General features: G+C 30.7%; 51 protein-coding genes (1 of these 51 running past the window's edge). 41 read left to right on the top strand and 10 right to left on the bottom strand.

The annotated features are described in order from the left end of the window. Positions 1–1,794 carry the 3' portion of a xanthine dehydrogenase family protein molybdopterin-binding subunit gene (locus JMO20_RS12500; protein WP_279380125.1) on the top strand. The gene continues 510 nt to the left of window position 1, outside the view, so the window shows 1,794 of its 2,304 coding nt (coding positions 511–2,304); the start codon falls outside the window, past its left edge; the stop codon is at positions 1,792–1,794. 189 nt (positions 1,795–1,983) lie between these two features. Here JMO20_RS12500 and JMO20_RS12495 read toward each other — a convergent pair whose 3' ends face one another. From JMO20_RS12495 to JMO20_RS12485, 3 genes are read right to left on the bottom strand one after another with little or no spacing between them, the layout of a single operon-like run. Continuing rightward, a complete protein-coding gene (locus JMO20_RS12495; RefSeq protein ID WP_202710015.1) occupies positions 1,984–2,556 on the bottom strand; it encodes a manganese catalase family protein in 573 nt (190 codons plus the stop codon). 13 nt (positions 2,557–2,569) lie between these two features. Then, positions 2,570–2,836 (bottom strand): spore coat protein CotJB, encoded by a 267-nt coding sequence (locus JMO20_RS12490; protein WP_202710014.1) that lies wholly within the window; start codon positions 2,834–2,836, stop codon positions 2,570–2,572. A gap of 26 nt (positions 2,837–2,862) precedes the next feature. Next, the gene (locus tag JMO20_RS12485) at positions 2,863–3,042 is read right to left on the bottom strand and encodes a spore coat associated protein CotJA (protein ID WP_202710013.1); all 180 of its coding nucleotides are present in this window, start codon (positions 3,040–3,042) and stop codon (positions 2,863–2,865) included. A gap of 347 nt (positions 3,043–3,389) precedes the next feature. Here JMO20_RS12485 and JMO20_RS12480 point away from each other — a divergent pair, with 347 nt between their 5' ends. From JMO20_RS12480 to JMO20_RS12460, 5 genes are all read left to right on the top strand, one after another. Continuing rightward, positions 3,390–4,544 (top strand): hypothetical protein, encoded by a 1,155-nt coding sequence (locus tag JMO20_RS12480; RefSeq protein ID WP_202710012.1) that lies wholly within the window; start codon positions 3,390–3,392, stop codon positions 4,542–4,544. Between the two features lie 523 nt (positions 4,545–5,067). Then, complete coding sequence (locus tag JMO20_RS12475) at positions 5,068–6,846, top strand: methyl-accepting chemotaxis protein (RefSeq protein ID WP_202710011.1); 1,779 nt, start codon at positions 5,068–5,070, stop codon at positions 6,844–6,846. A gap of 460 nt (positions 6,847–7,306) precedes the next feature. Then, positions 7,307–7,642 carry a hypothetical protein gene (locus JMO20_RS12470; RefSeq protein ID WP_202710010.1) on the top strand — a complete coding sequence of 112 codons (336 nt, stop codon included), beginning with the start codon at positions 7,307–7,309 and terminating at the stop codon, positions 7,640–7,642. An 82-nt stretch (positions 7,643–7,724) separates the two neighbouring features. Further along, positions 7,725–8,300, top strand: coding sequence for a hypothetical protein (locus tag JMO20_RS12465; protein WP_202710009.1), 576 nt, complete (start codon positions 7,725–7,727; stop codon positions 8,298–8,300). Positions 8,301–8,376: 76 nt separating this feature from the next. Beyond that, positions 8,377–8,919: a hypothetical protein gene (locus tag JMO20_RS12460; protein ID WP_202710008.1), complete on the top strand. Its 543-nt coding sequence runs from the start codon at positions 8,377–8,379 to the stop codon at positions 8,917–8,919. A gap of 103 nt (positions 8,920–9,022) precedes the next feature. Here JMO20_RS12460 and JMO20_RS12455 read toward each other — a convergent pair whose 3' ends face one another. Together JMO20_RS12455 and JMO20_RS12450 are read right to left on the bottom strand one after the other, a co-directional pair. Next, positions 9,023–9,364, bottom strand: coding sequence for a hypothetical protein (locus JMO20_RS12455; RefSeq protein ID WP_202710007.1), 342 nt, complete (start codon positions 9,362–9,364; stop codon positions 9,023–9,025). Beyond that, positions 9,365–10,606, bottom strand: coding sequence for a DUF1576 domain-containing protein (locus JMO20_RS12450; RefSeq protein WP_202710006.1), 1,242 nt, complete (start codon positions 10,604–10,606; stop codon positions 9,365–9,367). A 168-nt stretch (positions 10,607–10,774) separates the two neighbouring features. Here JMO20_RS12450 and JMO20_RS12445 point away from each other — a divergent pair, with 168 nt between their 5' ends. The 25 genes from JMO20_RS12445 to JMO20_RS12325 all read left to right on the top strand — a co-directional run bounded on the left by JMO20_RS12445 (position 10,775) and on the right by JMO20_RS12325 (position 38,960). Beyond that, a complete protein-coding gene (locus JMO20_RS12445) occupies positions 10,775–11,050 on the top strand; it encodes an ArsR/SmtB family transcription factor (RefSeq protein WP_202710005.1) in 276 nt (91 codons plus the stop codon). A 101-nt stretch (positions 11,051–11,151) separates the two neighbouring features. Then, complete coding sequence (locus JMO20_RS12440) at positions 11,152–13,677, top strand: DsrE/DsrF/DrsH-like family protein (RefSeq protein ID WP_202710004.1); 2,526 nt, start codon at positions 11,152–11,154, stop codon at positions 13,675–13,677. A gap of 346 nt (positions 13,678–14,023) precedes the next feature. Continuing rightward, positions 14,024–14,572, top strand: coding sequence for a rubrerythrin family protein (locus JMO20_RS12435; RefSeq protein ID WP_202710003.1), 549 nt, complete (start codon positions 14,024–14,026; stop codon positions 14,570–14,572). 430 nt (positions 14,573–15,002) lie between these two features. Then, positions 15,003–17,063, top strand: a complete 2,061-nt coding sequence (abc-f, locus tag JMO20_RS12430) for a ribosomal protection-like ABC-F family protein (protein ID WP_279380124.1) — start codon at positions 15,003–15,005, stop codon at positions 17,061–17,063. 331 nt (positions 17,064–17,394) lie between these two features. Beyond that, a complete protein-coding gene (locus JMO20_RS12425) occupies positions 17,395–18,024 on the top strand; it encodes a hypothetical protein (RefSeq protein ID WP_202710002.1) in 630 nt (209 codons plus the stop codon). 246 nt (positions 18,025–18,270) lie between these two features. Next, the gene (locus tag JMO20_RS12420; RefSeq protein WP_202710001.1) at positions 18,271–19,578 is read left to right on the top strand and encodes an HD-GYP domain-containing protein; all 1,308 of its coding nucleotides are present in this window, start codon (positions 18,271–18,273) and stop codon (positions 19,576–19,578) included. Continuing rightward, positions 19,568–20,134 carry a DUF5317 domain-containing protein gene (locus tag JMO20_RS12415; RefSeq protein WP_202710000.1) on the top strand — a complete coding sequence of 189 codons (567 nt, stop codon included), beginning with the start codon at positions 19,568–19,570 and terminating at the stop codon, positions 20,132–20,134. Before JMO20_RS12420 ends, JMO20_RS12415 begins: the two co-directional genes overlap by 11 nt. An 80-nt stretch (positions 20,135–20,214) precedes the next feature. Further along, positions 20,215–20,454, top strand: coding sequence for a hypothetical protein (locus tag JMO20_RS12410; protein WP_202709999.1), 240 nt, complete (start codon positions 20,215–20,217; stop codon positions 20,452–20,454). Positions 20,455–20,540: 86 nt separating this feature from the next. Then, complete coding sequence (locus JMO20_RS12405) at positions 20,541–22,250, top strand: MASE3 domain-containing protein (RefSeq protein ID WP_202709998.1); 1,710 nt, start codon at positions 20,541–20,543, stop codon at positions 22,248–22,250. 131 nt (positions 22,251–22,381) lie between these two features. After that, positions 22,382–23,098: a PrsW family intramembrane metalloprotease gene (locus JMO20_RS12400; protein ID WP_279380123.1), complete on the top strand. Its 717-nt coding sequence runs from the start codon at positions 22,382–22,384 to the stop codon at positions 23,096–23,098. Between the two features lie 153 nt (positions 23,099–23,251). Then, positions 23,252–24,517 carry a CapA family protein gene (locus JMO20_RS12395; RefSeq protein WP_202709996.1) on the top strand — a complete coding sequence of 422 codons (1,266 nt, stop codon included), beginning with the start codon at positions 23,252–23,254 and terminating at the stop codon, positions 24,515–24,517. A 139-nt stretch (positions 24,518–24,656) separates the two neighbouring features. Further along, entirely contained in the window at positions 24,657–25,484 is an 828-nt protein-coding gene (gene cdaA, locus JMO20_RS12390; protein ID WP_202709995.1) for a diadenylate cyclase CdaA, read from the top strand. Beyond that, complete coding sequence (locus JMO20_RS12385; RefSeq protein WP_202709994.1) at positions 25,471–26,775, top strand: CdaR family protein; 1,305 nt, start codon at positions 25,471–25,473, stop codon at positions 26,773–26,775. The genes cdaA and JMO20_RS12385 overlap by 14 nt, the downstream gene beginning before the upstream one ends. A 48-nt stretch (positions 26,776–26,823) precedes the next feature. Then, positions 26,824–28,542 (top strand): sigma-54 interaction domain-containing protein, encoded by a 1,719-nt coding sequence (locus tag JMO20_RS12380; protein ID WP_279380122.1) that lies wholly within the window; start codon positions 26,824–26,826, stop codon positions 28,540–28,542. Positions 28,543–28,836: 294 nt separating this feature from the next. Further along, complete coding sequence (buk, locus tag JMO20_RS12375; protein WP_202709992.1) at positions 28,837–29,928, top strand: butyrate kinase; 1,092 nt, start codon at positions 28,837–28,839, stop codon at positions 29,926–29,928. Continuing rightward, positions 29,921–30,826: a phosphate butyryltransferase gene (ptb, locus tag JMO20_RS12370; protein ID WP_202709991.1), complete on the top strand. Its 906-nt coding sequence runs from the start codon at positions 29,921–29,923 to the stop codon at positions 30,824–30,826. The genes buk (JMO20_RS12375) and ptb overlap by 8 nt, the downstream gene beginning before the upstream one ends. A gap of 37 nt (positions 30,827–30,863) precedes the next feature. Further along, positions 30,864–31,940: a butyrate kinase gene (gene buk, locus JMO20_RS12365; protein ID WP_202709990.1), complete on the top strand. Its 1,077-nt coding sequence runs from the start codon at positions 30,864–30,866 to the stop codon at positions 31,938–31,940. Positions 31,941–31,993: 53 nt separating this feature from the next. Next, positions 31,994–32,668: a nucleotide-binding protein gene (locus JMO20_RS12360; RefSeq protein ID WP_202709989.1), complete on the top strand. Its 675-nt coding sequence runs from the start codon at positions 31,994–31,996 to the stop codon at positions 32,666–32,668. Between the two features lie 163 nt (positions 32,669–32,831). After that, entirely contained in the window at positions 32,832–33,062 is a 231-nt protein-coding gene (locus JMO20_RS12355) for a 4Fe-4S dicluster domain-containing protein (RefSeq protein WP_202709988.1), read from the top strand. A gap of 23 nt (positions 33,063–33,085) precedes the next feature. Then, positions 33,086–34,150 carry a 3-methyl-2-oxobutanoate dehydrogenase subunit VorB gene (locus JMO20_RS12350; RefSeq protein WP_202709987.1) on the top strand — a complete coding sequence of 355 codons (1,065 nt, stop codon included), beginning with the start codon at positions 33,086–33,088 and terminating at the stop codon, positions 34,148–34,150. Next, positions 34,150–34,896 (top strand): thiamine pyrophosphate-dependent enzyme, encoded by a 747-nt coding sequence (locus JMO20_RS12345; RefSeq protein ID WP_202709986.1) that lies wholly within the window; start codon positions 34,150–34,152, stop codon positions 34,894–34,896. Before JMO20_RS12350 ends, JMO20_RS12345 begins: the two co-directional genes overlap by 1 nt. 1 nt (position 34,897) lies before the next feature. Then, the gene (locus tag JMO20_RS12340; protein WP_202709985.1) at positions 34,898–35,434 is read left to right on the top strand and encodes a 2-oxoacid:acceptor oxidoreductase family protein; all 537 of its coding nucleotides are present in this window, start codon (positions 34,898–34,900) and stop codon (positions 35,432–35,434) included. A 146-nt stretch (positions 35,435–35,580) separates the two neighbouring features. Beyond that, positions 35,581–36,105, top strand: coding sequence for a sigma-70 family RNA polymerase sigma factor (locus JMO20_RS12335; protein ID WP_202709984.1), 525 nt, complete (start codon positions 35,581–35,583; stop codon positions 36,103–36,105). Beyond that, the gene (locus JMO20_RS12330) at positions 36,095–37,582 is read left to right on the top strand and encodes a DUF4179 domain-containing protein (protein ID WP_202709983.1); all 1,488 of its coding nucleotides are present in this window, start codon (positions 36,095–36,097) and stop codon (positions 37,580–37,582) included. Before JMO20_RS12335 ends, JMO20_RS12330 begins: the two co-directional genes overlap by 11 nt. Positions 37,583–38,063: 481 nt before the next feature. Then, a complete protein-coding gene (locus JMO20_RS12325; RefSeq protein ID WP_202709982.1) occupies positions 38,064–38,960 on the top strand; it encodes a YitT family protein in 897 nt (298 codons plus the stop codon). 291 nt (positions 38,961–39,251) lie between these two features. Here JMO20_RS12325 and JMO20_RS12320 read toward each other — a convergent pair whose 3' ends face one another. The 5 genes from JMO20_RS12320 to JMO20_RS12300 form a co-directional block, all read right to left on the bottom strand. After that, a complete protein-coding gene (locus JMO20_RS12320; RefSeq protein WP_202709981.1) occupies positions 39,252–39,413 on the bottom strand; it encodes a class IIb bacteriocin, lactobin A/cerein 7B family in 162 nt (53 codons plus the stop codon). A 43-nt stretch (positions 39,414–39,456) separates the two neighbouring features. Further along, positions 39,457–39,624 (bottom strand): class IIb bacteriocin, lactobin A/cerein 7B family, encoded by a 168-nt coding sequence (locus tag JMO20_RS12315; protein WP_202709980.1) that lies wholly within the window; start codon positions 39,622–39,624, stop codon positions 39,457–39,459. A gap of 54 nt (positions 39,625–39,678) precedes the next feature. Then, positions 39,679–40,401, bottom strand: coding sequence for a flavodoxin family protein (locus JMO20_RS12310; protein ID WP_202709979.1), 723 nt, complete (start codon positions 40,399–40,401; stop codon positions 39,679–39,681). A gap of 78 nt (positions 40,402–40,479) precedes the next feature. Next, entirely contained in the window at positions 40,480–43,407 is a 2,928-nt protein-coding gene (lanM, locus tag JMO20_RS12305; RefSeq protein WP_202709978.1) for a type 2 lanthipeptide synthetase LanM, read from the bottom strand. 49 nt (positions 43,408–43,456) lie between these two features. Next, positions 43,457–43,924: a hypothetical protein gene (locus JMO20_RS12300; protein ID WP_202709977.1), complete on the bottom strand. Its 468-nt coding sequence runs from the start codon at positions 43,922–43,924 to the stop codon at positions 43,457–43,459. A gap of 572 nt (positions 43,925–44,496) precedes the next feature. Here JMO20_RS12300 and JMO20_RS12295 point away from each other — a divergent pair. From JMO20_RS12295 to JMO20_RS12250, 10 genes are all read left to right on the top strand, one after another. Further along, positions 44,497–46,746 carry a peptidase domain-containing ABC transporter gene (locus JMO20_RS12295; RefSeq protein WP_202709976.1) on the top strand — a complete coding sequence of 750 codons (2,250 nt, stop codon included), beginning with the start codon at positions 44,497–44,499 and terminating at the stop codon, positions 46,744–46,746. Beyond that, entirely contained in the window at positions 46,721–49,174 is a 2,454-nt protein-coding gene (locus JMO20_RS12290) for a beta-barrel domain-containing protein (RefSeq protein WP_202709975.1), read from the top strand. The genes JMO20_RS12295 and JMO20_RS12290 overlap by 26 nt, the downstream gene beginning before the upstream one ends. A gap of 27 nt (positions 49,175–49,201) precedes the next feature. After that, the gene (locus JMO20_RS12285; RefSeq protein WP_202709974.1) at positions 49,202–50,188 is read left to right on the top strand and encodes a site-2 protease family protein; all 987 of its coding nucleotides are present in this window, start codon (positions 49,202–49,204) and stop codon (positions 50,186–50,188) included. Between the two features lie 195 nt (positions 50,189–50,383). Then, entirely contained in the window at positions 50,384–51,064 is a 681-nt protein-coding gene (locus tag JMO20_RS12280; protein WP_202709973.1) for a P-loop NTPase fold protein, read from the top strand. 101 nt (positions 51,065–51,165) lie between these two features. Continuing rightward, positions 51,166–52,512, top strand: coding sequence for a phosphoglucosamine mutase (gene glmM / locus JMO20_RS12275; RefSeq protein ID WP_202709972.1), 1,347 nt, complete (start codon positions 51,166–51,168; stop codon positions 52,510–52,512). Between the two features lie 605 nt (positions 52,513–53,117). Beyond that, positions 53,118–54,944: a glutamine--fructose-6-phosphate transaminase (isomerizing) gene (gene glmS, locus JMO20_RS12270; RefSeq protein WP_202709971.1), complete on the top strand. Its 1,827-nt coding sequence runs from the start codon at positions 53,118–53,120 to the stop codon at positions 54,942–54,944. Between the two features lie 803 nt (positions 54,945–55,747). After that, entirely contained in the window at positions 55,748–55,969 is a 222-nt protein-coding gene (locus JMO20_RS12265) for a hypothetical protein (RefSeq protein ID WP_202709970.1), read from the top strand. Between the two features lie 123 nt (positions 55,970–56,092). Beyond that, positions 56,093–56,320, top strand: a complete 228-nt coding sequence (locus tag JMO20_RS12260; RefSeq protein WP_202709969.1) for a hypothetical protein — start codon at positions 56,093–56,095, stop codon at positions 56,318–56,320. Positions 56,321–56,563: 243 nt separating this feature from the next. Next, a complete protein-coding gene (locus tag JMO20_RS12255; protein ID WP_202709968.1) occupies positions 56,564–56,911 on the top strand; it encodes a hypothetical protein in 348 nt (115 codons plus the stop codon). A 298-nt stretch (positions 56,912–57,209) separates the two neighbouring features. Next, positions 57,210–57,671, top strand: a 462-nt coding sequence (locus JMO20_RS12250) for a PTS transporter subunit EIIC (RefSeq protein WP_279380121.1), incomplete at its 3' end; no start/stop codon positions are given.

Below are 57,671 nucleotides of genomic sequence, written 5' to 3'. Positions count from 1 at the left end.
AACCTTCGACTTGGTGATGTAGAGAAAGTTATCAGTGAAAGTGAAGTGGTTATAAAAAAGACATATGAAAACCAAGCACAGGCTCAAGCAATGGCAGAAACCCAAAGAAGTTATTCATATTTGGATATGCAAGGTAGATTAGTTGTGGTTTCTTCAACTCAGATTCCCTTCCATACAAGAAGAATATTGGCCAATGTATTTGATTTACCTGAAAGTAAGATAAGGGTTATAAAACCTAGAATTGGTGGAGGCTTTGGTTCTAAACAAACAGCTCATTCAGAGTTCTATCCAGCTCTAGTAACATTAAAAACTGGTAAGTCTGCTAAAATAGTATATACAAGAAGAGAGGTGTTTAGAGGAACAACATCTAGACATGCAATGAGGTTTGATGTAACTATTGGAGCAAATAAAGAAGGAAAAATAAGGGCTATAGATATGAAGGGAATATCTGATACTGGGGCATATGGAGAACATGCTCAAACAACTATAGGAGCAGCAGGAAAGAAAGTATTACCACTTTATAATAAAGTTGAAGCTTGTAGGTTTAATGGAAAAGCTTTATATACTAATAATGTTCCAGGCGGAGCACTTAGAGGATTTGGAGTAACTCAAGGCACATTTGCTTTAGAATCAGCTGTGAACGAGCTTGCAAAAGAGCTAAAAATAGACCCTGTAAAGATTAGAGAGCTTAATATGATAAAAAAGGGAGAAACCACAAAGCTTCTAAATATGACAACTAAAGGTTGGGGAGATGAACCGATGCATATGGATAGTTGTCAGTTGGAGTACTGCGTGAAAAAAGGTAAAGCACTAATAAGCTGGGAAAAAAAATATCCTAAAATGCAAGTAAATAAAAATAAAGTAAGAGGAGTAGGTATGGCTATAGCTCAACAAGGGTCAGGATTACCCAAGATAGATATGGCTTCAGCTATATTAAAGTTAAATCCTGATGGGTTCTTTAACCTATTAATTGGCGCCACGGATTTAGGTACAGGGAGTGATACTATTCTAGCTCAAATAGCTGCAGAGACAATGGGAATTGACGTGAATAATATCATCGTTTATTCTTCAGATACAGATTTAACTCCCTATGACAGTGGAGCATATGCTTCAAGCACCACATATACAACAGGTAATGCCGTCAAGATTGCTGCCGAAAATATGAAGGATTTAATTATTAGATATGGTGCTCAATATTTTGAAACTGATGAAGGAAATATCGAATTTAATGGAAAAGAAATCATTAGAATAGATAATGAAGAGAGAATTACTTTTGAAGAATTCTCGAAGAAAATAACCTATAATATACTCCATACTCAGCTAGTAGCAAGTGGTTCATTTGTACCAAAGAAGACTGCACCACCATATATGGCAGGATTTGCAGAAGTCGAAGTAGACTTAGATACTGGTAAGGCAGATGTAATAGAATTTGTTGGGGTTGTAGATTGTGGTACTCCAATTAACCCTAAGCTTGCAACTATTCAGGTAGAAGGTGGTATTGTTCAAGGAATTGGATTAGCCCTATATGAAGAAGTAAAATATAATGATAGGGGTAGATTAATGACAGATACCTTTATGGAGTATAAGATACCGACGAGGGTAGACTTGGGAAAGATTACAGTTAAATTAGCAGATGGTCATGACGATACAGGACCATATGGAGCGAAATCTATAGGTGAAGTTGTTATAAATACAGTGGCACCAGCTATTACTGATGCAATATATAATGCTTGTGGAGTAAGGGTAAGGGAATTACCAGCTACTCCAGAAAAAATATTGTTAAGTAAAGCATAACTAAAAAGATATTATATTAAGAATTTAATTAAGATTAAATATATTATTGAAGTTATATTAAATAAGTTATCTCCACCTCTTTTAAGGCTAAGAAGTTCTAAAATCATGGATTTCTTAGCTTTATTATTGAAAAAATCAACTTGTATGTACGCTAAAAACTACTTGGTAGTTTTTAGCCTTCTCTATATTTTAATAATGCTTTTTTCTGTTTTGATAATCCTTAATGATTTCTAAAGTCTCACCAAATCTTTGGAAGTGAACTACTTCTCTTTCTCTAAGGAATCTTAAAGCTTCATTAACGCCAGGATCATCACTTAGTTTAATAAGATTTTCATAGGTAGCTCTTGCTTTTTGTTCTGCAGCCATATCTTCATATAAATTAGCAATTGGATCTTCTTTAGATTGTATAAATGTAGCAGTCCAAGGAACTCCTGCAGCATTTTGTGGGAACAATGCTTTACCTCTATTTGCATAGTTTGCTTCAAATGGAGTACCCTTTATTTTATTTATAGGAGCATCTTTTACAAGCTTATATACAATTGTACCAATAATTTCCCAGTGAGCTAGCTCTTCTGTTCCGATATCAGTCAAGATGCCTTTAGCTTGCCCAGTAGGCATAGTCCATCTTTGAGTTAAATATCTTATACCCGCTGATAATTCCCCATCAGCACCTCCGAATTGTTCTAAAATCATTGCTGCTAATGTGGGATTACATGTATCTACCCTTACAGGGTATTCTAATTTTTTCTCATAAATCCACATAAACTAACCTCCTTTAGTAGTTACAACCACAATATTCTATATCCCATGGCCAAGGTTCTTCAATGTATCTCCAAGGAAACTGACTCATACTAGTAGCCTTTAAAGGTCCATAAAGATCTGTATACATCATTTCTAACTCTTGATACTGTGCCGAAAGTGTATTATGAAGTCTCAATGCTCTTTCATCTGTTGGGTGAGTATCCAAATAAAGATTTGTTTCAACTAAAGAAAATCCGATTTCCATAAGCTCATTAAGAAGCTTAAGTTGTTTCTTATCCATTATTACACCTCCAAAAATATGAATATCTATTTACCTACTTTATATGGTTTGTATAGCTCAGGGAACAACGTACCTTTACATAATGCTTCCTTTGGCTTGAAAACCTTACCCATAACCTGAAATGGGAAATAACCTTCTGCTAATTCAACACCAGGCTTACTATAAGGGCTTAAAGGCATATTACCATTATGCATATTATTATCCATGATATTACCTCCTTGAATTAATCTTCTTGCACTATTATAGTACGCTTGAACAAGTACAAATGTGAAAGAAGTATATAACATAATGTATAAAAAAGTATGTATGAGAGTATATAGTAAAAGTGGTTTTCTCAATTAATATAAATATGCTCTTTGACAAATAAACGGAGTAAAAGATATGATAGTAAAAAGGTATAAAATGTAAAAAAATAACTAAATAGGAGATAGGACACTTAAAATTTGTTGCTATTTTGTAATTCAATGAAGAAAACGAATTAACATGAGAAAGTATTCGTAAAGAAATTCTGTATTTTATTTTGCTATTGTGTATATTGTAAGGGGTGAATATAGTGAAAAAAGCTTTTTGTATTTTGATATGTTTATCTGTAATCCTTCTATTTATATCGGGATGTCAAAATTCAATAAAAAAAGCAACTAAAAGTTCAGCTGAAAGCAACATTGAAAAATTATTGGGTGAAAAGATTGAAAATTTAAGAAAGGTACAGATAAAATATGGACTAAATAATAATACTGCTTTAATACTAGAGGATAGAGAAATAAAGATAATAGAAGATTTACTCAATAATGCAGAGTTCTATGAATCTGATAAAGGTATATCTGGTCCATTACTATACATAGATTTTTATGGAGAAAAAGATAAGAAGCACATTTCCATAGGAGATAATAATGTTATTTCATCGGAAAATATTAAAATATTTCAATCGAAGGACATGATTTTTGAACAGTTACTTTCTATACTTAGAGAGAAAGTTGAAGGGACAGGAGAAGAAAAGATTGAAAAATTAATAGGTGAAAAGATGAAAAATTCCTTAAGAATAACAATTGAAAGCGATAACGATGGTAAGACTGCCCATATAAAAGATAAAAATAAAATTGAAGAACTAGGAGATTTATTTAATACAACGAAATTTTCAAAATCTATTAGTAACATAGAATCTCCGCAATTATGCATAAGTTTTTATACAAAGGAAGATGTAACGAGATTTTATGTTGGTAAAAATGATATTATTAGATTAATGGATTATAGGAATATAGAATCTAAGGAAATAAATTATGAAAAGATACTCTCTATATATAATGAGAACATTTCTAATGCAGAAGATGGAAAAAGTGAAAATTCATCAGAGGTAAAAATAGAAGATTTATTAGGACATAAAATTAAAGTCACTTTAGATTCAAAAATTGAAAATACAACAAAGTTAGAAATGATTTATGATGCACATAGTAACTTTCTAAAATTATTTACTGAAGATGAGATAAAAGAACTAGAAGATTTATTTAATAATGCAGAATTTTATAAAACCTATAAACCTAGATACAATATAGGGATTCGTATAATTTTTTATGGAGAGAATGGTACTAATAATTTTTATATTGACGAAGATGATTATATTAAGTTATCAAATGATAGATATGTAAAATCTGATCAAATAAGTTTTCAAAAGTTATTCTCTATATATCAAGAGGTTTTATTGAGAAAATAATAAGGTTAAAATGGACTGTGTTATCAACTAAAGGGTGATGCTACAGTCCTTTTAATTTTAAATCAAATCATAGAAATAGAGTATTTGTGATACTAGGCTTTCTTCAACTTAATATATGAACATTATTAAAGAATCAAACTATGAATTTCCTAGTGAGTAGATTCTTTTGCTCTCATATCAGTCAAGATACCCTTAGCTTGACCAGTAGGCATAGTCCATAACAGATAATGTAGGGTTAGATTTATCTATCTATAAATTATTTCGAAAAAATTTTCGTAGATTACATGTCTTATTATACATATCAGATTTAAAAAAATTATCATATTAAATAAAAATGTTTAATTATACAATTTGTTCATATATTTCAGTGTTAGAATTTAACAAGAGCTAAAAAAAGGAATAATGAGAAATTTGTTGAAATTATAATTAATGTGATGTCTTGTTTATTTTATTTAATATTTATATGCACTAATTAATAAAAAATGAGTTGATTTAATAATTAAACAATCAAGGGGGAAGTAATATGAAGAAAAATAAAGGGTTAATCAAATCATCCTACAAAAGGAAGCTAGTTATACTTACAACATTGTTGCTGATAGTTCCAATGCTTACTGTAGGGATAATTAGCTACAATGTATCAAAGTCTCAGCTAAATGAACAAGGAAGACAGATTTTAAAAAATAGTGTTAAAATGACGTTGCAGTTAATTGATGCTAAGCAACAAGAAGTTGAAAAAGGTAATCTTACACTGGAAGAAGCTCAAGAACAGGTAAGAGAATACATATTAGGAGAAAAAGGGGAAGATGGTACAAGACCAATCAATAAGGAAATAGATCTTGGCGAAGATGGCTATATAGGAGCTTATACTATAGATGGTTATGAAGCTATGCATCCTAGTTTAGAAGGAGAAAATGTATGGGAAGCTAAGGATAAAAGTGGAAATGATTTTCTACTTGTTCAAGACCAGATAAGTAAGGCTAAATCTGGCGGAGGATACACCTATTATTCATGGGATTTACCAAACTCAGAAAGGATAGGAGAAAAAATATCATACTCTGAGCTAGATCCAAACTGGAATTGGGTTGTTTTCTCAGGGGCATATATGCAGGACTTTAATAAAGGGGCTAATGCAATATTAAAGATATTAATAATTTGCTTAAGTGCATTTTTAGTAATAGGATTAATAATTATTATATTATATGCAAATAGTGTATCTAATCCAATAAAGAAATTAACCTATGCAATTAAAGAGGTGTCAGAAGGTAATTTAGATATTTCTAAGTCTAAGATAAATGAGATTAAAAATAAGGATGAAATAGGTATACTTAGTGAGTCTGTTACTACTATGGTAAATAGTATGAAAGGCTTAATTACGACTGTTAAGGTATCATCGGAAAAGGTTAAAGAATCTTCAACAGTTTTATCAGAAATCACAGATCAAACATCTGTTGCTACAAATGAAGTCGCCCTAACCATAGAAGAAATCGCTAAAAGCTCTACAGAGCAGGCTAAGGATGTTAATCTTGGAGTACAGAATATTAATGACTTAGCAAAAGGAATTGATGATGTAACTACGGCTAGTGAAAAGATGAATGAAATATCACTAAACACTGAAAAATTAGGAAACGATGGTATTAGTAAAATAAAAATATTGATAGATAAATCAAATGAAAATACTCAAGCTATGAAAGATATCAATGGCATTATCCTTGATGTTGATAAAAGCTCTGAAGAAATTGGCTCTATTACTGAAACCATAGGACAGATAGCAGAACAAACTAATTTATTGGCATTAAATGCTGCCATAGAGGCTGCAAGAGCAGGGGAACATGGAAAAGGCTTTGCTGTGGTTGCAGATGAGGTAAGGGGACTTGCTGAACAAGTTACAAATGCAGTTAGTCAAGTTAGTCAATTGGTTATGGGAATACAAGATAAATCTAAAAAAGCCGTTAATGCAATGTATAATACAGAAAAAATTGTTCAAGAGAGTAATGTAGCAGTAACTGACACACAAGAGGTATTTGACAAAATTTCCTCATCACTACAAGACTTGATTGCACAAGTTACAAAGGTTAAAGATTATAATATAGATATGGAGAATAAAAAGGATGAGATTGTGGGAGTAATTAATGGACTAGCATCTGTCGCAGAAGAAAACTCTGCTGCAACTCAACAGGTTTCAGCATCTACTGAAGAGCAATTAGCTTCCATTGAAGAAATTAGCTCTCATTCTAAACAATTAAAGGAACTAGCAGATGATTTGAATGAGATAATAGGAATGTTTAAATTAGAAGATAAATAAAAGGCATAGAGATAAAAAAATAATTTTTAAAAATTAATAAAACTTATTAGACACCACATAAATAGTATAGTTTAAGTACTAGTTATGGGGTGTTTTTAATGAGGAAAATTATATTGCTAGAGTTATAATTTTCTAATAGCTTTTGTACTTTAGAATTGCTAATCTATTGTGTTGGAGTAGTATTATAGAATAAAATATTTTCAATAAATTGACTTATAGACAAAAAAATGGATAAATGTTATTGTTGTAAATAACATTACAGCATAAAAAATTCTTAAAAGAATATATAATTAAAATCCAAGATTTAAGATTATATGGAAAATAAAAAATATATAATATTATTTTACTTTACTTTATTAACAGCAAAAATTTAGGGTCAGATAGTATTTTTCTATAAAAATTATATATTAGAATTAAGAAGTTACAAGTATATTCTTCTATTATTGAAAGGGGTATAAGTATGATAAGTAAAGAAACGAAATTCTTAGTTGCCTTTTTTGTTATATCACTTATTATTTTTATATGCATTAGCTACTTTATATCGAATGAGACCATAGGAAATTCTATTATCTGGAGTCTTATAACTGCAGTAACCTTTACTTTAGGACTTGTATTCATTGATGGAGAAAAGGTCTATTCGAAAGCTGTTGGATATACCTTTTTAATATTTGCATTAATTTATGGTGGCATTAAAATTATGAAAATCACTGACGTTAAACAAATGCTTCTTGTCTATTTGTTAATTAATTTTAAACATATAAAAGGAATGTTCAGTAATAAAAAATCTGAAATTTGAATTGTTTGGAAATGAATTTTGATAAGAAATAATTTTATTAATATTTATATGACCTGAACTTGAATCAGAAAGAAGGTTTTCTATGAATAGAAGATTGCTTGCGTTTTTCATATTATATTTTGTAGTAAGTAGTATTGTCATACTTAGTCAATATAATAGAAACAATTTGTATGAGAATATAATAAATGCTGAGGTTAGTAATAATTTAAATAGTATGATAAAGAATTTTCAAAGGGCCGAAAAGCAGATCGAAGCAACTCTGCAATCAAAGAAAATGAATATGAGGACTGTACAAGTATTTAGAGACTTGTCTGCTGAAATGAATAAAGTAGAATACTACATGTTAAAATTAGAAAATAAACCAATTGAAAACAAGACAGCAGAAGTATTATTTAATATTCGAAAGGATTTAGAATATATACAAGGAGATAAAGAGGTCCTAATACTGAAAGAAGAGGAAATAGTTAAAATAGAAAAAATATATGGATTAATCCAAATATTAAATAGCACAATTGAAGAGTACAGAGATGAAATTGACTACCAAATAAATGAATTAGAGATTATAAATAATGATACTTGGATAAACTCAATTCAGTCTTTAAATGACAGCATTGAAGAAAATGATAATTATCTCTATTTTCTTAATATTGATGATTAGCTGATGGTTTTGAGAGATTGTTAATAAAAATAAGAAAGAAAAGATTTGTATTAATATAATTAGGAGATTTATATTTATGAAGAAGATAATTATAACAATTATAATATTATCATCTGTTATTTTTACAAGTATACTATTATACAACAATACTAAGTATGTAGAATTTAATAATATTGAAGAACATATTGAATCTGAAGTAGGCTATGATGTTAGTATAAAGAAACATTTGAGTAAAGACTGTGAGTATTTTATGTATACATTTGAGTATACATTTGAGGATAAGAGTAGAGAAAAGCATATAGGGATGTCATATTATGAAAAAAAGTTTGGTGGACAATATAAAAGGATTGGTGGCAGTTCAACGAATCAAGGGTTTGGGACTTATAACCTTGGATACCACGGTGAAGTTTTCTATAGACTATACGCTGTTTTCGGAGAGAATAAAGGGCATCAGATAGATAATATAAAATTAGATTTTCAAGAAGTAGTTTATAATGAGAATATTGCTAATGAAGATTATTATTTAATAGTGTATAAGTTTACTGAAAAAGACTATGGAAGTGCTGTACTTACTTTTTATGATGATAAAGGTAATGAGATTAGAATGAGTGATTTTTAAAGCGACCGAACCTACTAGAGATTTTTTATTAGCTATTTTAGTAGCTAGTACTATAATAAAAAAACACCTTTTCAAGGTGTTTTTTCAAGCAATAATCGTATTCTTATTTATATCTATACAAAGTTATAGACAGATCTTTCTCGTCATAATTTACTTCAGCTTTATCTATCATGGCTCCAACTAGACATAGCTCAGTATCACGATCATTTTCACCGGCTAACTCCCAATAATATTCTTCAATTTCTGTTTGTCTTGGACCTGAAAGCAGCTGCTTTAGCTTTTTCACTCTTTTATCTTTACAATCTATACTATCACCACTTATGGAAATCTTAAAATATTCCTCGCTATTTTCAACTGAAATATTCATTGAATTGGTGCCATGCAATAGACAGAATGTAACCAGTTCATCTATTATTTTAGATATTTTTTTCACTTCATGCTTCATTTATTTATCCTCCTTCTTAAATGCGTCAATTATTGGTACTAGGAAAGAAGCAACTAATCCCCCTGAGAAACCGTTATTATATAGGTTTATTCCTCCATGTATAACACCTATATTCATCACAACTGACAAGTGTAGGAATCCAGCGAGAATTCCTCTTAACCAGCCATACTCTCCAGCAATAGGCGCTAAAGTAGTACCAAACAATCCAGCTATTATAACAACAGTAGATTGACCATCCCAAATATTAACTAAGCTTCCTAAAAAAACACCTATTAAAATAGGAATACAGTTCTTAGGATGCTTACCAAAAGATGCAAATCCAACAATAGTAAGCAATGCTCCTACAATAGGACCATCTACTACTCCTCTAGATATTATTACATAAATCATCCCTATTAAACCCATGATCCCCATATTTATTAAGGCAATGCCGAAGTTAGTTAATTGAGTAAAGTCTGTTATAAGTCTACCACTATATTCAAAGATATCAGAATAGTTTTTAAAGCTCTTTTCATTGAAGATAAACCCTATAATAATAAGTAATATGAAAAAACTCGTTAGATATATCTTCATTAGTAAATCATATTCATTAGAAAGTATAAGTGTGCTTTCTATAGTTAAACCAAAGCTTCTTAGTAGTGAGGCTATAACTGTGCCTAAAAATCCAGCAGTAAATCCAATATTGTAAAGACTGTAACCAGCATGAGCCCTTAATAAATGAGCTGATAAAGGTGGAAGAACAAAACCTGCAAGTACCCCAACTAAAATTCCAGCCAAAATATTAATAGGATAAGGTAAATTAAGGCCATAGCTTATTTCATTGACTAAAGGTGAAATAGCTGTACCAAACATAGTGATTAAGGCAACGCTTTTAAAAGAACTTTTTTGGTATCTAGAATATAGATATCCTCCTAGATAAATCGGCCAAACATTATAAATATTCTTTCCTAAAAAAGCAAAACCAGTAATTATGAATATAGCTGCTATAGAAATACCATTAACTTTAATATCCAGCTTTTTTATTAAGTATATATTTAGCAGGGATAATATAGCTGAGTTTATAAAGGTTGCTCCTAAACCACCTACTTTTAAGTAATCTGTTAAAAGTATATCTGGGTTTATAATAATTCTATAGAGTCCGTTAACAATATTACTAGTATCATCGAAAATAAAAGCTAAAATAATTAGCGATATTGGAAAAATCAATAATACGGATATTTTCTTATTTTCAGTTATCGGCATATCATTCCTCCTTCTTTGTGATTTAAGACTATTAATATCAATATACTATAGAATGACAATATAATAAAGGATTTTATGAAAAGGCTTGTATAATAATTGACAATTAACATAGAATATTGTAATATAATGATATAACGATTTACTATAGAGGTGATTACAATTAAAGAAATGAAATTTGATATGAAAGAACTTGAAGATAAAGCCGAACTACTAAAGGCAATAGCTCATCCCATAAGACTTTGTATTGTTAGAGGGTTAATGCAGGAAGAAGGAAGGAATGTAACTAACATACAGACATGTTTAAGCATTCCACAATCTACGGTTTCTCAGCATCTAGCTAAACTAAAATCGGCTGGAATAGTAGAGGGACGAAGAAGTGGAACAGAAGTAAATTATTATGTAATAAATGAAGACGTGAGAAATGTATTAAATCATATATTTTAAAATTAATAAATTAAAAAATCATTAAAATAGTAATGATTTTTTTTGAGTAAAATATCTATAATTCGTAATATTACGATATAACGAAATAAGGAGGAATATACATGTCAAAAAAAGTACTAATTGTTGGTGGAGTAGCTGGTGGAGCAAGTACAGCCGCTCGTTTAAGAAGGATGGATGAAAATTCAGAAATAATTATGTTTGAAAGAGGAGAATATATATCTTTTGCAAACTGCGGATTACCATACTATATAGGCGAAACAATAAAGGAACGAGATGCACTTCTAGTTCAAACACCTGAGGCAATGAAGGCTAGATTTAATATTGATGTTAGAGTAAAAAATGAAGTAACAAAAATTAATAGAGATAAAAAGGAAATAGAAGTAAAGAATTTAGACACTGGGAAAGTATATAAGGAATCCTATGATGTACTGGTATTATCACCAGGATCAAGTCCTCTTAAGCCACCAATTCCAGGAATAGAGAGTCCAAATATATTTTCACTTTGGAACATTCCAGACACTGATGATATAAAGGGATTCGTTGATAATAAGAAGCCTAAAAGAGCTGCAGTTATAGGTGGAGGCTTCATTGGAATAGAAATGGCTGAAAACCTTCATGATAGAGGGTTAGAAGTTTCTATAATAGAGATGGCAAATCAAGTAATGGCTCCAGTAGACTATGAAATGGCACAAATAATACATCAACATATTAAATCAAAGGATGTTAATTTATATCTAGAAGATGGAGTTAAGAACTTTGAATACAACAAAAAAGATGATACAACTACAATCACTCTTCAAAGTGGAAGAAAGGTTGAAGCAGATATAGTAATTCTATCTATAGGAGTTAGACCAAATAATGAATTGGCAAAGAGTTGCGGATTGAAGCTAAATGAAAGAGGTGGAATAGTTGTTGATGATCATCTTAGGACTGAAGATGAGAGCATTTATGCTATAGGAGATGCAATAGAAGTAACAGATTTTATGAATGATAAAAAGACAATGATTCCTTTAGCTGGTCCTGCGAATAAACAAGGTAGAATTGCAGCAAATAATATAGTTGGCAAAGACGAAATATACAAAGGAACTCAAGGAACTTCTATCGCAAAAGTATTTGACCTAACGGTTGCTAATACTGGTCATAATGAAAAGATTTTAAAAAGAAATGGTATGGAGTATGGAAAAGATTATAGGATAACATTAATTCACTCAAAATCCCATGCAGGGTATTATCCTGGTGCAATACCAATGACAATCAAACTGATATTTGATATGGATGGAAAAGTCTTAGGAACACAGATTGTTGGATATAACGGTGTAGATAAGAGAATAGATGTAATAGCAGCTTCTATAAGATTTGGTGGAACTATATATGATTTAAAAGAGCTTGAACTTGCCTATGCACCTCCATTCTCTTCAGCGAAGGACCCAGTTAATATGGCAGCATTTACGGCTGAAAACATATTAAAAGGAGATATGGATGTAATACTATGGAATGAATTTGAAAGTATTGATAAGAAAAACACTATAATACTAGATGTAAGAGAGCCAATTGAAAGGGAACTAGGGCATGTTGAAGGGTCAGTAAACATACCTGTTGATGAATTAAGAGACAGATTGAATGAGCTAGATAAAGACAAGCTTATTATACCTTATTGTGCCATAGGATTGAGAGCTTATATAGCTACAAGAATATTAAAGCAAAATGGCTTTAAGAAAGTTAAAAATTTCAGCGGAGGGTATACAACCTATAGTTGTGTATTTTGCCAAGATGATGATTTGGATAAATGCGGAGGAGTGCAATGTAATCCTGAAGCAAGCTTTAACGATGATGGAGAACCTGAAGTAGTAGATACTAGTTTGGAAAATGAAGTAACTGGAGAAACAGTAAAACTAAATGCTTGTGGTTTGCAATGCCCAGGGCCAATAATGCAGGTTTATGAAAAGATGAAGACTTTAAATGTTGGAGATATACTAGAGGTTACAGCTACTGATCCAGGATTTGTTTATGATATTAAAGCGTGGAGCAATAGAACTGGGAATACTCTTCTAAAGACAGAAAAAAGAGAAATTGAGTTTGCTGCTTTCATAAAAAAGGGAAAAGGACAAGTTAATAATGTTGCAAATACAAACAAAAAGGAAATAATGGGTAACGTCAAAGATGATAAGACCATGGTTGTATTCAGTGGTGATTTAGATAAAGCTATTGCTTCATTTATTATTGCAAATGGAGCTGCATCTATGGGAAAAGAAGTGACTATGTTCTTTACATTTTGGGGCTTAAATATACTAAGAAAACCAGAGAAAGTAAAGGTTAAAAAATCATTTATGGATAAAATGTTTGGAATGATGATGCCTAGAGGTAGTAAAAAGCTACAATTATCTAATATGAACATGGCTGGTATGGGACCTAAAATGATAAGAAAGGTTATGAATGATAAAAATGTTAATTCATTAGAAGAACTTATAGAGTTAGCTAAGAAATCTGGAATTAGAATGGTAGCTTGCACTATGAGTATGGATCTTATGGGTATAACTAAAGATGAATTGATAGATGGAGTAGAATATGGTGGAGTTGCAGCTTATCTTGACGCAGCAGAAGAGTCAAATGTTAACCTATTTATTTAAAAGATAAATAAATGAACTAGAATGGTTGTATTAATAAAAGCGGTATGTTGAGATTAATCTCATCATACCGCTTTATCGTATTAGGAATCAATATTTAATAAAAACAGGAATGTAATCATAGATAAAGCTAGGATATTTAACTTTCTAAGAAAATAGATTTTATTCTAAAGTTTTATGTAAAATTAAAATGGGTATACTTCACTATTCAACTGCTTTTATGAAATTCTCATGAGAAAAACAGCTTGATTTAAAAATTATTTCATTAGAATAAATTTTAATGTTTGTTATAATAGTATTTGGGTAAAAATTATCCGAAAATAAAATTACTGTAAGGGGGCAATTTATTATGAATGAAATGACAGCACAAAATTTGAGATCAGCATATGGCGGAGAAAGTCAAGCTCATATGAGATATAAGTCTTGGGCAAACAAAGCAGAACAAGAAGGATTTAAAAACGTTGCCAATTTATTTAGAGCCGTTTCTTATGCTGAGGAAGTTCATGCAACTAATCACTTCAGAGCGTTAAAAGATGAAGCAGGAGATTTCCAAGTTACTGCAGGAGCTGGATTTGGATTAGGAAGTACTTCAGAAAACCTTCAAGGAGCTATAGATGGAGAAAACTTCGAAATTGAGCAAATGTACCCAGCTTATTTAGCTGTAGCAGAACTTCAAGAAGAAAAGCAAGCTAAATTATTTATGAAGTATGCTATTGAAGCTGAAAAAACTCACTCTGAATTATTTACTACTGCAAAAGAAGCAGTTGATGCTGGAAATGACTTTGAAGTAGAAGAGGTTCATGTATGTCCAGTATGTGGATATACTTTTGGAAATGAAGAACATGAAGCCTGTCCAGTGTGTGGAGTTAAAAGAGAAAAATTTATATCTTTCAAATAGAAATAAATTAAATACATATTTGAGTAAAAATAAGGTATTCCTTTTAGGATACCTTATTTTTATGTGTCTTTTTGTATTGAAACACTTAATAAAGAATGATATAATATATAGGAATATGTAAGGAGGTGCAAAGATGAAGTCTAAACTTTTAGTTGACATTATTTTGGATAGACTACCAATTTCAGGTATAACATTTACTCCACAAAACCAAGGGAGTAGTGCGTCCAAAATTAAATACTATGTTAACTGAAAGCAAGTGAATCATCTTTACACGGATATTGTATATTAGAATAACTGGTCTAGGTAAAGGATTACTTGCCTAGACTTTTTTATATTCTACAGAAAGTATATTAATTCTAATAATTGAAAAAGCAAAAGCACATAAATATTTTTATTAGGAGTAAAAATACTTGATAAGAGTTAAAAAATCTTGTATAAAATCAAGGGGACATTAGGCTTCTATTATTTAGAAGATATCTATAGAACTCTCATGTTAAAGGAATGTCTAGGTAAGATTTCGCTGCCTAGGCTATTACTTTTTGAAAGGAGAGATAAAATGATTGAGTTATCATTAAATGGAATTCAAAAATATTATGGTGCTACTAAGGTATTGGATGATATAACCTTTGAGGCAAAAACAGGAGAAAGAATAGGAATAGTAGGTAGAAATGGAACTGGTAAAACTACTATATTTAAAGTTATATCTGGGTTAGAGGACTATAATGGAGGAGTATTATCATTAAGAAAAGGAGCCACTGTAGGATATCTAGACCAAATACCTGACTATCCTCAGGAATATAAGGTAATTGATGTTCTTAAAACTGCATTTGAAGAAATCTTCAAGGTAAGAGAAGAAATGAAGAAACTAGAGGAAGAGATGGCTAGTGTTAATCAAAATGACTTAGATGTTGTAATGAAGAAATATGGAAAACTGCAAAGCACTTTTGAACATATGGGTGGCTATGATATTGATGAAAAAATTAGCAAAATATCCTCAGGATTAAAAATCTCAGACCAGTTTATGGAAAGGAAGTTTATAAATCTTAGTGGTGGAGAAAAAACTACTGTTGTACTAGGAAAAATACTAATGCAGAATCCAGACATTTTACTGCTGGATGAGCCTTCAAATCATTTAGATATTGAATCTGTAGAATGGTTGGAAGGATTTCTTAAAGAATATAATGGAACTGCCTTGATGATATCCCACGATAGATATTTTCTCGATATGGTTGCAACTAGAATTGTTGAAATAGAGGATATGAAAACAGAAATCTATGAAGGTAACTATTCATATTATGTCGAGGAAAAAGAAAGAAGGCTAATAGCACAATTTGAGGTCTATCAAAATCAGCAAAAGAAAATAAAAGGTATGGAAGAGGCTATAAAGCGTTTTAGAGACTGGGGTACTAGAGCTGATAATGAAAAGATGTTTATCAAAGCTAGAAATATGCAAAAAAGAATAGATAAAATGGATAAGGTTGATAAGCCCACTCTAGAACATAAGAAAATGAAGCTAGATTTTTCTATTCAAGATAGGTCAGGCAAAGATGTAGTAAGAATTGAAAAATTAAGAAAAGCATTTGGAGATAATTTAGTCCTTGATGGATTAAATCTTCATGTCAGATATGGAGAAAAAGTCGCTATACTTGGAAAAAATGGTAGCGGAAAATCCACTCTTATTAAGATTCTAAATAAAGAATATGATGCTGATGAAGGAAAGGTTAAGCTTGGAGCAAGTGTCAAAATAGGTTACTTAGACCAGAATATATATTTTGATAATGAGGACCAAACTATATTAGAATCCTTTAGAGAGAAACATATTATGCCAGAAGGAAGAGCAAGGGGTATTCTTGCTGGTTTCCTATTCTTTGATGAAGATGTTTTTAAAAAGGTTAAAGATTTATCGGGAGGGGAAAAGAGTAGATTAAAGCTTTGTCAGCTTATGTATGAAGATATTAACTTCTTAATTTTAGATGAGCCAACTAATCACCTGGATATTGATTCTAGGGAAATGTTAGAAGCATCTCTAGATGATTTTGAGGGTACTATACTTTTCATATCCCATGATAGATACTTTATAAATAAAATTTCAGAAAGAATAACAGAGATTCGTAACAGAAAATTATATAGTTATGGTGGAAACTATAACTATTATAAAAGAAAAAAGGAAGAAGAGAAGGATAGAATTGAAGCAAGGGAGCAAAAAAAGGAAAGAAATCAACAGAAGAGCAAGAATGTTGAGAAGAATCCAAATGAAAATAAACAATCAAAATCTTCATATAAGTATAAGATAAATCAAATGAATATAGAAAAATTAGAAAAGGAAATAGAAAAGTTAGAGAAACATATTGAATTAAAAGAAAATGAAATGAAACAATATTCTACAGATCATGAAAAACTAGCTGATTTGTTTAAAGAGAAAGAAACTTTAGATAATAAGTTAAATCGATTGATTGAGGAATGGACTAAATTAAGCAGTGAGATTATTTGACATGTAATAATGCAAAGAGAGTTTTTGAAGTATGTAGATGAATAAAAAACGCTATGATGAGAAGGTCATAGCGTTTTTTAGTAATGAAAACGCATAAGGAGTTCGTACTGTAATCTTCACTTTAAGATTAAAAGCAAAGGTTTAACCATATAATTCCATCTAAGGAATACGTCTATTTTCGAAATAAAGAAGCATGCTGCTAACTGAAAAAAATATAAAAAAAAGAAGGGAAAGTAATCTGCTTGATAGAATATATATAAGTGGTAAATTACATAGAATGATTTTGCCATAGTAAGTTAGAAATTCAAAGTATTTTAAAGTGGGTGATTTGATGAATATTAAAGAAATGGAGCAGTTTCTAGTTAAGCTTAAGTCTATAATTTCATGTAAGATTATTGTAGATAAAAAAAATGACATAGAAGAACTACATATTCTTTCCAATACACAAAGAGAGCCTAAGCAAATCTCGAGAGATATTCAATCAATGTTGATATCTGAATTTGGAATTAATATTGATCATAAAAAAATATCTATAGCTCAAATTGATGAAGAAGTAGTTTCAAATAATGATTTTAGATTAAGATTTTCTACTGTTGAGTATTCATTAACTGGAAAAAAGGCTACAATAAAAGTTGTTCTTGAGAAAGGCGGCAAATATTATGAAGGACAAGTTGCTGGAATACAAACAAAGTATAATTCCAAAAGAATGATAGTAGAAGCAACCCTTAAGGCAGTGGAAAATTTTTTAGGAGTAGACGAATTGTTTATAGCTGAAGATGTTAAGGTTATAGAGATTGCAGATAAAAGAGTAGTTGTAACAGGGATTGTATTTTTTAATGAATATGAAGAACAGTTCTTTACAGGATGCGCATCAATCAATAGTGACCACAAAGAATCAATAGTGAAATCAACCTTAGATGGAATAAATAGAAAGATTGTGCAATATCACAATGAAAATTAGGTCGACAAACCTTTTAGCAAATTTAGTAAAACCAGCGAAGCGTAGATAGTATACTGTACTAGCGATTCAGTAATAATTTACTATCTGGAGGAGGCAATATAAATGAAAAAACTTTTATTAGCTTTATTAAGCATAGTTGCACTAGTTTTAGCTAGTGGCGCTAACATGTCTTGGGTATAAGAAATAAATAGAATTTTTATGAATTAATTTTGTCGACCTAATTATTCATATATAAGGAGGATTAATATGAGTAGCTTGCCGAGTAGAGTCAAAATATATGTATCAATAATCTGTATAATATCCGTACTAGTTTTTGGGTTTTTAATCAATGAATACGCTATTCCCAATGTATATTCTCTAATATTTTGGTGTGTATTAGCTATTACAGCTGAATCTCTACTTATAATTATGCCAAGTGGAGCAGGAATCTCTGTGGCATTTGCGATAATATTAGCCTCACTTATAATTGGAGGACCTCTATTTGCAGCAATTACTACTACGGTAGGATTTGTTTTTAGAGTAGTTAAATTAAACAATAAAATTATTCATTTATTTAATGCACCAGTATATAAAACGATATTTAATGTAACTCAAAGTATCATTGTCGTTGGAATATCTGGGGCTGTTTACTCTAAAGTATCTATTAAGCTTGGAGAAGGAGGACAAGCATTATCGATTGTAGCCTTGCTGATAACTCTGATTGTATATATGCTTTTAAATACATTTATAGTATCTATGCTATTTTCTCTTATTTCTAAGCAAAGATTTTTTAATATGTGGATGAATAACTTAAAGATGCTTTTTCCTAGTTCTCTTGCAATTGGTACTTTAGGAATAATAATGGCCTTAGCATATTTAGAATATGGCTTTGGTGCAGTTCTATTGTTCTTTGGGCCATTACTCTTGGCTAGGTATTCTTTTAAAATGTATATAGATATGAGAGAAGTCTATATGGAAACAATACAAGCTCTGTCGAAGACAATAGAGGCTAAGGATGCATATACTCGTGGTCATACCACTAGAGTAGAAGAGTACTCAATTAAGCTTGCAAAGGCTGTAAAACTCAGTCATAAGCAGATAGAAAATATTAAAATGGCAGCATTATTACATGATATTGGTAAGATTGGAATAGATGATAATATACTTAAGAAGCCTGGTAGATTAACAGAAGAAGAATATAAGGCTATTCAGGAGCATCCAATAATTGGGGCAGAAATATTAAAGGATGTAGATTTTCTTAAGGATATAATAGATATAGTGAAACACCATCATGAAAGATATGATGGAAAAGGATATCCAGATGGACTAAAAGGTGAGAATATACCAATGGAGTCTTCAATATTGGCAATAGCCGATGCATATGATGCAATGACATCAGACAGACCATATAGAAGTGCTTTAGATAAGAAAGAAGCGATAGAAGAAGTTAAAGGAAGTGCTGGTACTCAACTTCATCCCAAGTTATCAGAAATTTTCGTTGGAATTATTAAATCTGAATTACAAGCAGAAGAAAAAGCTAAGTCTTTGAAGGGGGCTGCTGTAAATGATAATTGAGTCAGTAGCATCATCGTTAGTAGTAGGAAAGGCTAGAGGTGGTAAATTTAAATTAATAGGGGAACTTGAATTAAAGAAATATTATTTATTTATAATAGGTTTTGGAATTGAGTTCTTATCCGTCTTTTTAAATACTAAGAATTTAGGATTTATGAATCAAATTTTAGACAAATATTTTATAATAATCCATACTATTTCTTATTTATTAATTTTTATTGGACTAATATTTAATTTTAATAAAAAATCAATGATTTTTGTTTTTATCGGAACATTATTAAATTATATAGTTATAATTTCAAATGGAGGGCAAATGCCAGTATCAGGAAGTGGATTGAGTTATCTAGGATTAAAAGATACTCTGAATGCTTTGAAGAATCATGCTATAATAACTCACACCTTAGTTAACGAAAATACAAGATTGTTCTTCTTGGGAGATGTTATTCCTACACCTAAATTTTATCCCTTTTCAAAAATGATAAGTATTGGAGATATATTTTTAGGAATAGGAGTATTTATTCTCATTCAGAATGGTATGTTGAAAAAGGCTAGAGATTAATCTTTAGTCTTTTATTTTATACATAATTCTCTTGAAAATGTGGATAATAAATCAAAAGATAATCAAGGAGTGTGGATAAAATGGAAGATAAAAGAACATTAGCAGATATCATAACACAAACTAAAGAGATCTCAAAGAATAATGAGAATAGCATTTCTAGCATCAATAGCATAGAGATGTTATTGACTTCTGATAATAATGGAACAGCAAAGGATAGAAATATTTCAGAAACCATAAGTAATCTTAAGAATAAGCTACAAGAAACTGTTGATGCTACAAATGAGATGATTTCAATGATAGATAAAAACAGACAAAAATAATTGGTGAAATTTTTGTAAAGGTGGACAATTATAGAGGTATTAATATTTTTTTGTAGAATTATATATATATTGAAAGGGGGAATTTTGTGATTGGACTGAAAAGGATAACAGACAATAAAAGAATCAATGAACTGTATCTCTTTTTATCTGCATCTATACTATTTTGCGCACTAACTATTTTCATTTTAAATATCACAAGTGAATTTACTTATAAAGTTTTTTCACAAAACACATATTTAATAATCCATTTATTAATGGAATTCACTTCTGCTTTAATTGGATTTTCAACCTTTGCAGTCTTGTATTATACCTTTGATTTATTTAAACAATTGAGGTATATTTTTTTAGCTAATTTATTTTTAGTTGTAAGCTTTATAGACATTCTCCATGTTATGTCTTACGATGGAATGCCAGCTTTCCTTACTGGAAATACCCCCCAGAAAGCCACTGCTTATTGGATAATTGGAAGGATTCTAATGAGTATAGGACTTTTAGTATTTAGTTTACTTTCTAAAGAAAGAAAGACTAAGATTGATAGAAAAGTATTTTTAGGTACCAGCATTCTGATACTTATGATTATTTTTATTATTGTTACGTATAATATAGGATTAATTCCTCCTTTATTCATTAATGGAGTAGGATTAACACCATTGAAAGTTACATTAGAGTATATTATAGTAGGTATAAATGTTTTAACATCATTTATTTTATTGAGAGAGCATAGACGTTTTAAAAGTGGACATGCAATTGGACTTTTAATAGCTTTGGTTTTTAGTAATTTTAGTGAGTTGACATTTACCTTATACGTAAATGTTTTTGATACATATAATCTTTTAGGGCATATTTTTAAAATAATTGCCTATTTCGCAATTTTTAAAGCCATTTTTTTAAGCACAATTAGAAATCCATATACACAATTGTCAGAAGTGCAGAATGAATTGAAGAAATACGCGGATAATTTAGAGAAACTAGTAGATGAAAAGACAGAAGAGTTGGTTGAAAAAAATAAGAATCTTATAGAAATGAATAAAAAGATTCTTGAGGATTTAGAATCGGCTAAGGAAATACAAGAAGCGTTGTTGCCACAAAGAGTTCAAGAGATAAACGGTGTGAATTTTTATTCTAAATATCTACCATGTGAGAGATTAAGTGGTGACTTTTACAATTATTTTAAAATTGATGATGAGAATATAGGAGTTTATATAATAGATGTATCTGGACATGGGGTTCCAGCTGCTATGCTCACGATATTTGCTAGTAGGATATTAAAAGGGAATATTTTTGATTTGGATGAGGAAAGTGATTACTCAATAATATCACCAAGCGACGTTGTTTCAAATTTTTATGAAATATTTAATGAATCTAATTTTCCCGATGAAAACTATCTTGTTATGTTTTATGGAATATATAATACTGAACGGAATGAACTTACCTATTCTTCAGCAGGGCATAATTGTCCTCCTATGATTGTGAAAAGAGATGGAGAAGTAAAAGATATAGACTATGGTGATGGATTTCCCATATGTAAGCTTGAAGGAATAATTGACCCTAAGTATAAAGATTATAAAGTAAAGCTAACAAAAGGGGACAAGATACTTTTTTATACCGATGGAATTGTAGAGGCTAAAGATGAAAATGATAATCTTTATACTGCAGATAGATTAGAGCGTCTAGTAAAAGAAAATAAAGAAAATGCCTCTCAGGAGATTATACAATCAATTATACAAGACTTATCAAGTCATAAAGCACTAGATAAATTAGAAGATGATGTAACTCTATTTATAATGGAAGTTTAATTATCTATAATATAAATCTAAAAAAACAATAAAGGTGATTAAGTCTTCCTATGGAAGATTTAATTCTTTTTTGGAAAAGGAATTAACAGAGGAAATGATACAAATAATAAACCTATTAACACAATAGGAGGATGAAGAATTTGGTCACCAGATTATTTGTAATTGCAGTTACTCCGGCTATTTCTATTGCATTTGCAGTGTATTTAAGCGATAGATACGATAGGGAACCTATAGGTTTATTGTTGAAAACCTTCATATTTGGAGCACTATCAATATTGCCCACTATAGTTTTTGAAAAGTTTTTTATGTATCTTAATGTTTTTGGAGGAACTTTAGGAATAGTATTTACGTCTTTTATAGTTGCAGGCTTTACTGAAGAATTTTTTAAGCGAGAAATAGTCTTAAGAATAGTATATAAGAACTCTAATTTTGATGAGAAACTTGATGGGATAGTATATGCAATATTTTCTGCTCTGGGATTTGCCACTGTGGAAAATATAATGTATGTAGTTTTTAGGTTTGGCTATAATCCATATGTTGGAGTTTATAGAGGAGTCCTTTCTGTTCCAGCCCACGCAATTTTTGCAGTAACCATGGGATATTATCTCTCTTTGGCAAAATTTTCTAAAGATAAAGCCAGTGAAAGGCACTATCTAAAAAAGTCTCTATATATGCCAGTAATTCTGCATGGTGTATTTGATTTTATTCTTATGGCTAAAATACCTATATTAGCTGGTTTATTTATACCTTATGTTATATATATATGGTGGATAAATCAAAAGAAATTGAATCACTATATGCATGAATCAAAATTAAAATATGATAGACTAAATGATAGGAAAGAATAATTAAAGTAATTTTAAAAAAATAGAGGAATTTTAATATAATTATAGAAATGTTAAATCATTTAGAGAATTAAATATTTTTGAAATCAATTTAGGATTAGACATAGTAAAAAATATATAAGAGTAGAATATATTCTATAGAAAAGGAGAGTTTAGATGAGCAAAAAAGTTAAGAATAGTAAATATAGATTACCTATAGTAATATTGCTACTTATTCTAATAATAACTTCTGGAAAGTATATCTCAGGGAGATTTGGGACAAGTCATATAGAAGATGATGGTCAAAAAAATATATCTAGCTCTAAGTTTTTAAATTTTCATAGACCTAGACATATCTTAGAATCTCAGATGAGTGATGGTGATTCTCACTTTATATTACCGAATAAAACTGCAACTATTGTAGCTACGGGTGATATTATGTTTCATACTACCCAAATAATTAGTGCATTTAATAAGGAAAATGGAAGATATGACTTTAGATCTGTCTTTGAAAAGGTTAAGCCATATATAAGCTCTGCTGATTTAGCTATAGCTAATTTTGAATCAGTTGTTGCAGGACCACAATATAGATATACTGGGTATCCTACCTTTAATAGTCCGATAGAAACTCTACAGGCTTTAAAGGCTACAGGTCTAGATGTTTTATCAACTGCCAATAACCATAGTTTAGATAAAGGGAAGCATGGTCTTATAAATACTATAGATAAAATAAATGAATTAGGTATGGATAGTATTGGAACATATAAAGAGCCAAGTGAGAGAGTTAGGATAAAAGAAATAAATGGAATTAAAATAGGGCTACTAGCCTATACTTATGGATGTAATGGCTTAGAAAGCTTATTAACCACTAGTGAATTAGGAACAATGGTTAATATTATAGATGAAAATAAAATCAAGAGAGATATTGAGAAAGCAGATGAATTAGGAGCGGATATTACAGCAGTGGTTATACATTGGGGAAATGAATATCAGCTTAGCCCTAGCAATGAACAAATTCAATTAGGGGAAAAAATGGTACAATGGGGAGCTGATATAATATTAGGTTCTCATCCTCATGTTATTCAAAAATCAGAGATTATCAATCATAATGGTTCAAATAAATTCATAATATATTCCATGGGTAATTTTATATCTAACCAAAGAAGAGAGACCTTAGATTTAAGAAATGATAAATATACCGAAGATGGTATAATTGTTAAATTACAAATTGAAAAAGATGCTTTTAGTGGTGAAACAACTATAAAGGATATAGATTATATTCCTACCTGGGTAAATAGATATGAGGGTTCAGATAAATTTGTATATGAAGTATTACCAACTACAGATTATTTAGGTAATAAGGACAGTGAACTCAGTGAAGAAGTTTACTCAAAAATTGAAGAATCATATAATCAAACGATTAGTAAAATGAGCCAGCAATGAGTATTCTTATTTCTGGCTATATTTTGTTTAAAGAGGTATTTTAAAAGGATGATATTTATTATATAATTAAATATAAGATTAACTTTTTGAACTTTTCTGTAAATTTGTAACAAATTATTTTTGTATAGGGGTGTATGGGTTGCAATATATGAAAGAGCTGTTTCTAAATATAAGAATTAGAGATATTATTGATATAGCTATAGTGGCATTTGCCTTTTATAAACTATTTATGCTTATAAGGGAAACTAGAGCCGAACAGTTGATTAAAGGGATTATATTGCTACTTGTCGCTACTAGGATGAGTCAGATACTTGAGCTATATACAGTTCAATGGATACTTGAGAAGACAATGACAGTTGGAGTTATAGCTCTTTTGATAGTTTTTCAACCTGAACTTAGAAGAGCCCTGGAGTATTTAGGACGGAGTAGGCTTTTTACTAAATCCTTTGTAGAGATAAAGGATGAAGCTATGACCGGTTTGATTGAAGAGATAGTTGAAGCTGTTGCATCCTTATCTAGACAGAAAATAGGTGCACTTATTGTTTTTGAAAGGGATACTGGTTTAAATGAGGTTGTTGAGACTGGGAGTAGAATTAATGGACAGGTCTCTAGTGGACTTTTAATTAATATTTTTATACCTAATACTCCATTACATGATGGTGCCGTTATTATAAAGGATGAGACAGTTAAAGCGGCAGGTTGTTTTTTACCATTGACAGATAATTTGCATTTAAGTAAGGACTTAGGAACTAGACATAGGGCAGCTTTGGGAATAACAGAAAAATCTGATGCAATTGCTATAGTCGTTTCTGAAGAAACAGGAGCAATATCTACAGCTGATAATGGAAGCCTATCTAGATATTTAGATATACAAACCTTAAGAGGTACACTAAAAGACATATATAAACCTAATAGCCAAAAACAAAGTATATTCAATAAATGGAGGCAAAAATATGGTGAAAAATAAAAAAAGAAATATAACCATAAGAATTTTAGCCGTTTTCATTGCAACAATATTATGGGTTTATGTTATGGGAGAGGTTAATCCTAGGATAACTAAGGAATTTGCAAATATAAAAGTAGCTTTAAAAAATGAAGATTATATTACTCAATCAAATTTATATATAATGGAGCCCAATGAGGTTCAAATTTCAGTGAAAGTTAATGGAAGAAGAAATGATGTATTAAATATTACTGAAAAGGATATAAAAGCATATGTAGATTTAATAGGAGCTACAGATGGGATGCAGAGATTCCCTATAGATATAAGCCCCTTAGATAATATGGAGATAGAAAGCTATACTCCTAAAGAAGCCAAATTTAAAATTGATGAAATAATATCTAAAAAGATACCAGTATCTATACAAAAGAGTGGAAGTGTAGTTGAGGGATATCATACAGGAAATGCAATAGTAAAGCCTGAATCTGTTCTTATAAAAGGACCAAGGACTTGGGTGAATTCTGTTAGTAAGGTTGTAGCGACAGTCGATGTGGCTGATGCAAACGAAGATCTAGTAGTGAATGTACCATATAATGTATTAGATGATAAGGGTAAGGAAGTAAATCTAGTTGAAAAGGAACCAAGTAATGTTGAGATAACGGTTCCTATCCTAAGGGGTAAAAATCTGTCAATAGAACCTCAGATTGAAGGATCACCTTTTAGAGGATATGAAATCACAGGAATTAAAACTAGTCCAAATACTATAGAGGTAATGGGTTCTGAAGAAGCCATTCAAAATGCTTCAGCGCTTTTAACTAATCCGATTGATGTAAGTTATCTAACATCTGATTATTCGACTGAAGTAGAATTAATAATTCCAGAAGGGCTACGAACTGTTAACTCACAGACTGTAGCAAATGTTGAAATAACTGTAGAACCAATAGTAGAAAAAACTTTTGAATATACAATTGGAGACCTAACATTCCTTAAAATAGCAGAAGGATTAGAGGTTAATGAGGATTCAGTTGAGAATAAAGTATCAATCACAGTTAGTGGAATTGAAAGTATAATTAATTCAATAGAAAAAAGAGATATAACCTTATATGTAGATTTAGATGGATTGACAGAAGGGGAACATAAAGTAGAAGTTAAGGGATTAATAGATGAAGAGGTAGAAATAATTAATATAAGTCCAAAAACAATTAATATGACACTAGAAAAGATAAATGAAGACGCTGAAGAAGTTGATAATCAAAATCCTAATGATAATGAAAATGATAGTGATCAAGCAACTAACACTAGTCAATCAAATGATTAGAGTGTTTTACTCAATTAGATAAATTATAAAAATGCAAGGAGGATGAATTTGAGAAAGGAACTAGAAGTAATACTCAATTCGACCCACGATGCTATGATTGCAGTTGATGAAACTGGTACGATTACTTTGTTTAACAAGGCAGCAGAACAATTGACCGGAATAGATGCAAGCTATGCTTTAGATAAGCCTGTTAGAGACGTTATAAAGAATACTAGATTAATGTATATATTGGAAACAGGAGATTTTGAGTTAAATAGACAGCAAGATCTAGAAGACATTAAGATAATTACAAATAGAATGCCAGTAAATGATAAAGAAGGTAATATAATAGGAGCAGTAGCAGTTTTTAGAGATATAACAGATATGCTAGATTTGACATCCCAAAATACCGAACTTGAAGAGATGCAAAGCATGTTAGAAGCAATATTTGATTCAACGCAAGATGCCATATGTGTGGTGGATCAAGATGGAATCTATGTTATGATAAATCCTGCATATACAGAGGTCACAGGACTAAATAAGGCAGAAATTATAGGTAAGCATGCAACAGCAGATATTGCTGAAGGGGACAGCATTCATATGAAGGTATTAGAAACAAAAAAGCCCATAGAGAATGCACGCCTTAAGGTTGGTCCGTATAAAAAAGAAGTAATTGCTACAGCAGCCCCCATAATAGTAGATGGAGAGTTAAGGGGTAGTGTAGGAGTACTGCATGATGTGTCAGAGATAATTCGCCTAAATAATGAGCTTAGAGAGGCGAAGCAGATAATTAGAAAGCTTGAAGCAAAATATACCTTTGATGATATAGTTGGAAATAATAAACTTTTATTAGCTGCAATAGAAAAGGCAAAAAAGGCAGCTGAAACACCTGCTACGGTAATTTTAAGAGGTGCAAGTGGTACTGGTAAGGAATTATTTGCCCATGCTATACACAATGAAAGCAATAGAAAATTTAATCAATTTGTAAGAGTAAATTGCGCCGCTCTTAGTGAAAGTCTTCTTGAAAGTGAGCTATTTGGATATGAAGAGGGAGCATTTACAGGGGCTAAAAAGGGTGGTAAAAAAGGATTGTTTGAGCAAGCTAGTGGAGGAACCATTTTCTTGGATGAAATCGGTGAAATTAGTTTAAACACTCAGGTAAAACTCTTGAGAGTATTACAAGAGAGAGAAATTGTAAGGGTTGGTGGAACTAAACCTGTAAGTATTAATGTAAGAATAATTGCCGCCACTAATATGGATTTAGAAAAGGCAGTTTTAGATAAAAAATTTAGAGAAGATCTATATTATAGGCTAAATGTATTTCCTATAACTATTCCAACTTTAAATGATAGAAAAGATGATATATATAATTTAGTCCTTTATTCAATTAAGAAGTTTAATCAAGAATATGGTAGAAGAGTAATTGACATATCTGACGAAGCGCTTAAAGCTTTAAAGGGACATGATTGGCCTGGTAATGTAAGAGAACTTGAGAATGTAATTGGTAGGGCTATAATAAGTATGAGAATTGGTGAAGGAGAAATACTAACTGATCATCTTCCAGAGCTAGGGCTACACAATGCAGATATATTGGACAATAATAAAGCTGAACTAAATTTAAGAGACAAGACAGAAAATGCAAAGCTTAGTGATGTCATAGAAACTGCTGAAAAGAATCACATTGAAAAGACTTTACGAAAATGCAAAAATAAAACCGATGCTGCAAGGGCTATGGGAATATCGATTAGAAATCTTTATTATAAATTAGACAAATATAATTTGAGTTAGTGCAAAAAACTATGCAATATTTTGCAAGAATGAATTATGATGCAAAGCATTGCGTGCAAAACATTGCAAGGAAAATCATTTTGTTAACAAATAATACAAGGGGATGTGAAAACATATGACTTTTACATCTCTTTTTTATTTGAAGTAAAATAATTAAACCTAGGAAAATAGACAATCCTTAACTATAAAATTTAATAAATTGGAAAAAATAATTTTATATCTTAAGAAACATAATAATTGGTATAACAATTGCATTATTAATTTATTGGAATAAAATCGATTAGGGGTGAGGAGATGGAAAGAAAATACATACTAGCGATAAACCCAGGATCAACTTCTACAAAGGTGGCTGTATTTCAAAACCAGGAAAAGGTTATCCTAAAAAAGATTGAACATGACTCGGACGAATTATCAAAATTTGATAGTATAACAGATCAATATGAATATAGGCTTAATTTGATAGTAGACTGGCTTCAAAAAGAAGGAGTGGCGAAAGCTTCTTTAAAAGCAGTAGTAGGGAGAGGTGGTCTTTTAAGACCTATGCCTAGCGGTACTTATCTAGTTACCGATAAAATGATTGAGGACCTTAAAAAAGGTGTACAAGGTGAACATGCTTCTAATTTAGGCGGAATTTTAGCTAGAGGCATCGCTGATGAAGAAGGAATTCAATCCTATATAGTAGATCCAGTTGCAGTGGATGAATTTGATGACATCGCAAGGATATCAGGAATACCAGAAATAGAGAGAAGATCACTATTCCATGCTTTAAATATTAAAGCTGTATCACATAGAATTGCCAATGAATTAAATAAAGATTTAAATGATTTAAACCTAATTGTTACACATCTTGGTGGCGGAATTTCTGTAGCTCCAATGCAAAAGGGTAGAGTAATTGATGTAAATAATGCTAACGAAATGGGACCATTTTCTCCTGAAAGAACAGGTGGATTACCTTCAGGGGATTTGGCAAAAATGTGTTTCTCTGGCGAATATACTTTGAAAGAAATTAAGGCTAAGATAAAAGGCAAAGGTGGCTTAGTTGCTTATCTAGAAACCAATGATGCAAAACTGGTAAATGAAATGATAGATAATGGAAATGAAAAAGCTAAATTAGTCTTTGAAGCAATGAGTTATCAAGTAGCTAAGGAAATTGGTGCTATGGCTACTGTATTAAATGGTAATGTTGACCATATTATTTTAACTGGTGGTTTAGCATATTCTAAGCGATTAACTGACAAAATAACTAAGATGGTCGAATATATTGCGCCAGTAATCCTTCACCCAGGAGAAGATGAGTTAGAAGCATTAAATGAAGGAACTCTTAGAGTTATTGAAGGTAAAGAAAAAGAAAAAATATATGAAGATGAGGTGGAGATTAATGATTAAGAGTTTTAACGATGTTTTAAATCTAGCAAAAGAAAGAGGACCAAAAACTATTTCTGTAGCAGTGGCTCAGGACAAAGAAGTACTAATTGCAGTTAAAAATGCAAATGACATGGGAATTGCAGATGCTATTCTTGTTGGAGATAAAGAAAAGATTGAGAACGTAGCTAAAGAAATAGGAATGGATATTTCAAAGTTTAGGATAGAAGATATCAAGGATCCAGCAGAGGCATCTAGAAAAGCAGTTGAGCTTGTAAGTAGTGGAATAGCTCATCTTGTTATGAAAGGGTTAGTTGATACTTCAGTTATTTTAAAAGCAGTTCTAGATAAAGAAATTGGTCTTAGAACAGATAAGGTTCTTAGTCACGTGGCTGTATTTGACACTGAGCATTATGATAAGCTGTTACTAGTTACAGATGCTGCAATGAATATAGCACCGGATCTTAACCAGAAGAAGCAAATAATAGAAAATGCAGCTTTTGTTGCTCATTCAGTTGACATTGATAATCCTAAGGTTGCAGTAGTATGTGCAAAGGAAAAAGTAAATCCTAAAATGCCTGCTACTGTAGATGCTAAAGAGCTTGAAGAGATGAATCAAAGAGGAGAAATCAAAGGATGTATGGTTGGTGGACCATTTGCTTTAGATAATGCAGTATCTAAGGAAGCTGCAGAGCATAAAGGTATAGACCATCCAGTAGCTGGAGATGCAGATATTATTTTAGCTCCAAATATTGAGTCAGGAAATGTTTTATATAAAGCTTTAAATTTCTTAGCTAAATCTAAGAGTGCTGGTATCATAGTAGGTGCAGCTGCTCCTGTAGTATTAACATCAAGGGCAGATAGTGATGAAGCAAAGCTTAACTCAATAGCATTGGGAGTTTTAATGGCGTCAAAGAAATAATTTATTATAAACTAAATAAGACTAGGAGGGGAAGGTAATGGCAGAAACATATAGGATTCTAACGATTAATCCAGGATCTACTTCCACAAAAATCGCAATATTTGACAATGAAAAATTAGTTTTAGAAGAAACTTTAAGACATTCATCAGAAGAAATTGGTAAATTTGAAAAATTATTTGATCAATATGAATTTAGAAAGAATATAATTCTTGAGATTCTTAATGAAAAAGGAATTAATATTACTAAATTAAGTGCTGTAGTAGGTAGAGGTGGACTATTAAAACCTATATCAGGTGGTACTTACGAAGTAAATGAAAAAATGCTTGAAGACCTAAAGGTAGGAGTTTTAGGAGAGCATGCTTCAAATCTAGGTGGAGTTATTGCAAATGAAATAGCTTCACAATTAAACATACCAGCATTTATAGTTGATCCAGTTGTTGTCGATGAAATGGATGACGTAGCAAGAATTTCTGGTATGCCTGAGTTAGATAGAAAAAGCATTTTTCATGCTTTAAATCAAAAAGCAGTTGCAAGAAGAGCTGCTAAAGAAATTGGTAAAAATTATGATGAGTTAAACTTCATTGTTGCTCATATGGGTGGTGGAGTATCAGTAGGAGCTCATAAACAAGGAAGAGTTGTAGATGTTAATAATGCCCTTGATGGTGAAGGTCCATTTTCTCCAGAGAGAGCAGGTGGTCTTCCAGTAGGTGATTTAGCAAAGCTTTGCTTCTCAGGGAAATATACATTAGCTGATATCAAAAAGAAGATTAAGGGACAAGGTGGATTAGTTGCTTATCTTGGAACAAATGATGGTATCGAAGTAGAAAAAAGAATCAATGCTGGTGATGAAAAAGCTGAGTTAGTATTTAAAGCTATGGCTTATCAAATAGCTAAAGAAATCGGAAGCTGTGCAGCAGTATTAGAAGGTAATGTTGATGGAATCATCTTAACTGGTGGTATAGCTTATGGTAAAGAATTCGTTAAATGGATAACTGATAGAATAGGATTTATATCTAAAATATTTGTTTATCCAGGTGAGGATGAATTAATTGCTTTGGCGCAAGGTGGATTAAGGGTATTAAGAGGCGAAGAAAAAGCCAAAATATATGAGTAAAAGATAAACTCTTTCATAAGGTGGCAAAACTATCTGAAAGATAAGGTGATTTTATGTTAAATGATAAAAGAATTAGGATAATTACAGGGCACTATGGAAGTGGAAAGACAGAATTTGCAGTAAACTATTCATCAAAACTTGCTAAAGAAGGTAAGGATGTAGTATTAGCTGACTTAGATGTAGTTAATCCATACTTTAGAAGTAGAGAAAAAACTGAGGAACTATCTAAGGAAGGCGTAAAGGTAATAGGCAGTTCAATAAAAGGTAAAGGTTCAGATGTACCTGCTGTATCAGCAGAAATAAATGCACCTCTACAAAATGAAGAAGTTGAAGCAATACTTGATGTAGGTGGAGACCCAGTTGGGGCTAGGGCATTAGGAAGATATGTGAACTATCTAAAGGATGGAAAATACGATATGTTTTTTGTTCTAAATGCAAATCGACCTGAGACTCAAACAGTAGAAAAAGCTATATATTACATTAGAGAAATAGAAAGAATTTCTAGAGCTAAGGTTACTGGATTAATAAATAATACCCATCTATTGAAGAGTACTACTGTTGAGGATGTTCTGGAAGGACAAAAATTAGCAGAGGAAGTCTCTAAGGAAACTGGAATACCAGTAAAATATGTTTCTGCTTTAGAGAATATTGCAAAACAGCTTCCTGAAGATATAGAGGGAGAAGTATTCCCTATTAAACTTTATATGAGAGATGAATGGATGAGCTAAATGCTAGCATTACTTTTATGATTAAGAGCAATGAGATGACTTTATTATAGAGGGCTTTCCTAATATTTATGATCATAGTGTTTTAATCATAAAAGTGTTAATAAATATATATCACTATAAATTTAATTTATGTTAACATAACCGCAAAGGGAGGGTTGTAAAAATGGCAAAGGCAAAGGGTAAGGTTACTTTTATTGAAGACCGTTGTAAAGGTTGTGAATTATGTACAACAGTATGTCCAGTTAACATTGTAGTAATGAACAAAGAGAAGATAAACATTAAAGGATATCATCCTGCTACAGTAGTTGAGATGGATAAATGTATAGGATGTGCTAACTGTGCAGTGATTTGTCCTGATGTAGTTATTAAAGTTGAAAGAGAAATAGAGAAATAATATTTGAGGAGGGAAAATATAAAATGGCAAAAGTTTTAATGAAGGGTAACGAAGCCATAGGTGCAGCAGCTATAAAAGCTGGATGTAAATATTTCTTCGGATATCCAATAACACCACAAAATGAACTTCCAGAATTCATGTCTAGGGAGTTACCTAAGGTAGATGGATGTTTCGTACAAGCTGAAAGTGAAGTTGCAGCAATTAACATGGTATACGGTGCAGCAGGTGCAGGAGTTAGAGTTATGACTTCTTCTTCAAGTCCTGGAATCGCACTTAAGCAAGAAGGTATTTCATATATAGCAGGAGCAGAGCTTCCATGTGTTATAGTAAACATAGTTAGAGGAGGTCCTGGTCTAGGTGGTATCCAACCAGCTCAGTCAGATTATTATCAAGCAACAAGAGGTGGAGGAAATGGTGACTATAGACACGTTGTTTATGCACCTGCAACAATCCAAGAAACTGTTGATTTGGTAATGGAATCTTTTGATGTTGCAGACCAATACAGAATTCCTGTTATGGTTATAGGTGACGGTATGATTGGTCAAATGATGGAACCAGTAGAATTTAATGAGCCTAAGAGAAGAGAATTACCATCTAAGGAATGGGCTACTGATGGTACTAAGGGAGAAAGAGAACCTAATATCATAAACTCATTATTTATAGATCCAGAAGAATTAGAAGTGCATGTAAACGAAAGATTAGAAAAGAAACATGCAATAATTACAGAAAAAGAAGTTAGATTCGAATCATATAATGTTGAAGATGCAGATGTTGTATGTGTTGCATATGGTACAACTTCAAGAATAGTTAAGAATGCCATAGCTAAATGTGAAGAAGAAGGATTAAAAGTTGGTTTAATAAGACCAATAACATTATGGCCATTCCCAGATAAAGCATTTGAAGCAATTACTGATAAAACAAAAGGTATCTTAACAGTAGAAATGAGTACTGGACAAATGATAGATGACGTTAAAATAGCTATGAATGGTAGAAAGCCTGTATATTTCCATGGTAGAACAGGTGGTATGATACCTAATCCAGATGATATTGTTGCTGAGATTAAGAAGATTGTAGGGGGTGAAAAGTAATGGCTTTAGTATTTGATAGAACTAAAGGTTTAACAGATAAAATATTCCACTATTGTCCAGGATGTACTCATGGTATTATCCATAGACTAGTGGGTGAAGTATTAGAAGAGCTAGACGTATTAGGAGATACTATAGGTGTTGCTCCAGTTGGATGTTCAGTTTTTGCATATGACTACTTTAATTGTGACATGCACGAAGCTGCTCATGGTAGAGCACCAGCAGTTGCAACAGGAATCAAGAGAGTTCGCCCTGATAATGTTGTATTTACTTATCAAGGAGATGGAGACTTAGCATCAATTGGTACTGCAGAGATAGTTCACGCTGCACACCGTGGAGAGAAAATAACTACTATATTCGTAAATAATGCTATTTATGGTATGACTGGTGGACAAATGGCTCCTACAACATTAATAGGACAAAAAGCTACAACTTCTCCATACGGAAGAACTAAGGAGCATTCAGGAATGCCTCTTAAGGTTTCTGAAATGCTATCAACAATAGATGGAGCTGTATTTGTAGAGAGAGTATCTGTACACAATGCTGCTAACATCAGAAAAGCTAAAAAAGCAATCAAAAAAGCCTTTGAAGTTCAATTAAAAGGTGAAGGCTTCGGTATAGTTGAGGTATTATCAACTTGTCCAACAAACTGGGGTATGACTCCTGTTGAAGGACTTAAGTGGTTAGAAGAAAATATGCTTCCTTACTATCCATTAGGAAACTTTAGAACACCTCAGGAGGTGGAGTAGAATGCAAGAAAGAGTAATTATGGCTGGATTTGGTGGTCAAGGTGTTATGTCAATGGGTCAGTTATTAACTTATGCAGGAATGATTGAGAATAAGAATGTATCATGGTTACCATCTTATGGACCAGAAATGCGTGGAGGTACTGCTAACTGTAATGTAATGGTATCAGATGAGCCTATAGGTTCTCCTATAGTTACTGAAGCTACTGCTACTATTGCTATGAATAGACCTTCATTAGATAAATTTGAAGCAGATGTAGTAAAAGATGGAAATCTTTTAATAAACAGCTCTTTAATAGATAGAAAAGCAGAAAGAGATGACTTAAAAGTATACTATATCCCTGCCAATGAAGTTGCAGTTGAATTAGGTAACTCAAAAGTAGCAAACATGGTTATGTTAGGTGCTTACTTAGAGCTAACAAAAGCTGTTAAAGTTGAGTCAATTATTGAAGCTCTTAAAAAGGTATTTGGTGAAAGAAAAGCTCACTTAATTCCTTTAAATGAAAAAGCCCTTGCAAAAGGTGCAGAGCTTGTTAAATAAATAATAACATACAGCAGAAAAATAAAAAGGCATGTTGGACATTGCGTCTAGCATGTCTTTTTATTTTTTGCTTTTTTCAAAAATTTGCTATTACAAAAAACTTTTTATATTATTTATTTATCTAATACATGAAGGGAGGAATGAGAATGGATGAATTATTAATAAAGCAGGCGCAAAAAGGAAATAAAGAAAGCTTTACTAAATTAATGCTTGAAGTTAAAGACCAAGCCTATAAAATAGCCTATTGCTACTTACATAATGAAGAAGATAGTGTGGATGCAGTATGCAATGCAGTTGAGAAGGCTTACAAAAATATTAAAGGCTTAAGAAATCCTAAATATTTTAAAACATGGTTTATACGAATAGTTATTAATGAGTGTAAGACTGAGTTAAAAATTAGAGAGAAAATAAATAATATTAAGATAGAATTACAGAATGAACAAACCTTTTCAAATAATACAATTCAAAAGTATAGTATAGAGAGTCTGTTATCACACATACCTGAAACAGAAAGATCCATGATTCATATGAAATACTACATGGGATATACACTACAAGAAATAGCCGAAATACTAAACATACCCGTTGGAACTGCTAAAACGAAAATTTATTCAAATATAAAGAAATTAAAATCTATTCTTAATGATAAGGAGGGATATTGTGACTTTTAATGATAATTATAATGAAAAAGAGCTAGATGAATTTATGAAAAAGCTTGATAAAAAATCAATCAATGTTCCAGACGAGCTAGAAGATAAGATTTTAGGAAGGATTAATAATATAAGGGTTAAAAGGAATAGACGATATATCCCTATAAAAATATTATCATCATGTTTAGGCGTATTAATTTTATTTACTGTTAGTGTAAAGGTAAGTCCTAAGTTTGCAGCACATGCTTCAACTATTAGTTTTTTAAAGCCAATAGTTGAATGGTTGAATGGTGTGGATAAGGGAGTTCAGACAGCCTATGATAATGGATATCAGAAGATGCCTAAGGTAGTCCATAAAGAGAAGGGATATACAATTATTATAGATAATATTTTTATGGATTCTGATAGATGTAGAATGACAATAGAGATAAAGGGTGATAAAATTAAAGACCTTTTAGCAAATTATGAGAATCCAAATATATACCTAAGCACCAATTGTCTAAATGGAAATCACTGGCATAGCTATCCTGGAATGGAAAATTATAAATATAATTCAAATTCATTTATTAGAGATTTTGAAATAAGATTCAATCCAGTAACATTTGAACAATTTATGAAATCAAATAATGATAAACTATCTGTGTTTTTAAGTATTAAAGAAATGCAAAGTAGTGAAAGCAATGATGAAAAGGCAATAGAAAAATTCGATACAATAGAGATACCTCTTGAAAAAGAGCATATAAAGATGCCTAAAAAATTTTATCAAGGAAAAGAACTGAAATTTAGAAGTACAAATTTTAAAATTACAGATTTAATTATTAATCCAACAAGGATGAATATAAATTTAGATGTGAAAGATAAACCGGGTTACAATTTTGAAAGCTTTCATAATGTGTATTTAAAAGATAGTGAGGGTAATATCTATGCCCAAGAGGGCTTAATGACAATTTTCAGAAGTGAAGGACGAAGGGATAAGTACACTAAAGGCAGTCTATATTTCATACCATCTATATACTTTAAAGATAAACCCAAGGATTTATATCTGTGTATAGAGGGCTTATATTATATGAAGGATAAAGAAAAGGAAGTAATTTTAAATATTAATGATGAATACCCAAAGGAAAAAAAGATAAGTGATCAAAGTGTTATATTCTATAAACCGACAAGAGACGATAATGGAAACTTAGTAGTAGAATTTGATACGTCAACTGATCTTGAATATCTGAAACCAGAGAATAAGTATATAGAAGGTCAAAAGAATTTTAATTCTGAAGAAATAAATGCAAGGAATAGATATTATCTTGGGCCTTTAGAAGGAAAAATATTAAGTAGAAAAATAGTAGGTGGTAAGATAATAGAAGGAATTGAGTATATAACTACAAAATGCACAATTCAAATAGGTGAAAAAGAAGAGTCTAAGTTCTATCTTGATGGAGGTGGTGATTACAAAGGTTATTTAGATGATACTAAGATGGAAATTAAATTAGATATGGAATAGAATGGCATGATATTAGAAGTGTACAATTACTGGCTATATCCTTTTATTCTTTAAAAAATGAATGGAGGAAATAAATGAATTAGGAAATAGGGTGTATCATAATGATATGCCCTATAAGTTTTATATAATATTCTTTTTTATGAAATTGGTGATAAATAAAAGTATTGAGAAGTTGTATATAAAACCATATGAAGGATTCAAATATTGATGATTCAGTATTTAACAGTTTAGAATTATTTTCACATAAAAACTAACTTTATAAGGTGTACATCAGATTTAATCCTGCAAAAAAATATTTACAAACATAACACATATCATTGTTGATTGTGCAATTTTCAAGGTTTTATCAAAAATCAAGAAGCTCAAAACAATTACGAATTTTTAACACAAATAATATGAAAAGCCTATTGTATTATAGAAATCATGATTATATAATGGGGTTAAAATAAGGGGTAACCCAAAAAGAAGGAAGGGCTAAAAGATGTTACTTGCAAAAAAAGCAAGGGCAAGACAAGTAAGAGTAGGAGTAAAAGATTTCGCTGAACCTTTAAGTAAATTAGGGATAATATTTATTGCAAATTTCATATGTGCTATAGGGTTTAACGCCTTCTTTATTCCTAACCAATTATTAAGTGGTGGCGTTGTAGGATTAGCCATAATGACACATTACTTAACAGATTTACCAACTGGACTAATAACTTTATTTATTAATGTTCCAATTTTTATTATTGGGTCTAAATTAGTAGATAAGAAATTTGCCTTTTATAGCTTCTTATCTATGTTAACACTTTCATTTTTATTAGAAGCAACTCGAGGTATTCATCAATATATACAGACAGGTGATATGTTGATAGAAACTATTTTTGGTGGAGTTTTAATTGGCTTAGGTATGGGATTACTATTTAGAAATAGAGTATCCCAAGGTGGTACCGATATTATAGCAGCTATAATGAAAAAGAAATACAATATTGGGATTGGTACAGTTTTATTGACAGTAAATGTCCTAATACTAGGTATATCTTCTTTACTATTTGGATTGAGACCAGCTATGTATACTTTAATTGCACTTTATATTAGTTATCAAATAGTAGATAAGGTCCAACAAGGATTTGATACTAAAAAAACGGTTATTATTGTGTCTAGTAGACCACAAGAACTAGCCGACGCAATAATCCAAAAGCTTCATAGAGGAGCGACTTTTCTAAATGGAGAAGGGGCTTATAATAAAGATAATAAAAAGATTATATATTGTACGATTATGTCCACTCAAGTGAGCAAGCTAAAAAGTATAGTAGATGAAATAGATATAGATGCATTTATAACAATAAATGATGTTAATGAAGTTAAAGGAAGGGGATTTAAGTCTATAGGAATATAGCTTAAATAAACTTTATGAATTAAATATAAAGATTAACTAAAATTACAAGGTTAGTGATGACCTTGTTTTTTTATCCTTTAAATTCAAAAAAACTACTAATATTAGCAAATTATGTTATTATTTATTATAAATAGTGTTATACTATATAAAGGAGGCATGTACAACTTCTTATAAATAAAACTGTGCCACTACAATCACCTACCCATATACCAAGGGATTGCAATGACACAATTTATTTGTATAAGTATTTCAGATCTTAATTAACTTCACTAAGTAGTATAAGAGTTTAATTTAGTCAGTAACTATAGTTACTATAACAGAAACTGCTATACTTGCTCCTATACACCATAAGCTTGAAGTTACTGTAACTGGAGTTGGTGCAGCGCCTCCTGAAACATTAATCATTTCTTGCTCTTCTAATTCTTCGAAAGCTAATCCAACAACTTGACTCATTATAATCCTCCTTTCTTGTACAAATACTTAAAACGTTTAGATTCTAAAGATTTGTAGTAACAGTGTAGATAGTTGCTCCGATGCTGGCACCAATTAAGCAAGGTGCACTACTCCAAGTGGTTAATGTAACTGTAGGTACAGCTCCACCTGAGATGTTAATCATTTCCTGCTCTTCTAACTCTTCAAAAGCTAAGCCTATAACTTTACTCATAAATCTGACCTCCTTCCATATTGTATTTATTAATAATCATATAAAATATGAATATTAATCATGAATTAAGAAGTGCTTTTGGAATAGCTCTGCAAATGATTCTGATTCAAAATAATCCTTTGATGCCCAATAATTAGATTCAGCATTGTCGAGAGTAGGGGAGCTATACATATCTTTTAAGCTACGAAACAAGAATTCTTGTTTTTGTGTAGGTCTTATAAGAGTTCTATTAGAAATGGATTGGGAAATTTTATCAGAACTATCCTTTATTTTTTTATCTATTTCTTGCTGATTTAATAAATCTAAGGGTAAGCTTAGACTATCTATAACAATTATGCCAAACATACTCAAAACCTTTTGTAAGTAAAAATCTACATGCTCATTACCGTTAGTACTGGATACACTTACAGTAACTCCTAACTTTCCAATTAACTTAAATATATGTGCCCAGTGAGAAAGTCTATCTATAAGAGTTTTAGTATTTCCAGATACATGATGTAGATATACTGGACTAGCTATTATAATTAAATCTGAACTTAGCATGTCATTCTTTATTTTTTTCATATCGTCTTTTTCATCTAGAGGGCAAAATCCATTAAAAAAACAATTACAACAACCTGTACATTTTCTCATATCTATATTATCAGCACTATAGAGAACAGTATCTAAAGGTATGTCATTATTATTCTCAGAAAGGTTTCTTAGTAGTTGATTAACAGACTTCAATGTCTTAGACTCAAAGCCACGTTTACTACCAACATAAGTAAATACCTTCATATAAACACCTTCTTTCCTGATTTAGTACAAATAAAATGCAAAATTAGTTTGAAATAAATTACATTAGAATAGCAATTTCTAACTTTCTATATTCATTAAGAATGCATCATTAACCTTAGCGGGGTAAAGCATTCTTAAGATTGTATATGCAATACCTACCAGACCTTCATTAAGTCCTAAGGAATAGTAACCTAGACCATTAAAAATCCTATATTGATTATTTTTATTATAAGAAGTTAAAGTTAAATCAATTAGTTCTTTTGCCTTTGTAAAATAAGTATTGTTATTCAAATCTTTATTTAAAGTTAAGAGATTGTTTATATCTGAATTGATTCCAGTAAAATAAGAATCATAGGATTTTGATTTCCATAGTTCTAAGCTATCTGTAGAAAGAATTTCATCTAAGTAAGATTTTAACTTACCTTTAATATTATAATCCAAGCCTTGGAACGATTTCTTTATACTATGAGCCATCATGTGAGAATAAATGTCTAGCTCAACATTGCTAGATTCAACTAATTGCAATACAATATTAGATTTTTGTAAGTATTCCTGTTCTTTTGTAACTATAAAGGTGTTAAATAAACATTTGGAAAGCAGCAGTAGTTCTCCTATATTTTCATCTACTTTGTATTTCCCTAAATTTATTTCATTAACTACTTTAGAATATAAATGATTAATACTTTTTATTTTTCCTAAGATTTCTTCATCGTTATTTTCCTTGTAAGCTAATGTAAAGAAATAGTGAGCAGTAAGAAGCTCTTTTCTTTTTAAGAGCATTTTATTTGGGATTGTAAATATCTTATTTTTAATTTTTTCATAAATTTCTCTGTAAGAATCTTCCTTGAAAATATTATATAAATTATAGAAATAAACTCCTAAACCTGCTAAACCATCATATAAGCTCAGATCCATAACTGTAATAGTAGATGTCTTTTTGTCTATAATCTCCCATGTTAAATCACTCATATCCTTATTATATTGAATTTTATCTATTAGAATTTTGTTAATAGAATCAATATAACTATTATAATTATCAATAGGATCTACTTGATTTACTGATTTATTAATTTCGTTTATCCTAATCACATTATCCTTATGATACTGACTTAATGTTATTTTTATATATTTTATTTGTTTTTCAATGGCATCATTATCTAGGGAAGATATCTTGTTTCTAATTATATCTAGTGGATTAGAGGTTAAAATATCTTTTTCTCTTTCACCATTATCATAAATCAAATCTAAATTATTAACTGGTCTAAAGAAGACGGGGATATCATTCTGAGACATTGCCTCAATTTCTCTTAAGATTATTTTCTTATCTCTATATGGAAAGCTCATAAGATTGTCTAACAGCTTCTCCAAATAAACCATATCATTAAGATAATTAGGATGATTAATAAAGTTGCTTAAAGCACCATAATTAGCAGTAGCTTTTATAAGCAATCTTACAATAACCTCATCTTGGCCAAATAATTCATCTAATTTTTGTAGAAAGTTAGCTTTATTTTCTAAAATAAACTCACCCATAATATTAAAACCATTAATTATATCATCTACATAGTTGTAGAATGGAATTCTTTCTCCATTAAGCAAAGGAATATTCTTTGCATCAGATAATTCGGCATAATCATATTCAAATATCATATCTGATGTATTCACATTTTTAGGTTTTAGTACCTTAAAGGGAAGCTTTTGCTTTGTACCATTTAATGCGCTTATATCAACACCAGTGCCTTCTTCATTTTGATTTAAGCCTATAAGGGGTAATATCCCTATTGATAAAACTGAATTAGCAACATTACGATTAGTTTGGGTTTCAGCTAAATCTATCTCTTGATATATACCATCAGTATTTTGGAATAAAGTTTCTAAATCAATTATATAAGGAGTGTCCTTACTAGCGATAATATTCTCAAAATGTATGTCATTTCCTCCTAGAATATAGAGGAGCATTAAGTATTGTCCAACTTTATTATAATATTTGGCAATATCTTTTTCTGAGTCAGCTTCTGAATAATTAATATACTTACTAATGGTATAATCTTCTCTATATAAAGAACTGATATACTTGAATTCGCCTAATTTTGAGTTTTTATCTAAATTAATCCAATTTAATAATGAATAAAACCTTTCTTCTATCTTAAGATTCTTAGGCTTATAAACTACTTTTTCATTATTCTCAAAGACAAAAGTAAGAACAGCTTGTCCGCCTTGATGGGAATCTCCTTGACCACAATCCACATCGGTTAGCTTATTATTTGTTAAGCCAAACATGCTCTTTATTTCAATGAAATCACTATCTAGCCTATGTAAGGCATTTGAAAAATGTTTCTTGAAATTATCCAGTCTGGTTACAACTAATCTTGTCATTGTAGGATAACTATTATATAAATCAATCAGACCATCAAATGCACCATACTGATCTTCCAAAAATTTTTGAAAGGCTTCACTCTTATCATCAAAGCTTTCTTCATAGCCAGGATTACTATTTTTATAATTATGTAGCTCTAACGTGACCACCCTTATGGCGTATAAAGATAGGTTTCTAGCTATATAGTCAATTATTCTAATTGATGCATTCTTTTCAACCTTTATATTTTTGAGTTTCTTTACCTCATCCTTTAGAAAAAGAGAAAACTCATATATAAATGGACTTATAACATGGGCGAAGTTATCCTTTATTTCGATTTTCTCCATACCATTTGTTTTATACTCTTCAAGGATAAGGATTAATTCATTATACCAATCCTGATCTTTTAAATATTCAGATAAAACCTCTCTTTCAAAATCGTCAAAAGGCTTTATTCCATAGATGAATTCATCTAATGATATACCTTCAAACTCAAGCTTTAACTTTGTATCATTTATATTTGTTAATCCTTTAATATTAGTCCACCTATCTAAAAAACAGGTATCAGTTTTTAATTCAAAATTAGCTTCTTTGAAAGCGTCAATTCTCTCGTTAATCTTCAATGCATATATAAAATTTTTATTTAACATTTTCTTTACCTCCTCAGAATATATTTATGCATTTACTTGTCCATGGAGATTATTTAATTGCTGAGAAAATAGTTGTTTCAATTTCCTCATTTGCGTCAAAAGTTGATATTTCCTTTGGTAGATAGATATAAAGTCCAGGGTTGATTTTTACATCATTATTTTTAATGTAATTGCCAAAATTCTTAGTAGCACATGTAAAATCTTTAGGAGAACCTTTAAAATTTAATTTAACGACCTTTTCCCAAACAACCTTGTCTCTTACGGTGTACTTATCTTTAACTTTTTCAGTAGCCCTTGAATCTGAGATAATGAAGATTTCACTTTCTATAAGAGAGAGATTATCCTGTTTTGCAGTAGAGTAATTAACTGTGATTTGAGGATAAAAGCTTATGTTTTCTTTTTCTAAATCCTTTTTTAAATTTTGAATTGCTAAAAGGACTTCTTGCTGTGTTCCCTTAAGTTTAAGTGAAATTACATTATTAAATTCAAGATTTTCACTTAATTTAATATCATTCACAATAACGAACCTCCTTTAATTTAATTTTCGGTAAAAAGATTGAATTTAAAAAAACAGACGACTTATTTTATGTTTTTTTGATAAATGTCTATTTTTACAACGAAAGATTAGTTTTTAAATTGACTAGAAGGAATAAGAGTGAGATATCTGTAAGCTAGTCCTATTGTACAAGAAAGTAAACTAATTAACTAAATAGAACAATATTTCCATATTATAGAATTTAAGTTATTAATTGTGATAATAATATCATAAAAGTAATAGATTATACAAGTAAAAATGTAAAAAAAATTAATTTTATGTTAAAAATTTCATTAATACTATTGAATTTTTTGGGAACATTCAGTAAACTAAATATAAGACATGTTATTTTATGGTAATTATTTATTGTGCAGATTGCAAATTTTTATTCTTGAAATCAGCTTAATTACTAATATCTAGTATGATAATAAAAAATGAAGTGTAAAAAAACATAGAATAAAGAGTCGACTGGATAGGAAAAGAGTCACAAGAAAGTTAACTAATTTGTCATCAAATTTGAAAGTTCACAATCCTTTGTGGGGAGATGAGCAACTATGGTAAATATATTTAAAAAATATACATGTATTAAACAGCAGGACATTAAAGATTGTGGTGCGGCCTGCTTAGCAACGATATCAAAACAATATGGACTAAAGTTTCCTATATCCAAAATCAGAGAAGTTGCGGGTACAGATAAAAATGGGACTAGTGCCTATGGACTTGTAAAGGCAGCGGAAAGTTTGGGGTTCTCTGCTAAAGGAGTAAAAGCTCAGCCTAAAGAACAAATATTTGAAGACTTTCCATTGCCTGCAATAGCACACGTTGTTATAGACAATAAATTACTTCATTATGTCGTCATTCATAAGATAACAAAAAAAGAAATTGTGATAGCAGATCCAGAATCGGGAATTGTAAAGTATAAGCCTGAAGATTTCTTTGAAATTTGGACAGGCATATTGATCGTCATGATCCCTACTGAGAAATTTCAGAAGGGGAATGAGGTAAAGGGGCTATTTGCTAGATTCTTTCATCTATTAAAACCGCAAAAAAAATTAGTAATTAATACCTTTATTGCTTCAGTTATTATAACTGTGTTAGGGATTTTAGGTTCTTTCTATTTTAAATTTATAGTTGATGATATACTACCCTATAATTTAAATAAAACCCTTCACATTATTTCCTTCGCTATTGTTACTATGACACTTTTCAAAGCCATTTTAGAAACCTTTAGAAAACAGCTTTTATTACACTTAAGTCAGAAATTAGATATTCCATTAATGCTAGGATATTATAATCATGTTATTGAACTACCAATGAGTTTTTTTGGAACAAGAGAAGTTGGAGAAATAATCTCTAGATTTAATGATTCCTCTAAAATACGTGAAGCAATTTCAGGAGCTACACTTACAATTATGATTGATACGATTATGGTTATAGTCGGTGGAATAATCCTGTATATGCAGAACAAAATGCTCTTTACTATAACATTAATTCCACTTTTTTTATACGCTATATTTGTATTTGCTTTCAATAGGGCATTGGAAAATGTTAATAGGCAAACAATGCAAGACAATGCAAGCCTTACATCTTATCTAGTTGAATCTCTTAATGGAATTGAAACAGTGAAGGCTTTTAATTCTGAAAGGCAAGTTAATTTAGAAACAGAGAAAAGATTTATTAAGCTATTAAGAAGTATTTTTAAGAATGGGTTTATAAATAATGTCCAGGAATCTTTGAAAGTAGGAACAAGGGCAATTTTTGGAGTTGTGCTCATATGGATTGGGTCAAGTCAAGTAATGAATGGAAATTTATCAATGGGAGAATTACTAGCTTTTAATGCATTATTAGTATATTTTCTAAATCCTATTGAAAATCTAATAAATCTTCAACCACAATTTAAAACGGCTGTAGTTGCAGCAGAAAGGTTAGGTGAAATACTTGACTTAGAACTTGAGAAGGGAGCAGATGAAGAGAGAAAGATTAAGCCTGAAAATTTAAAAGGGGACATAGAGTTTAAGGATGTATCCTTTAGATATGGGACAAGACAACTAATACTAGAAGACTTAAATTTACATATAAAATCTGGAGAGAAAATAGCCCTAGTTGGAGAAAGTGGCTCTGGTAAAACTACCCTAATAAAGTTATTACTAAATTTCTATCAAGTTGAAGAGGGAGAGGTTCTTATAAATGGGTATAACATTAATGATATAAATATAGAGGCATTAAGGGATAAGATTTCTTACATATCCCAAGAAACGTTTCTTTTTAGAGGGACAATAAAGGAGAACCTTGAATTTGGAAATGATGGTGTTGAATTTGAAGACATGATTGAAGCATGTAAAAGAGCTAGAGTACATGACTTTATTAATAAGCAACAATTAAGGTATCAAACTTATATTGAAGAAGGTGGGTCAAATCTTTCCGGTGGTCAAAAACAAAGACTAGCCATTGCTCGAGCTATTTTAAGAAAGCCTGACATACTGATTATGGATGAAGCAACCAGTAATCTGGACTCGATAACAGAAAAAGCAATTGAAAAGACGATGCACGAATTCAGTGAGGGGACAACCACTATTATGATAGCCCATAGATTGAGTACTATAATGAGATGTGACAAAATATATGTTATGGAGAAAGGTACAATTATAGAGGGTGGAACCCACAGTGAGCTCATAGAAAAAAGGGGTGCATATTTTAAGTTCTGGAAGGATCAATTACCAGATAACATAGCTTATGATGATGCAGCTGCAGCTACTGTTGAAAAGGAGGAAGGTATTAATGAAACATATAATACAGAATCTTAGTGATATAACAGATAGCAAGGAAATGCTAGAAGCAAAACCCCATCCAGTAACATCAGTTCTTATTTATATTTTAATTGTTTTGCTAGTTATTGCTACACTTTGGGCATACTTTGGGGAAATAGATACAGTGGTTAAAGCCAATGGTATTGTAAGACCTACCAAAACTATACAATCCATAAAGAACAAAGTATATGGAAAAGTAGAAAATACATATCTTGAAGATGGAAAAAAGGTCAATAAAGGGGATATTCTTTTTACAATAGAACATGAAAAGCTTACTGTGCAAAAGCAATTGAACGAGGAAGAATTATTAAAATCTCAACAGGAAATTTCAAATCTGCAAAAATATAAAGAAAGTATTAATCAAGGAATAAATCTTTTCGATGAAGATAATGAAACAGAATATTACTTTAAGTTTAAGCAGTATTTAACCGATTATAAGCAACTAGAGTTAGACAATAAAATGTCTAATTTAGAGAGCGATAGAAGTGAAAAAGATAATAGACTCACATTAAATAATCTTAATAGCAAAATAGAACAAACTGAAGAAGAAATATCAGGATTAAAATCTCTAAAAGATGCCGTTACTGGAAATAAAGATATGATTGAAGAAGGTCAAGAGTTATATTATCAGAAATATGATAATTATAAATATACCATAGAGCAATATGAAAATGATATAGAACAGAAAAGCATAGCATTTGAAGAATTAGCAGAACAGAAAGAGCAAGAGTTATCAAAATTAGATAAAAATTTAGAAAGTGCAGAGCTAGCTTATGAAAATGCTAAATTAGACCTAGAAAATTACAAAACCAAATATATTGCAGATATTTACGCATCCATTAGTCAAAATGATATGGTTTTGATAGATTTAGACCACTCCTCAGATACTATAAAGGTAAAAGAAGAAGATGTAATAGAAAAGCAATTATATTATTTAGACACACTTAAAGAATCTATAGAAGATGGAGAAAATAATTTTAATATTATTGAATATGAGGATAGGGACGACTTATATAGAGAATATGTAGTAAGATACTATAATTATAATAACGAGCTTACAGATTTAAGAAATAGTAAAGAAGACCTAGAGGAAGATATAGAAAATGTAGAGAATTCAATTAATCAAGTCTCTGATGATTTAGAATATTTAGCATTGGAATTAGATGAAAAAGAAGCACAATTAGACCAAGCTATTAAAGATGGAGATCAAACAGCAATAGACAATTTAAATTCTGAAATAACTAATATAGAGGGAGAAATTTCAAGTAAAACTACGTTGCTAAGCAATCTAAACTCTCAGCTTGATGAGTATGAAGAAGACTTAGATGATTTTAGTACCAGTATGGAAGAATATAAGGATGAAAATCTTAAGGAAATTAGTAATGATATAAGTAATACAGAAGATGCTTTACATGTAACACAGGTAGAATTGTCTGGTTTAAGAAAAAAGGAACAAAAGTATAATGCTATAAATGAAGATTTAACTATACTCGAACAATCAATTGAAGAAAATGAGAACTTATTTTCAGAAGAAAATAAAGAGTATTATAATAAATATGAGGAGTACAAGTTATCTGTGAAGAAGTTAGAAAATAGTATCTTAGAGACAGAACGTTCAATAGAAAATATAAAGGATAATAAAAAAGATATGCAGGCAAATTACGATAAGCAAATGAAAGAAAGTGAGATACTACTAGAAAATTCAAAGCATAGTTTGGATGAGTATAAGAACAAGTTTTTAATTGAACTAACTACAGAAATTATGACTAAAGAAGCCATGCTAAGAGATTACAATACTGACTTTGCCAAGCTGCAAGGAAGTGAAGATATATATATAACTAGCAAGACCCACAGTTTGAATTCTATTGAAAAATACAAAATTGATAATATCGTTGCCATAAACAATAGTATAGTCACAAATAATGAAAGAATAAAAGAATTACAAAAATCCCTTGATGAGATTAATTTAAGTATAGAAGAATGTATAGTTAGAGCTCCCATTGATGGCGTTATTAACCTCATTAATGAAATAAATAAAGGAGAGTTAGTGGAGAGTGGAAAAAATATTGCAACCATAATATTTGACAATAACGCAAATTATAAAGTGGATTTGTTTGTGCTTAATCAAGACATTGCAAAGCTTGAGGTAGGAGATACTATAAAATACAAGTTTGATGCATTGCCCTATACTGAATATGGACATTTAAATGGAGAAATAACTTCAATTGGTGTTGATTCCAGAGTCGATGAGAGTTCTGGCACTAGTTATTATTCGGTAGAATCAGAGATGAAGGATAAAGTTATATATAGTTATAAGGGAGATAGGGCAGATATTAAAGTGGGGATGACATGTGAAGCCCAAGTTATTGTAGATAGGAAGAAAATTCTTTATTATGTGCTTGAAAAATTAAATTTAAAACAATAATGAATAATTGAGGTTGGGGGTAATAGTATGGGTAATTTTTTTAATAGTTTACTTGACGTAATAGTTTTTTTCTTGATATTTTTACTAGCTGTTTTTTTACATGAGCTTGGACACATTATAGGGGGAAGGCTAGGAAATATGAGATTTAATAATATGTTTGTCGGACCTTTTCAGTTTTGTTTCGATAATAAATTTAGAATAAAGCTAAATTTAAATAATTTTTACTATTTCTTTGGGGTATGTACTAATCTAGATGCTTTAGATGACTATGAAAATTTGATTGAGCGATATTTCAAAGCTCTAGTAGGTGGCCCTATAATGAGCTTGATAGTAGGAATAATAGGATTAATTGTATATTTGTTTTTCAAAGGAACTATTATTCTATTAATAGCCTTAGTATCCTTGGCAATTGGGCTTGCAACATGTTTCTCTGACTTAAAAAAAGCTATAGAAATGAAAAAAAATTCTGATGTAGGAAGGGTATCCCTTGTAATGGCCTTGGCATATGGCAAGCCAATGGATGAAGGACTATTAACATACATAAAAGATCATTTTAATAATTTAGGTACAATAAATAAGATGAATACAGAAAATATTATGAACATTGATATAGGCCTAAGGTTTAAGATAATTGGTTATATCAATAATTTAGAAGTAGATGTCTATGAGCTTATGAAAGCTATAATGAAAAATAAGAAGGCATTTAAAAGCAGAGGAAGTAAGAACCTCTTATTTGGAATTGTTTCAAGTAGTATCCTTTATATATTGATTAATGATTCAAATGTTAAAAAAGCTAAAGAATGGTATGAGTTTCTAAATGGCATTGAGATTCCAAAGGATCTTAGTATAGATTATAATAAGGCTTTAATTGAAAGTATACTATTTGATGGAGATATTGAAGATTGTGGCAAATTAGTAACTAAGCTTGATGGATTCTATAAAATGAAAGGATATTCTCAGATTGAAGCAAAGGTTTATCAGCAGGTTAATCAATGTTTAAGAGAAGGATTATAAGAATATAAGATAAGTTTATATTATAATTTTGTAATTTAGATATATTAGAATTCCTAAGTGTATATATACTTAGGGGTTCTTCTTTTTAACATACAATATAAATTTAGTAAAAAAAGAAAATTTTCCTATCATTTTATGGCAAAAATTACATATAATTAAAGTTAATATAAATATTTAATTGCAAGGGGTGATCTTATGGAAGATAAATCTATAAATAATGAATTGGGGGAAGTCATTTATAATCAAATTCATGAAATGTTTGATGATAGTGAGGTTAAAAAGCCAATAATAATTGGCATCAATGGAGTGGATACTTCAGGAAAAACGAGATTTTCTAAAAAATTAAGAACATTTTTAAGGAATAGGGGGGAAGAGGCGGAGATTATTCATCTAGATGATTTTCATAATCATAGTTCTCTTAGAAGACAAGGTAGAGATGAGATTACAGCATATATTAATAATGCCTTCAATCTTGAAAAATTAGAGAAAAAAGTACTAAAGGAAATCAAAGAAAAGGGTAAGTTAAATATAGAACTAGAGCTACTAGACTTAGGAACAGATACTTTTACGAATAAAAGAAAGTATAATATTTCTGAGAATACTATAGTTATTTTAGAAGGAGTTCTTCTCTATAGAAAACCGATAGATGAATATTTGGATTATAGAATATTTATTGATATAGACTTTAATGAAGTAATCAAAAGAGCAAAGAGTAGGGATGTACCAATTTTTGGGAAATCTATAATAAGTAAATATAAGAATAAATATATTCCTATTCAAAAATGGTATTTGGATACTTACAAACCAAGGAAAAAGGCTAATATTGTGATAAATAATAATGACTATAATCATCCAAAAATAAAATATATCAAGTAATCGGGACACCATTTGACCCTCCGGTTTGTATTTTAAATTACTGGTGTACATGCTCAAAATATGATATTATGAAATAGACTAGATATATAGGAGGTTTGATAATGGGAAGATTGTTTGGGACCGATGGAGTAAGGGGTATTGCAAATAAAGAGCTCACAGTTGAGCTTGCATATAAATTAGGAAGAGCAGGAGCTTATGTATTAACTAAAGATAAAAAAAACACTAAGATAGTAATAGGTAAAGATACAAGAATATCAGGAGACATGCTAGAAGCAGCACTACTTGCGGGTATATGTTCAGTTGGAGTAGACGTACTGAGTATTGGAATTGTGCCGACACCAGCTGTGTCTTATCTAACTCGAAAGTATGAAGCCGATGCAGGTGTAGTTATATCTGCTTCACATAATCCAGTTGAATATAATGGAATAAAATTCTTTAATTCCAAAGGCTATAAATTAAGTGATGATATAGAGAATGAAATAGAAGATATAGTTTTAGGAGAAAAAGAGATTGATTTTAGTCCTGTTGGTGAAGAAATAGGGAAAAAGATTATTAAAGAAGAGGGTATTAAGGACTATACAAATTATATAAAGGAAAGTATAGATGTAGATTTTACAGGAATCAAAATTGTTGTTGACTGTGGTAATGGAGCTGTATATGAAGCTGCACCATTATTATTAGAGGAACTAGGGGCTGAATTAGAGGTGATTAATGATTCTCCCGATGGAACAAATATAAATGTAAAATGTGGCTCTACATATCCAAGCAAGGTACAGAATTTAGTTATAGAAACAGGAGCAGATGTAGGTATTTCCTTTGATGGAGATGCTGATAGATTAATTGCTGTTGATGAAAATGGTAGTATCGTCGATGGAGACTTTATTATGGCTATATGTGGAATGCATTTAAAAGAACAAAATAAGTTGTCTAAGAATACTATAGTAGCAACAGTAATGAGTAATCTAGGATTGGATATATGCTTGAAGGAAAATAATATTGATATTGTTAAGACTACGGTAGGAGACAGATACGTTCTTGAAGAAATGAAAGATAAGGGATATTCTTTAGGTGGAGAACAATCAGGCCATATTATATTCCTTGATTACAATACTACTGGTGATGGACTATTAACAGCATTACAGTTAATATCAGTGATTAAGAGCTCAAATAAAAAGCTTTCTGAATTGGCTTCAGTTATGAAAACTCTACCTCAGGTATTGATAAATGCAAAGGTAGATAATACAAAGAAAAAACAGTATCTAGAAGATGATATAATAAACAAAGAAATAGAAAAATTAGAAGAAAAGTTTAAAGGTGAAGGAAGAGTACTTATTAGACCTTCAGGAACAGAACCTCTAGTGAGAGTTATGATTGAAGGAAAAGATAAGGATGAAATAACTATTTTAGCTGAGGAATTAGCTAAGCTTATTGAAGAAAGACTTAAATAAAAGGATAATTAGAATAGATAAAGATGTATTTTAAAGGAGGTGAGGCTTATAGCGATGGGTGAAAAGTAGTATAATTGAATATTTTAAAGCGCCTGGACTTGAGTATTTATTATGGATCGGAAAACATAATAAAATTAATAATCTACTTGCACACAGAAAAGAGTGTAAGTGACTACCACCAAATTAAAAATTTGGGATATCTACTTGCACACAGAAAAGAGTGTAAGTGATGTACACCAAATCAAAGATTTGGGTCCCCTACTTGCACCTAGAAAAGAGTGTAAGTGACTATCACCAAATTAAAAATTTGGGATATCTACTTGCACCTAGAAAAGAGTGTAAGTGATGTACACCAAATCAAAGATTTGGGCCCCCTACTTGAGTTGACGAGGACATGGTTTAGCGAGAATCGGCGGATGCCATGCGGTGTTGCTGCCACCGATAAAGGTCGGACAAAACCTATAAGTGATTATAGGTACAAATAACGATTGGGCAGTTTAACCCATAATTTGGATGGGTGTTTTTGTCGTGTTTAGATTTAGTGTAAAAGAAGAATTATTAGAAGAATATTATTTAAAATGAACTTTGAAAGGTGGATATTGAATATGTGTGGAATTGTTGGATATATAGGAAGTAAATGTGCTGCTCCGATTTTAACTGAGGGTTTAGAAAAGCTTGAGTATAGAGGATATGACTCTGCGGGAGTTGCTGTTCTAAACAGTGGAGCTATAGAAATTAGAAAGTTTAAAGGAAGACTAGCAGTACTAGATGAGGATATTAAGAAGAAGAGCATTGAAGGAAATATAGGAATCGGTCATACTAGATGGGCTACTCACGGAGAGCCATCTGATGTGAACTCTCATCCTCACGCTAATGAGAAAAGCAGTATAGCCGTTGTTCACAATGGGATAATCGAAAATTATATGGAAATTAAAGAAGAATTACAAGCTAAAGGATATAAATTTGTATCTGAAACTGACACTGAGGTAGTATGCCATCTTCTTGATGAATACTATGACGGAAACTTAGTGGAAGCAGTTCAGAAGGTTGTTGGAAAATTAGAAGGAGCTTATGCATTAGGAGTTATGTGCAGGGATAATCCTGAAGAATTAATAGCAGTTAGAATGACTAGTCCTTTAATTGTTGGGATAGGTGAAGAAGAAAACTTTATAGCATCAGATATTCCAGCTATATTAAAGCATACTAAAAATGTTTATATCATGGATGATGGTGAAATGGCTATTGTTAAAAAGGATAGCATTAGCTTAATGAAGATAGATGGAACACCTATTACTAAAGATGTTTATGAAGTAAACTGGGATGTTGAAGCTGCTGAAAAAGGTGGATATGACCACTTTATGATTAAGGAAATCCATGAACAACCTAAGGCCATTAGAGATACTTTATCACCAAGACTATCTAATGATAATACTATTAAGCTAGATGATATTAAACTAACTAAGGAAGATTTAGATAATTTCAATAAAGTGTATATTATTGCTTGCGGAACGGCTTATCATGCAGGATTGCTTGGAAAAACATTAATTGAGAAATATGTTAAGATTCCAGTAATAGTTGATATAGCTTCTGAGTTTAGATATAGCAATCCATTTATTGATGAAAAAACATTGATGATTATGGTTAGTCAATCTGGAGAGACTTTAGATACATTTGAAGCACTTCGTCTTGGAAAATCAAAGGGTGCTAGAATTATGGCTGTTACCAATGTAGTAGGAAGTTCAATAGCTAGAGAAGCTGACGATGTTCTTTATACTTGGGCAGGACCAGAAATAGCTGTTGCATCTACTAAAGCATATACTACTCAAATGGCATCATTTGCAATCATTGCTTTAGATATGGCAGTTAAGAAGGGAAGCATTTCTGACGAAGAATATGAAGTAGCAATAAATGAACTTAAACAGCTTCCTGATAAAGCTGCTGAAATTCTTGAAGATATAGATTTTGTTAAGGATTTAGCAGAAGAAATATATGAATCAGAGCATGTATTCTATATAGGAAGAGGAATAGATTTTGATGTTGCTAGAGAAGGATCATTAAAGCTTAAAGAAGTATCATATATTCATTCAGAGGCAATGCAAGGTGGAGAGTTAAAACATGGAACTCTAGCATTGGTTGAGAAAAATACTCCAGTTATTGCTTTGGCAGCTCAAGATAGACTATATGATAAGATGTTAAGTAATATTAAAGAGGTTAAGGCTAGAGGAGCACATGTTATAGCCCTAGCTAAGAAAGGTAATAAAGAAATAGAGAAATCAGCTGATAGAGTAATCTACATTCCAGATGTTACAGATGAACTTTCCTCAGCTTTAAGTGTAATACCTCTACAACTTTTAGCTTACTATGTTGCATCTCTAAGAGGTTGCGATATAGATAAGCCAAGAAACTTAGCTAAGAGTGTTACTGTTGAGTAGATGGTAAGGGGTTTGTAAGAAAGTCATAGTTAAATAAACTTGACTATGTAATGATAATTTGAAAATACGATTATCATTTGAATAAAAATAATGTATTAAAGGCTCTAAGGATTTTATTCTTAGAGCCTTTTTTCATTTCAGTCAGCAAACAACAATATCCGTATAACCAAAAAAATGTCGTCCTAGCAGTAAAAAACTCGACCTAATAATAAAGAAGTCAACCTAAAAAATCATGGTTCAATGCCTTCCAGAGCATTAGAATCATGATTTTTTTATGTTCTGAAGCCAAAAATAGAAAAGAAAAAGGAGAAGAACTAAATAGATTTTTAAATAGAAAAACAAAATAGAAAAAGAAAATAGAAAAGCCCTTTAAGCCTTTAAAACACTTGAATAAAAAAGATTGAATAGAAGGATGAAATACAGAATTAAGGATGAAGAAAAGGACTAAGGAGTAAGTAAAAAGAATGTTTAACCTTACCCCTTATTACTTAAACCTTGCCCGAAAATGCCCATGCATTTTAGGGCGACTTTATTTCAAGTCAGTTTTAGGGGGAATTAGGGTTAGGGCAGTAGGGAAGTGGGTTTGAGGGTGGTTGGGAGATAGGGAGAGTTTTTTCTGATTGTACAATATCTACTTTGATTTAGTTATTTAGTCAATTGTAATCAATTCATATTTTAGTTTTATCAACTTTTAAGACTAGGATTTTTCATATACTAATGTTATGATTTATATATACATTATTTAATAGAAAAGACATATATAGCAATAGGATTTCTAAATAAATAAAAAAGGAGCAATATTTATGAAGGATATATTCTTATATATTATAATTGGAATTACAACTGCTTTTTTTGGTTGCATATTCGCTGTATTTGTAGCAGAAATGCTCTTAAATGCACTACCATTAGCAGAAATGTTTGTGGCTGGTTTGCTGATATATCTTTGTATAGTAGTAGTTTTCTGTACATGTTTGATAATCAAAAAATTAAACAATGTTAGAAATCCAAATCAAAAGAATGGCTAGTTAATAAAGCACATAAGAATAAAATATAGCTACGAAGGTCTATCGTTAGAGATAATCCCTTAATAGTTAATTTTTAAATATTTTAGTGATTTGAATTTAGTTCCATTAAAAGAGAAAGAAAATATGGATGAAATTTATAAACACGAGAATGACATTTATTATTCTGGTATGTTTCAATTTGATATACCATCAAGCTTTGAAGTATATATTAATGAAATATACTTAGACGATTTGACTATTATTTCTATTAGGTTAAATAAGCCAGGTTTTAATAATGGATATTATAAGATTTTAGATAACAAGTTTGATTATGAATATATTAATAAGTTAATTATAGATTATCAAAAATAATATGAAAACAATGATAAGAACCTTTGCTTAGTAAAATAAATCACTTTTTCTAACATAAATATTCAATATATCTATATGAAAATTTCTTGGTTTGTCATTTATCATATATATGTTTTTTTATTATCAAGTGCATATTAATATGCATAAATAAGAAATGGGCATTTGAGGTCATACATAATCTAACACAGAAATCAAAACCTTATCATATTATGAACTATAGCATACCTGTGGAGGAGAAGGTTTATGAATGATTATAATAGGATTCTAGAAATGTTGACAAAGCAAATGGAAAAAGATAATTGTTGTCCCCAAAAGCCTTCTAGTAAATCTAATTTTGAAGACTGTTTTTTCTCACTTCCATCTCAAAATTTTACTGGCTTAGCTAGTGTTTTAGGTTTTATAATAGCAAGTAGGTTAAATTCAAATCAACAGAACTCTTTTGGAAACTTTCTGCAACTATTAGGGCAGACGATGTTAACAATAAGTGCTCAAGATTCTACCCTTCAGTCTGATGACAATAATAGTCAAGTAGCTGAGCAATTGGAATTAATAAAAAAGCAAATAGAAATTATAGAGAGGCAATTAAAATAGATTGTTAGAATTAATTATAATTTAATAGATATTAGTAAAAAAATCGTGAAAACTTACAGTAAATATTCTGTAAATTGTCACGATTTTTTTACTGTAATAAACCCAATGGAGTATGTGATAAAGGGAAATTTTTCTTAGAATGATTAAAAATGTCACTATTTAATTATGACAAATACAAGTTATCTTATCCTTGCAAACACTGTAATTTCAACGTATAATCAAATTATCAGAAAATAAAAAATATTCTAAAAAGTGTCACTAAGTACTTAGTGACATAAATAAAAAAGGAGGGGGAAACATGACCACAAATATGCAAACACAAAACGATTCACAACAAGGAGGAGCAAGAATAGGGGTACAAAAATTTGGAAGATTCCTAAGTGGAATGGTAATGCCAAACATAGGTGCCTTTATAGCATGGGGGTTAATTACTGCTCTATTCATTCCTACAGGTTGGATACCTAATGAAAATTTATCTAAACTAGTAGATCCAATGATATTATATCTATTACCATTACTTATAGGTTACACAGGTGGAAAACTTGTAGCAGGAACAAGAGGAGGAGTAGTTGGAGCCGTAGCAACCATTGGAGTTGTAGTAGGGGTAGACATCCCAATGTTTATAGGTGCTATGATAATGGGACCTTTGGGAGGATATGTAATCAAGAAATTTGATGATGCTGTAGAAGGTAAAATCCCAGAAGGATTTGAAATGTTAGTAAACAACTTCTCAGCAGGAATCTTAGGTATGGTAGTAGCA

Source organism: Sporosalibacterium faouarense (assembly GCF_016765695.1).
In the GTDB taxonomy this organism is placed as follows: domain Bacteria; phylum Bacillota; class Clostridia; order Tissierellales; family VENL01; genus Sporosalibacterium; species Sporosalibacterium faouarense.
Note: the sequence above shows the minus strand (reverse complement) of the source record. Positions and strands in the feature narration are given on the sequence as shown.

Excerpts from the sequence above, each read along its gene's own strand:
- JMO20_RS12495 (WP_202710015.1), bottom strand. The coding sequence starts at position 2,556 with ATGTGGATTTATGAGAAAAAATTAGAATACCCTGTAAGGGTAGATACA.
- JMO20_RS12490 (WP_202710014.1), bottom strand. The coding sequence starts at position 2,836 with ATGGATAAGAAACAACTTAAGCTTCTTAATGAGCTTATGGAAATCGGA.
- JMO20_RS12485 (WP_202710013.1), bottom strand. The coding sequence starts at position 3,042 with ATGGATAATAATATGCATAATGGTAATATGCCTTTAAGCCCTTATAGT.
- JMO20_RS12475 (WP_202710011.1), top strand. The coding sequence starts at position 5,068 with ATGAAGAAAAATAAAGGGTTAATCAAATCATCCTACAAAAGGAAGCTA.
- JMO20_RS12470 (WP_202710010.1), top strand. The coding sequence starts at position 7,307 with ATGATAAGTAAAGAAACGAAATTCTTAGTTGCCTTTTTTGTTATATCA.
- JMO20_RS12465 (WP_202710009.1), top strand. The coding sequence starts at position 7,725 with ATGAATAGAAGATTGCTTGCGTTTTTCATATTATATTTTGTAGTAAGT.
- JMO20_RS12460 (WP_202710008.1), top strand. The coding sequence starts at position 8,377 with ATGAAGAAGATAATTATAACAATTATAATATTATCATCTGTTATTTTT.
- JMO20_RS12455 (WP_202710007.1), bottom strand. The coding sequence starts at position 9,364 with ATGAAGCATGAAGTGAAAAAAATATCTAAAATAATAGATGAACTGGTT.
- JMO20_RS12450 (WP_202710006.1), bottom strand. The coding sequence starts at position 10,606 with ATGCCGATAACTGAAAATAAGAAAATATCCGTATTATTGATTTTTCCA.
- JMO20_RS12445 (WP_202710005.1), top strand. The coding sequence starts at position 10,775 with ATGAAATTTGATATGAAAGAACTTGAAGATAAAGCCGAACTACTAAAG.
- JMO20_RS12440 (WP_202710004.1), top strand. The coding sequence starts at position 11,152 with ATGTCAAAAAAAGTACTAATTGTTGGTGGAGTAGCTGGTGGAGCAAGT.
- JMO20_RS12435 (WP_202710003.1), top strand. The coding sequence starts at position 14,024 with ATGAATGAAATGACAGCACAAAATTTGAGATCAGCATATGGCGGAGAA.
- JMO20_RS12425 (WP_202710002.1), top strand. The coding sequence starts at position 17,395 with ATGAATATTAAAGAAATGGAGCAGTTTCTAGTTAAGCTTAAGTCTATA.
- JMO20_RS12420 (WP_202710001.1), top strand. The coding sequence starts at position 18,271 with ATGAGTAGCTTGCCGAGTAGAGTCAAAATATATGTATCAATAATCTGT.
- JMO20_RS12415 (WP_202710000.1), top strand. The coding sequence starts at position 19,568 with ATGATAATTGAGTCAGTAGCATCATCGTTAGTAGTAGGAAAGGCTAGA.
- JMO20_RS12410 (WP_202709999.1), top strand. The coding sequence starts at position 20,215 with ATGGAAGATAAAAGAACATTAGCAGATATCATAACACAAACTAAAGAG.
- JMO20_RS12400 (WP_279380123.1), top strand. The coding sequence starts at position 22,382 with ATGAAGAATTTGGTCACCAGATTATTTGTAATTGCAGTTACTCCGGCT.
- JMO20_RS12395 (WP_202709996.1), top strand. The coding sequence starts at position 23,252 with ATGAGCAAAAAAGTTAAGAATAGTAAATATAGATTACCTATAGTAATA.
- JMO20_RS12385 (WP_202709994.1), top strand. The coding sequence starts at position 25,471 with ATGGTGAAAAATAAAAAAAGAAATATAACCATAAGAATTTTAGCCGTT.
- buk (WP_202709992.1), top strand. The coding sequence starts at position 28,837 with ATGGAAAGAAAATACATACTAGCGATAAACCCAGGATCAACTTCTACA.
- ptb (WP_202709991.1), top strand. The coding sequence starts at position 29,921 with ATGATTAAGAGTTTTAACGATGTTTTAAATCTAGCAAAAGAAAGAGGA.
- buk (WP_202709990.1), top strand. The coding sequence starts at position 30,864 with ATGGCAGAAACATATAGGATTCTAACGATTAATCCAGGATCTACTTCC.
- JMO20_RS12360 (WP_202709989.1), top strand. The coding sequence starts at position 31,994 with ATGTTAAATGATAAAAGAATTAGGATAATTACAGGGCACTATGGAAGT.
- JMO20_RS12355 (WP_202709988.1), top strand. The coding sequence starts at position 32,832 with ATGGCAAAGGCAAAGGGTAAGGTTACTTTTATTGAAGACCGTTGTAAA.
- JMO20_RS12350 (WP_202709987.1), top strand. The coding sequence starts at position 33,086 with ATGGCAAAAGTTTTAATGAAGGGTAACGAAGCCATAGGTGCAGCAGCT.
- JMO20_RS12345 (WP_202709986.1), top strand. The coding sequence starts at position 34,150 with ATGGCTTTAGTATTTGATAGAACTAAAGGTTTAACAGATAAAATATTC.
- JMO20_RS12340 (WP_202709985.1), top strand. The coding sequence starts at position 34,898 with ATGCAAGAAAGAGTAATTATGGCTGGATTTGGTGGTCAAGGTGTTATG.
- JMO20_RS12335 (WP_202709984.1), top strand. The coding sequence starts at position 35,581 with ATGGATGAATTATTAATAAAGCAGGCGCAAAAAGGAAATAAAGAAAGC.
- JMO20_RS12325 (WP_202709982.1), top strand. The coding sequence starts at position 38,064 with ATGTTACTTGCAAAAAAAGCAAGGGCAAGACAAGTAAGAGTAGGAGTA.
- JMO20_RS12320 (WP_202709981.1), bottom strand. The coding sequence starts at position 39,413 with ATGAGTCAAGTTGTTGGATTAGCTTTCGAAGAATTAGAAGAGCAAGAA.
- JMO20_RS12315 (WP_202709980.1), bottom strand. The coding sequence starts at position 39,624 with ATGAGTAAAGTTATAGGCTTAGCTTTTGAAGAGTTAGAAGAGCAGGAA.
- JMO20_RS12310 (WP_202709979.1), bottom strand. The coding sequence starts at position 40,401 with ATGAAGGTATTTACTTATGTTGGTAGTAAACGTGGCTTTGAGTCTAAG.
- lanM (WP_202709978.1), bottom strand. The coding sequence starts at position 43,407 with ATGTTAAATAAAAATTTTATATATGCATTGAAGATTAACGAGAGAATT.
- JMO20_RS12295 (WP_202709976.1), top strand. The coding sequence starts at position 44,497 with ATGGTAAATATATTTAAAAAATATACATGTATTAAACAGCAGGACATT.
- JMO20_RS12290 (WP_202709975.1), top strand. The coding sequence starts at position 46,721 with ATGAAACATATAATACAGAATCTTAGTGATATAACAGATAGCAAGGAA.
- JMO20_RS12285 (WP_202709974.1), top strand. The coding sequence starts at position 49,202 with ATGGGTAATTTTTTTAATAGTTTACTTGACGTAATAGTTTTTTTCTTG.
- JMO20_RS12280 (WP_202709973.1), top strand. The coding sequence starts at position 50,384 with ATGGAAGATAAATCTATAAATAATGAATTGGGGGAAGTCATTTATAAT.
- glmM (WP_202709972.1), top strand. The coding sequence starts at position 51,166 with ATGGGAAGATTGTTTGGGACCGATGGAGTAAGGGGTATTGCAAATAAA.
- glmS (WP_202709971.1), top strand. The coding sequence starts at position 53,118 with ATGTGTGGAATTGTTGGATATATAGGAAGTAAATGTGCTGCTCCGATT.
- JMO20_RS12265 (WP_202709970.1), top strand. The coding sequence starts at position 55,748 with ATGAAGGATATATTCTTATATATTATAATTGGAATTACAACTGCTTTT.
- JMO20_RS12260 (WP_202709969.1), top strand. The coding sequence starts at position 56,093 with ATGGATGAAATTTATAAACACGAGAATGACATTTATTATTCTGGTATG.
- JMO20_RS12255 (WP_202709968.1), top strand. The coding sequence starts at position 56,564 with ATGAATGATTATAATAGGATTCTAGAAATGTTGACAAAGCAAATGGAA.